This window comes from Cedecea davisae, assembly GCF_044095835.1.
Taxonomy (GTDB): Bacteria; Pseudomonadota; Gammaproteobacteria; order Enterobacterales; family Enterobacteriaceae; genus Cedecea; species Cedecea davisae.
On record NZ_CP172054.1, the window covers coordinates 4,001,904 to 4,059,574 of the forward strand.

At 54.9% G+C, this 57,671-nt stretch carries 51 protein-coding genes (2 of these 51 cut by a window edge); 16 read left to right on the forward strand and 35 right to left on the reverse strand.

All coding sequences use genetic code 11. The annotated features are described in order from the left end of the window. A protein-coding gene (locus ACG1VR_RS19130; RefSeq protein WP_167344785.1) for a glucose/quinate/shikimate family membrane-bound PQQ-dependent dehydrogenase crosses the window boundary here: on the forward strand, positions 1 to 451 show its end. It extends 1,940 nt beyond the left edge of the window; 451 of the gene's 2,391 nt are visible here — the last part of the coding sequence; its start codon lies beyond the left edge, outside the window; the stop codon is at positions 449 to 451. Between the two features lie 36 nt (positions 452 to 487). On the opposite strand, the gene cueO is transcribed toward ACG1VR_RS19130, so the two are convergent. Next, positions 488 to 2,041 (reverse strand): multicopper oxidase CueO, encoded by a 1,554-nt coding sequence (gene cueO / locus ACG1VR_RS19135; protein WP_395489566.1) that lies wholly within the window; start codon positions 2,039 to 2,041, stop codon positions 488 to 490. Between the two features lie 144 nt (positions 2,042 to 2,185). Here cueO and ACG1VR_RS19140 point away from each other — a divergent pair, with 144 nt between their 5' ends. After that, positions 2,186 to 2,533 carry a YacC family pilotin-like protein gene (locus ACG1VR_RS19140; protein ID WP_016534925.1) on the forward strand — a complete coding sequence of 116 codons (348 nt, stop codon included), beginning with the start codon at positions 2,186 to 2,188 and terminating at the stop codon, positions 2,531 to 2,533. 57 nt (positions 2,534 to 2,590) lie between these two features. Here the strand turns inward: ACG1VR_RS19140 and yacL are convergent, their stop codons facing one another. The 6 genes from yacL to pdhR form a co-directional block, all read right to left on the reverse strand. Beyond that, positions 2,591 to 2,953, reverse strand: a complete 363-nt coding sequence (gene yacL, locus ACG1VR_RS19145) for a protein YacL (RefSeq protein WP_039897918.1) — start codon at positions 2,951 to 2,953, stop codon at positions 2,591 to 2,593. Positions 2,954 to 3,166: 213 nt separating this feature from the next. Continuing rightward, complete coding sequence (acnB, locus tag ACG1VR_RS19150; protein ID WP_115586300.1) at positions 3,167 to 5,764, reverse strand: bifunctional aconitate hydratase 2/2-methylisocitrate dehydratase; 2,598 nt, start codon at positions 5,762 to 5,764, stop codon at positions 3,167 to 3,169. Between the two features lie 258 nt (positions 5,765 to 6,022). Beyond that, the gene (gene lpdA / locus ACG1VR_RS19155; RefSeq protein ID WP_039897917.1) at positions 6,023 to 7,447 is read right to left on the reverse strand and encodes a dihydrolipoyl dehydrogenase; all 1,425 of its coding nucleotides are present in this window, start codon (positions 7,445 to 7,447) and stop codon (positions 6,023 to 6,025) included. A gap of 175 nt (positions 7,448 to 7,622) precedes the next feature. Next, positions 7,623 to 9,479 (reverse strand): pyruvate dehydrogenase complex dihydrolipoyllysine-residue acetyltransferase, encoded by a 1,857-nt coding sequence (gene aceF, locus ACG1VR_RS19160; protein WP_395489567.1) that lies wholly within the window; start codon positions 9,477 to 9,479, stop codon positions 7,623 to 7,625. 14 nt (positions 9,480 to 9,493) lie between these two features. Beyond that, positions 9,494 to 12,157, reverse strand: a complete 2,664-nt coding sequence (aceE, locus tag ACG1VR_RS19165; protein ID WP_172568342.1) for a pyruvate dehydrogenase (acetyl-transferring), homodimeric type — start codon at positions 12,155 to 12,157, stop codon at positions 9,494 to 9,496. Positions 12,158 to 12,276: 119 nt separating this feature from the next. Next, positions 12,277 to 13,041, reverse strand: coding sequence for a pyruvate dehydrogenase complex transcriptional repressor PdhR (gene pdhR / locus ACG1VR_RS19170; protein WP_016534918.1), 765 nt, complete (start codon positions 13,039 to 13,041; stop codon positions 12,277 to 12,279). A gap of 538 nt (positions 13,042 to 13,579) precedes the next feature. Here pdhR and aroP point away from each other — a divergent pair. Next, complete coding sequence (gene aroP / locus ACG1VR_RS19175; protein ID WP_395489568.1) at positions 13,580 to 14,950, forward strand: aromatic amino acid transporter AroP; 1,371 nt, start codon at positions 13,580 to 13,582, stop codon at positions 14,948 to 14,950. 52 nt (positions 14,951 to 15,002) lie between these two features. Here aroP and ampE read toward each other — a convergent pair whose 3' ends face one another. Both ampE and ampD read right to left on the reverse strand, forming a co-directional pair. Further along, the gene (ampE, locus tag ACG1VR_RS19180; protein ID WP_016534915.1) at positions 15,003 to 15,857 is read right to left on the reverse strand and encodes a beta-lactamase regulator AmpE; all 855 of its coding nucleotides are present in this window, start codon (positions 15,855 to 15,857) and stop codon (positions 15,003 to 15,005) included. Then, the gene (gene ampD / locus ACG1VR_RS19185; RefSeq protein ID WP_395489569.1) at positions 15,854 to 16,417 is read right to left on the reverse strand and encodes a 1,6-anhydro-N-acetylmuramyl-L-alanine amidase AmpD; all 564 of its coding nucleotides are present in this window, start codon (positions 16,415 to 16,417) and stop codon (positions 15,854 to 15,856) included. Before ampD ends, ampE begins: the two co-directional genes overlap by 4 nt. 83 nt (positions 16,418 to 16,500) lie before the next feature. On the opposite strand from ampD, the gene nadC reads away from it, so the two are divergent. The 4 genes from nadC to hofC all read left to right on the forward strand — a co-directional run bounded on the left by nadC (position 16,501) and on the right by hofC (position 20,604). Further along, positions 16,501 to 17,391: a carboxylating nicotinate-nucleotide diphosphorylase gene (gene nadC / locus ACG1VR_RS19190; protein ID WP_016534913.1), complete on the forward strand. Its 891-nt coding sequence runs from the start codon at positions 16,501 to 16,503 to the stop codon at positions 17,389 to 17,391. Between the two features lie 183 nt (positions 17,392 to 17,574). After that, positions 17,575 to 18,030 carry a prepilin peptidase-dependent pilin gene (gene ppdD / locus ACG1VR_RS19195; protein ID WP_395489570.1) on the forward strand — a complete coding sequence of 152 codons (456 nt, stop codon included), beginning with the start codon at positions 17,575 to 17,577 and terminating at the stop codon, positions 18,028 to 18,030. Next, positions 18,027 to 19,406, forward strand: a complete 1,380-nt coding sequence (gene gspE / locus ACG1VR_RS19200) for a type II secretion system protein GspE (protein ID WP_395489571.1) — start codon at positions 18,027 to 18,029, stop codon at positions 19,404 to 19,406. The genes ppdD and gspE overlap by 4 nt, the downstream gene beginning before the upstream one ends. After that, on the forward strand, positions 19,399 to 20,604 hold the full coding sequence (hofC, locus tag ACG1VR_RS19205) for a protein transport protein HofC (protein WP_395489573.1): 1,206 nt from the start codon (positions 19,399 to 19,401) through the stop codon (positions 20,602 to 20,604). Before gspE ends, hofC begins: the two co-directional genes overlap by 8 nt. Before the next feature lie 31 nt (positions 20,605 to 20,635). Here the strand turns inward: hofC and ACG1VR_RS19210 are convergent, their stop codons facing one another. Further along, on the reverse strand, positions 20,636 to 21,679 hold the full coding sequence (locus ACG1VR_RS19210; RefSeq protein WP_039897913.1) for a GMP reductase: 1,044 nt from the start codon (positions 21,677 to 21,679) through the stop codon (positions 20,636 to 20,638). Positions 21,680 to 21,956: 277 nt separating this feature from the next. Between ACG1VR_RS19210 and coaE the strand changes: the two genes are divergently transcribed. The 3 genes from coaE to yacG are packed head-to-tail and all read left to right on the forward strand — an operon-like array spanning position 21,957 to position 23,527. After that, a complete protein-coding gene (gene coaE / locus ACG1VR_RS19215; RefSeq protein WP_172568350.1) occupies positions 21,957 to 22,577 on the forward strand; it encodes a dephospho-CoA kinase in 621 nt (206 codons plus the stop codon). Continuing rightward, positions 22,577 to 23,320, forward strand: coding sequence for a cell division protein ZapD (gene zapD, locus ACG1VR_RS19220; protein WP_016534907.1), 744 nt, complete (start codon positions 22,577 to 22,579; stop codon positions 23,318 to 23,320). The genes coaE and zapD overlap by 1 nt, the downstream gene beginning before the upstream one ends. Before the next feature lie 9 nt (positions 23,321 to 23,329). Then, a complete protein-coding gene (gene yacG / locus ACG1VR_RS19225; protein ID WP_039897912.1) occupies positions 23,330 to 23,527 on the forward strand; it encodes a DNA gyrase inhibitor YacG in 198 nt (65 codons plus the stop codon). Here the strand turns inward: yacG and mutT are convergent. The 3 genes from mutT to secM all read right to left on the reverse strand — a co-directional run bounded on the left by mutT (position 23,524) and on the right by secM (position 27,250). Next, positions 23,524 to 23,913: an 8-oxo-dGTP diphosphatase MutT gene (mutT, locus tag ACG1VR_RS19230; protein WP_395489574.1), complete on the reverse strand. Its 390-nt coding sequence runs from the start codon at positions 23,911 to 23,913 to the stop codon at positions 23,524 to 23,526. The genes yacG and mutT overlap by 4 nt on opposite strands. Positions 23,914 to 23,974: 61 nt before the next feature. Beyond that, positions 23,975 to 26,680 (reverse strand): preprotein translocase subunit SecA, encoded by a 2,706-nt coding sequence (gene secA / locus ACG1VR_RS19235; RefSeq protein WP_395489575.1) that lies wholly within the window; start codon positions 26,678 to 26,680, stop codon positions 23,975 to 23,977. Between the two features lie 63 nt (positions 26,681 to 26,743). Beyond that, positions 26,744 to 27,250, reverse strand: a complete 507-nt coding sequence (gene secM, locus ACG1VR_RS19240) for a secA translation cis-regulator SecM (RefSeq protein ID WP_071704071.1) — start codon at positions 27,248 to 27,250, stop codon at positions 26,744 to 26,746. Between the two features lie 22 nt (positions 27,251 to 27,272). Between secM and ACG1VR_RS19245 the strand changes: the two genes are divergently transcribed. After that, positions 27,273 to 27,788: a DUF721 domain-containing protein gene (locus ACG1VR_RS19245; RefSeq protein WP_016534902.1), complete on the forward strand. Its 516-nt coding sequence runs from the start codon at positions 27,273 to 27,275 to the stop codon at positions 27,786 to 27,788. An 8-nt stretch (positions 27,789 to 27,796) separates the two neighbouring features. On the opposite strand, the gene lpxC is transcribed toward ACG1VR_RS19245, so the two are convergent. From lpxC to leuO, 20 genes are all read right to left on the reverse strand, one after another. Next, positions 27,797 to 28,714: a UDP-3-O-acyl-N-acetylglucosamine deacetylase gene (gene lpxC / locus ACG1VR_RS19250; protein WP_016534901.1), complete on the reverse strand. Its 918-nt coding sequence runs from the start codon at positions 28,712 to 28,714 to the stop codon at positions 27,797 to 27,799. Positions 28,715 to 28,815: 101 nt separating this feature from the next. Beyond that, the gene (gene ftsZ / locus ACG1VR_RS19255) at positions 28,816 to 29,967 is read right to left on the reverse strand and encodes a cell division protein FtsZ (protein ID WP_016534900.1); all 1,152 of its coding nucleotides are present in this window, start codon (positions 29,965 to 29,967) and stop codon (positions 28,816 to 28,818) included. Between the two features lie 63 nt (positions 29,968 to 30,030). Further along, entirely contained in the window at positions 30,031 to 31,287 is a 1,257-nt protein-coding gene (gene ftsA, locus ACG1VR_RS19260; protein WP_016534899.1) for a cell division protein FtsA, read from the reverse strand. Continuing rightward, a complete protein-coding gene (gene ftsQ / locus ACG1VR_RS19265) occupies positions 31,284 to 32,120 on the reverse strand; it encodes a cell division protein FtsQ (protein WP_016534898.1) in 837 nt (278 codons plus the stop codon). Before ftsQ ends, ftsA begins: the two co-directional genes overlap by 4 nt. A 1-nt stretch (position 32,121) precedes the next feature. Next, positions 32,122 to 33,042: a D-alanine--D-alanine ligase gene (locus ACG1VR_RS19270; protein WP_395489576.1), complete on the reverse strand. Its 921-nt coding sequence runs from the start codon at positions 33,040 to 33,042 to the stop codon at positions 32,122 to 32,124. Next, entirely contained in the window at positions 33,035 to 34,510 is a 1,476-nt protein-coding gene (murC, locus tag ACG1VR_RS19275) for a UDP-N-acetylmuramate--L-alanine ligase (protein WP_016534896.1), read from the reverse strand. The genes ACG1VR_RS19270 and murC overlap by 8 nt, the downstream gene beginning before the upstream one ends. Positions 34,511 to 34,580: 70 nt before the next feature. Beyond that, entirely contained in the window at positions 34,581 to 35,648 is a 1,068-nt protein-coding gene (murG, locus tag ACG1VR_RS19280) for an undecaprenyldiphospho-muramoylpentapeptide beta-N-acetylglucosaminyltransferase (protein WP_016534895.1), read from the reverse strand. After that, complete coding sequence (ftsW, locus tag ACG1VR_RS19285) at positions 35,645 to 36,889, reverse strand: cell division protein FtsW (RefSeq protein ID WP_216375223.1); 1,245 nt, start codon at positions 36,887 to 36,889, stop codon at positions 35,645 to 35,647. Before ftsW ends, murG begins: the two co-directional genes overlap by 4 nt. Continuing rightward, complete coding sequence (gene murD / locus ACG1VR_RS19290; RefSeq protein ID WP_172568356.1) at positions 36,889 to 38,205, reverse strand: UDP-N-acetylmuramoyl-L-alanine--D-glutamate ligase; 1,317 nt, start codon at positions 38,203 to 38,205, stop codon at positions 36,889 to 36,891. The genes ftsW and murD overlap by 1 nt, the downstream gene beginning before the upstream one ends. Before the next feature lie 2 nt (positions 38,206 to 38,207). After that, positions 38,208 to 39,290: a phospho-N-acetylmuramoyl-pentapeptide-transferase gene (mraY, locus tag ACG1VR_RS19295; RefSeq protein WP_016534892.1), complete on the reverse strand. Its 1,083-nt coding sequence runs from the start codon at positions 39,288 to 39,290 to the stop codon at positions 38,208 to 38,210. Continuing rightward, on the reverse strand, positions 39,284 to 40,642 hold the full coding sequence (gene murF, locus ACG1VR_RS19300; protein ID WP_395489577.1) for a UDP-N-acetylmuramoyl-tripeptide--D-alanyl-D-alanine ligase: 1,359 nt from the start codon (positions 40,640 to 40,642) through the stop codon (positions 39,284 to 39,286). Before murF ends, mraY begins: the two co-directional genes overlap by 7 nt. Beyond that, complete coding sequence (gene murE / locus ACG1VR_RS19305) at positions 40,639 to 42,126, reverse strand: UDP-N-acetylmuramoyl-L-alanyl-D-glutamate--2,6-diaminopimelate ligase (protein ID WP_395489578.1); 1,488 nt, start codon at positions 42,124 to 42,126, stop codon at positions 40,639 to 40,641. The genes murF and murE overlap by 4 nt, the downstream gene beginning before the upstream one ends. Then, entirely contained in the window at positions 42,113 to 43,879 is a 1,767-nt protein-coding gene (locus ACG1VR_RS19310; protein WP_395489579.1) for a peptidoglycan glycosyltransferase FtsI, read from the reverse strand. Before ACG1VR_RS19310 ends, murE begins: the two co-directional genes overlap by 14 nt. 15 nt (positions 43,880 to 43,894) lie before the next feature. Next, a complete protein-coding gene (gene ftsL / locus ACG1VR_RS19315) occupies positions 43,895 to 44,257 on the reverse strand; it encodes a cell division protein FtsL (protein WP_016534888.1) in 363 nt (120 codons plus the stop codon). Continuing rightward, a complete protein-coding gene (gene rsmH, locus ACG1VR_RS19320) occupies positions 44,254 to 45,195 on the reverse strand; it encodes a 16S rRNA (cytosine(1402)-N(4))-methyltransferase RsmH (protein WP_216375228.1) in 942 nt (313 codons plus the stop codon). Before rsmH ends, ftsL begins: the two co-directional genes overlap by 4 nt. Positions 45,196 to 45,198: 3 nt before the next feature. Beyond that, on the reverse strand, positions 45,199 to 45,657 hold the full coding sequence (mraZ, locus tag ACG1VR_RS19325; protein ID WP_016534886.1) for a division/cell wall cluster transcriptional repressor MraZ: 459 nt from the start codon (positions 45,655 to 45,657) through the stop codon (positions 45,199 to 45,201). 563 nt (positions 45,658 to 46,220) lie between these two features. Beyond that, the gene (gene cra / locus ACG1VR_RS19330; protein WP_016534883.1) at positions 46,221 to 47,225 is read right to left on the reverse strand and encodes a catabolite repressor/activator; all 1,005 of its coding nucleotides are present in this window, start codon (positions 47,223 to 47,225) and stop codon (positions 46,221 to 46,223) included. A gap of 176 nt (positions 47,226 to 47,401) precedes the next feature. After that, positions 47,402 to 47,893 carry an acetolactate synthase small subunit gene (gene ilvN, locus ACG1VR_RS19335; protein WP_016534881.1) on the reverse strand — a complete coding sequence of 164 codons (492 nt, stop codon included), beginning with the start codon at positions 47,891 to 47,893 and terminating at the stop codon, positions 47,402 to 47,404. Between the two features lie 2 nt (positions 47,894 to 47,895). Continuing rightward, on the reverse strand, positions 47,896 to 49,620 hold the full coding sequence (gene ilvI, locus ACG1VR_RS19340; RefSeq protein WP_395489580.1) for an acetolactate synthase 3 large subunit: 1,725 nt from the start codon (positions 49,618 to 49,620) through the stop codon (positions 47,896 to 47,898). Between the two features lie 406 nt (positions 49,621 to 50,026). Next, positions 50,027 to 50,971, reverse strand: a complete 945-nt coding sequence (gene leuO, locus ACG1VR_RS19345) for a transcriptional regulator LeuO (RefSeq protein WP_395489581.1) — start codon at positions 50,969 to 50,971, stop codon at positions 50,027 to 50,029. 458 nt (positions 50,972 to 51,429) lie between these two features. Here leuO and leuL point away from each other — a divergent pair, with 458 nt between their 5' ends. From leuL to leuD, 5 genes are all read left to right on the forward strand, one after another. Further along, on the forward strand, positions 51,430 to 51,513 hold the full coding sequence (gene leuL, locus ACG1VR_RS19350; protein WP_227318491.1) for a leu operon leader peptide: 84 nt from the start codon (positions 51,430 to 51,432) through the stop codon (positions 51,511 to 51,513). Between the two features lie 91 nt (positions 51,514 to 51,604). Beyond that, positions 51,605 to 53,182 (forward strand): 2-isopropylmalate synthase, encoded by a 1,578-nt coding sequence (leuA, locus tag ACG1VR_RS19355; RefSeq protein WP_016534877.1) that lies wholly within the window; start codon positions 51,605 to 51,607, stop codon positions 53,180 to 53,182. Continuing rightward, positions 53,182 to 54,273, forward strand: coding sequence for a 3-isopropylmalate dehydrogenase (gene leuB, locus ACG1VR_RS19360; RefSeq protein WP_395489582.1), 1,092 nt, complete (start codon positions 53,182 to 53,184; stop codon positions 54,271 to 54,273). The genes leuA and leuB overlap by 1 nt, the downstream gene beginning before the upstream one ends. A 2-nt stretch (positions 54,274 to 54,275) precedes the next feature. Further along, the gene (gene leuC / locus ACG1VR_RS19365; protein WP_016534875.1) at positions 54,276 to 55,676 is read left to right on the forward strand and encodes a 3-isopropylmalate dehydratase large subunit; all 1,401 of its coding nucleotides are present in this window, start codon (positions 54,276 to 54,278) and stop codon (positions 55,674 to 55,676) included. Between the two features lie 11 nt (positions 55,677 to 55,687). Continuing rightward, complete coding sequence (gene leuD / locus ACG1VR_RS19370; protein ID WP_016534874.1) at positions 55,688 to 56,293, forward strand: 3-isopropylmalate dehydratase small subunit; 606 nt, start codon at positions 55,688 to 55,690, stop codon at positions 56,291 to 56,293. Between the two features lie 39 nt (positions 56,294 to 56,332). Here leuD and ACG1VR_RS19375 read toward each other — a convergent pair whose 3' ends face one another. After that, positions 56,333 to 57,511, reverse strand: a complete 1,179-nt coding sequence (locus tag ACG1VR_RS19375; RefSeq protein ID WP_395489583.1) for a sugar efflux transporter — start codon at positions 57,509 to 57,511, stop codon at positions 56,333 to 56,335. Positions 57,512 to 57,623: 112 nt separating this feature from the next. Further along, on the reverse strand, positions 57,624 to 57,671 hold the 3' end of the coding sequence (gene sgrT / locus ACG1VR_RS19380) for a glucose uptake inhibitor SgrT (RefSeq protein ID WP_039897904.1). It continues 132 nt past the right edge of the window; only the last 48 of its 180 coding nucleotides appear in the window; its start codon lies beyond the right edge, outside the window; its stop codon occupies positions 57,624 to 57,626.

Genomic DNA, 57,671 nt, shown 5'->3' on the forward strand with positions numbered 1-57,671 from the left:
GCCGTATGGCGTAACCCTGAACCCGTTCTTGTCTCCGCTGGGCCTGCCGTGTAAGCAACCGGCCTGGGGCTACATCTCGGGCGTTGATCTGAAAACCAACGAAATCGTGTGGAAAAAACGCATCGGCACCGTTGAGGACAGCATGCCGTTCCCGACCGGGATCCCGATGAAGTTCCGTATGGGGATGCCAATGCTGGGTGGCCCTATCTCCACCGCCGGTAACGTCATGTTTATTGGCGCAACCGCAGACAACTACCTACGTGCGTTTGATATGCGCGATGGTAAACAACTGTGGGAAGCCCGCCTGCCTGCGGGTGGCCAGGCAACGCCGATGACTTATGAAGTGAACGGTAAGCAGTATGTGGTGATTTCCGCCGGGGGCCATGGCTCCTTCGGAACAAAGATGGGTGATTACATTGTGGCGTACGCTCTGCCGGACGACGCGAAGTAATATCAATGCGGGTGGCAATAGCCACCCGCTCTTCTTTTACGCTACGGTAAAGCCGAGCATCATTCCGGTATCTTCATGCTCCAGCAGATGGCAGTGCGCCATATAGGCCGCCTCTCTGGACGCTTCGTGATCGAACTTCACCAGTACTTCGCTGCGAGCGCCTTCTACCCTCACTGTATCCTTCCAGCCCTGACGATGTGCCGCCACCGGCTTGCCGTTTTCCGACAGAATGCGGAACTGCGTACCGTGGATGTGGAACGGGTGCAGCATCATGTCGCCTTCACCTGAGATGGTCCACTTCTCGTATTTCCCCTTTTGCGCCGCAAATGCCGGGGTGTTCATATCAAAAGCCTTACCGTTAATCTTGTTGGCGTTATGGAAGTCAAAACCGTGCTTCATGTTCCCCATGTTGCCGTGGCCCATATGACCCATATTGCCATGGCCGCCCATTTCCATTCCGGCCATCGCCTGCATGCCGTATTTGTCCATTAACGCCTGCATGCCCATCATGTCCAGCATCGGGTCCATCATCAGTTGCAGCCAGCGCTCGGTGAGACCTTCCAGCGACGGCAGAGCAGGCACGCTGACTAATTTATCCGGCAGCTCGCCGGATGCTGCGATAATCAACGGCTGAATGCGCACCACCGGAACAGGTTTATCAAACGGCGCAACCGTCATGCCCATTTGCTTAACCGGCAGGGTGAGGATATCAAAAGCTTTACCGTCACTGGTATCCACCAGCACTTCAAAACGCTCGCCCATCAGCAGTTCAAGCTCGGTGACTTTTACCGGTTCGGCAAGCAGCCCGCCGTCGCTGGCGATGACATAAAGCGGGCGATTATCGCTGGCGGCAATATTCAGCGAGCGAGCGTTACAGCCGTTAAGTAAACGCAGGCGCAGCCACCCTTTCGGATTGGTGTGCTGAGGGTAAACCGCACCGTTACACAGCAGCGTATCGCCAAACCAGCCTACGGCGGCGCTCATCATGTCCAGCTGGTAGTCGATTTGCCCGTCTGCGCCAAAGCGTTTGTCCTGAATGACTAATGGCACATCGTCGATGCCCCATTGCTTAGGCAGCATTAACTGGCCGCTTTCGCTGTCTTCTATCAATACCAGCCCCGCCAGGCCCATCGCCACCTGATACCCGGTTTTGCCATGTTGATGAGGATGGAACCAGCAGGTTGCCGCGCGCTGCTGAGGAGCAAAAGTCACGCTGCGCTTCCCACCGGCGGCAATAACGCCCTGCGGGCCGCCATCAACATCACCGGCAACTTCCAGCCCGTGCCAGTGAACGGTAGTTTCTTCCGCCAGGCGATTATTAATCTCCACCGTCACCGCGTCACCCTGCTTCAGCTTTAATGCCGGGCCGAGCAGCGAGCCGTTGTAACCCCATGTGGTGGCGATTTTGCTGCCAAACGTGGTCTGCCCTGCATTTACCGTCAAGCGGATGCTATTTTTGGCATCAGGGGCGAGCAAAGGAGGGATCGGCAGTGCCGGACGATCGGCCGCAAATGCAGCCCGGCTCCACAGAGGCAGCGCGCTGAAAGCCCCCAGGGCCGCGGAATATTTGAGAAAATTACGGCGATGCATAATCAGTTCCTTGAGTGGGCATACATAGGCGCGAGCATAAACCTTTCCCCAACGGTAAGGTCAAGTTTTAAGCTCATAATAAATCTCGTCGGCGTCCATTTAACTGTGTTAACGTTTCGTATCTGAGAAAAAGTGGTAGACGTGATGAAGATGGGAGTTAGGGCGTTATTACTGGGCGTATTGCTGGCTTTTTCTACCAGCAGCCTGGCGCTAAGCGAGTCTGAAGCAGAAGATATGGCCGATCTGACTGCGGTATTTGTGTTTCTGAAAAATGATTGTGGCTACCAGAATCTCCCTAACGGCCAGATACGTCGTGCTCTGGTATTTTTTGCCCAGCAAAATCAATGGGATTTAACCAATTACGATAGCTGGAACATGAAAGCGCTCGGCGAAGATAGTTATAAAGACCTGAGCGGAATTGCCCTCCCTACAGCAACAAAATGCAAATCACTGGCGCGGGACTCTCTCAGCCTCCTCGCCTACGTGAAGTAGCCCGTACCTCGCTTTGCTGAACATTGACCGTGTCGCCACGGTCAATGCCGACTTTACTCAGCGCTGCTGCAAAAATTCCCGGTAGGCATTCGCCACCTGTAGAAAATCCTCCACGCCGCAGAAAGAGAGGCTCTCTTCGTCGTAGTAGCTCATGCCTTCTTCTATCTCATCACCGGATATTTCCAGCTGATTGGCGCGAATAATCACCTCTTCTTCGTCCAGCCACAGGGTATATTCATGCCCCGCACGCTGCCACTGGCGCTCGCTGCCCTTGACCGAAAGCAAAGCCTGTTCGACCTCATCGAGTATCGTCAGGTCGCCTTTCACTTCCTCGTTAAACCAGTGGCCGACGACTTCGTGGCCCATCGACATGCGTACCTTAACCAGCCCGGTAACATCCCGCAGAAATTCGTAATCCATGATTGTTTCCTCTACATCGCGGGGGAAATCCTCACCCACGCTTATAGGTTCAATTATCGCAGCAAAGTCGGGGGAAAACAGAGGGAAGAGTAGAAGGACGAGAAATAAAAAGGAGAGAGCGGGACCCTGCGGTCTGGTGCCCTCACCCCGTCCCTCTCCCACAGGAGAGGGTGCAAACACTAAAAACCGTCTCTTCAGAGACGGTTTTGCAGTTTATACGGCGGTCTGGAAGATAACGCCGTCGGCTTTCTCGGTGTACTGGCTGAGCTGGTCAAAGTTCAGGTAGCGATAAGTATCTACCGCGGTTTTATCAACCTGAGCCATGAAGGTCTGATACTCATCCGGCGTCGGCAGTTTGCCCAGCAGGGAAGCAACCGCCGCCAGCTCTGCAGACGCCAGGAAGACGTTCGCCCCGGTGCCCAGACGGTTCGGGAAGTTACGGGTTGAGGTAGAAACTACCGTTGCCCCATCGGCTACGCGCGCCTGGTTGCCCATACACAGGGAACACCCAGGGATTTCGATACGCGCCCCGCTCTTACCAAACACGCTGTAATAACCTTCTTCGGTCAGCTGCGCCGCATCCATACGGGTTGGCGGAGCCACCCACAGGCGGGTTGGCAGCTGGCCTTTGTGGCTATCCAGCAGCTTACCGGCAGCACGGAAGTGACCGATGTTGGTCATGCAGGAGCCGATAAACACTTCATCGATCTTCTCACCGGCAACGTCGGACAGCAGGCGGGCATCGTCCGGATCGTTTGGCGCACAAAGGATCGGCTCTTTGATGTCCTGAAGATCGATTTCGATAACCGCAGCATATTCTGCGTCAGCATCCGCTTCCATCAGTTGCGGATCGGCCAGCCATTTTTCCATGCCCTGGATACGGCGCTCCAGCGTGCGGCGGTCGCCGTAGCCTTCGGCAATCATCCACTTCAGCAGCACGATGTTGGAGTTCAGGTACTCTTCAATTGGCTCACGATCCAGCTTGATGGTGCAGCCCGCAGCGGAACGCTCTGCGGAAGCATCGGTCAACTCAAACGCCTGCTCTACTTTCAGCGTTGGCAGGCCTTCGATTTCCAGGATGCGGCCGGAGAAGATGTTTTTCTTACCTTTCTTCTCAACGGTCAGCAGACCCTGCTTAATCGCATACAGCGGGATGGCGTGAACTAAATCGCGCAGGGTAATGCCCGGCTGCATTTTGCCTTTGAAGCGAACCAGCACCGACTCAGGCATATCCAGCGGCATAACGCCGGTCGCAGCGGCAAAGGCCACCAGACCAGAACCCGCAGGGAAAGAAATGCCGATAGGGAAACGGGTATGGGAGTCGCCGCCGGTGCCAACGGTATCCGGCAGCAGCATACGGTTCAGCCAGGAGTGGATTACGCCATCGCCCGGACGCAGCGAAACGCCGCCGCGGTTCATGATGAAGTCAGGCAGCGTGTGGTGAGTGGTCACGTCAACCGGCTTCGGATAGGCCGCAGTGTGGCAGAAGGACTGCATGACCAGGTCGGCGGAGAAGCCGAGGCACGCCAGGTCTTTCAGCTCATCACGCGTCATTGGGCCGGTGGTGTCCTGGGAGCCAACCGAGGTCATCTTAGGCTCGCAGTAGGCGCCCGGACGAATACCTTCTACGCCGCAGGCGCGGCCAACCATTTTCTGCGCCAGAGAGTAGCCACGGCTGCTTTCAGCCACATCTTTCGCCTGAACAAAGACTTCGCTGTGCGGCAGATTCAGCGCTTCGCGGGCCTTGGTTGTCAGGCCACGGCCGATGATCAGCGGAATACGGCCGCCGGCGCGTACTTCATCCAGCAGCACTTCGGTTTTCAGCTCGAAGTTAGCAATAACGGCGTTAGTCTCGTGGTTGCGCACTTCGCCTTTGTACGGGTAAATGTCGATAACATCGCCCATATTCAGGTTATTTACGTCAACTTCGATTGGCAGCGCACCGGCATCTTCCATGGTGTTAAAGAAGATTGGCGCAATTTTACCGCCCAGCACCACGCCGCCGCCGCGTTTGTTCGGCACGTTCGGGATGTCGTCGCCCATGAACCACAGCACCGAGTTGGTGGCGGACTTACGGGAAGAGCCGGTGCCCACTACGTCGCCAACATAGGCCAGCGGGAACCCTTTTTTATTCAGGGCTTCAATCTGTTTGATTGGGCCAACGGCACCGGCCTGATCCGGCTCAATGCCTTCGCGGGCGTTTTTCAGCATCGCCAGGGCGTGCAGAGGGATGTCAGGGCGTGACCAGGCATCCGGCGCCGGAGACAGGTCATCGGTATTGGTTTCGCCGGTGACTTTAAATACGGTTACGGTGATTTTTTCCGCCAGCTTAGGACGTGACAGGAACCATTCGGCTTCGGCCCACGACTTGATAACCTGCTGCGCGTACTGATTACCGGCTTTTGCTTTCTCTTCCACGTCGTAGAAGTTGTCAAACATCAGCAGCGTATGGGACAGCGCTTTAGCGGCGATCGGTGCCAGCTTTTCGTTATCCAGCGCGTCAATCAGCGGGTGAATGTTGTAGCCACCCTGCATGGTGCCCAGCAGTTCAACGGCTTTTTCAGGGGAGATAAGCGGAGAGGTGGCATCGCCTTTGGCAATCGCGGCAAGGAAACCCGCTTTCACGTAGGCGGCTTCATCAACGCCCGGCGGTACGCGGTTAGTAATCAGATCTAACAGGAATTCTTCTTCACCCGCTGGTGGGGTTTTCAGCAGCTCAACCAGTGCGGCCATTTGGGTGGCATCTAAGGGTTTCGGAACAATCCCTTCTGCGGCACGTTCAGCTACGTGCTTACGGTATTCTTCTAGCACGACGGTTCTCCTCGCTCTCATTGTCATTTGGCGCTACCGGATCTCTCTCTTCACGCTCCTGTGAGACAGCAGTTTGTAGGGTAAATGCCCGGTACCGCGTCGGGCAGCATAGCAGGATTTTCAGGGGGTGTTAATCCGTTTACAAAAAAGCAACATTAAAACCTTGCTGAATCGTTAAGGGGGAATAGATTACTTTTTGATATGACGTTCAGGCAAAAAAAAACGGCCCCGGAGGGCCGCTTTATCAAACTCGGAAAGTTACTTTTTCTTCGCTTTCGGGTTTGGCAGGTCGGTGATGCTACCTTCGAACACTTCAGCAGCCAGGCCAACGGACTCGTGCAGAGTCGGGTGAGCGTGGATGGTCAGCGCGATGTCTTCTGCATCACAGCCCATTTCGATAGCCAGGCCGATTTCACCCAGCAGCTCGCCGCCGTTGGTGCCAACAATCGCACCACCGATAACGCGGTGAGTTTCTTTGTCGAAGATAAGCTTGGTCACGCCGTCCGCACAGTCGGAAGCGATAGCACGGCCAGAAGCAGCCCACGGGAAGGTGGCGGTTTCATAGCTGATGCCTTTCTCTTTCGCTTCTTTCTCGGTCAGGCCAACCCATGCAACTTCCGGCTCGGTATAAGCGATGGATGGGATAACTTTCGGGTCGAAGTAGTGCTTCATTCCGGCGATAACTTCAGCGGCAACGTGGCCTTCATGAACACCTTTGTGCGCAAGCATCGGCTGACCGACGATATCGCCGATAGCAAAGATGTGCGGCACGTTGGTGCGCAGCTGCTTGTCAACGTGGATGAAGCCACGGTCATCAACTTCCACGCCAGCTTTGCCAGCATCGAGGTTTTTACCGTTCGGCACGCGGCCGATAGCCACCAGCACGGCGTCGTAACGCTGTGGTTCAGCAGGTGCTTTTTTGCCTTCCATGGAAACGTAGATACCGTCTTCTTTTGCTTCAACGGCGGTCACTTTGGTTTCCAGCATCAGGTTGAATTTCTTGCTGATGCGTTTGGTGAAGACTTTAACGATGTCTTTGTCAGCAGCCGGGATAACCTGGTCGAACATTTCAACCACGTCAATATCTGAACCCAGCGCATGGTATACGGTGCCCATTTCCAGACCGATGATACCGCCACCCATAACCAGCAGGCGTTTCGGTACGGTTTTCAGCTCCAGCGCATCGGTGGAGTCCCACACGCGCGGGTCTTCATGAGGAATGAACGGCAGCTCGATCGGACGGGAACCCGCCGCGATGATAGCGTTGTCGAAGTTGATCACGGTTTTGCCGTTCTCGCCTTCAACTTCCAGGGTGTTAGCCCCGGTGAATTTACCCAGACCGTTTACCACTTTGACCTTACGGCCTTTTGCCATACCGGCCAGACCGCCAGTCAGCTGAGTGATAACTTTCTCTTTCCAGGTACGAATTTTGTCGATATCGGTTTTCGGTTCGCCGAAAACGATGCCGTGCTCGGCCAGTGCTTTTGCTTCTTCGATAACTTTAGCAACGTGCAGCAGCGCTTTAGAAGGGATACAGCCGACGTTCAGACAAACACCGCCGAGGGTGCTGTAACGCTCTACGATGACGGTTTCCAGACCTAAATCCGCCGCGCGGAATGCTGCGGAGTAACCTGCCGGGCCTGCCCCAAGTACTACGACCTGAGTTTTGATTTCTGTGCTCATCATGACCTCTTAATTTATACCCGTCGTCCACCGGGTCGTTCTATCCGCCCGCAGTTTACAAAATTGTTAACAATTTTGAAACAACAAACGGCTCACGAATTGTCGCTTTCGCCAATAACCTCACAAACCACATGAGATTATCAGAAAAAAGCCGGCCGATTGGCCGGCTTTTCAATTACATCACCAGGCGGCGAATATCGGACAGCATATTGTTGATGATGGTGATAAAGCGAGCACCATCAGCGCCGTCGATTACGCGGTGGTCGAAGGAAAGAGACATTGGCATCATCAGACGCGGCGTGAACTCTTTACCGTTCCAGACCGGCTCGATTGCCGACTTGGACACACCGAGGATAGCCACTTCAGGCGCGTTAACGATTGGCGCGAAGTGAGTCGTCCCGATACCGCCCAGGCTGGAGATGGTGAAGCAGCCGCCCTGCATTTCGCCAGCGGTCAGCTTGCCATCGCGAGCTTTTTTGGAGATAGCCATCAGTTCGCGGGACAGTTCGGTGATGCTCTTCTTGTTCACATCTTTGAATACCGGAACGACCAGGCCGTTCGGAGTATCAACCGCAACACCCACGTTAATGTATTTCTTCAGCGTCAGCTTCTGGCCATCTTCGGACAGGGAGCTGTTGAAGCGTGGCATCTGCTCCAGCGCGGCAGCAACGGCTTTCATGATGAACACCACAGGGGTGAACTTCACGTCCAGCTTACGCTTAGCGGCTTCGTCATTCTGCTGCTTACGGAACGCTTCCAGATCGGTGATATCGGTTTTGTCGAAGTGGGTAACATGCGGGATCATCACCCAGTTACGGCTCAGGTTAGCACCAGAGATTTTCTGGATACGGCCCATTTCCACTTCTTCGATTTCGCCGAACTTGCTGAAGTCTACTTTCGGCCATGGCAGCATGCCCGGCAGACCGCCGCCGGTAGCAGCCGGAGCCGCTTCAGCGCGCTTAACAGCGTCTTTCACGTAGGTCTGAACGTCTTCGCGCAGGATGCGACCTTTACGGCCGGTGCCTTTCACTTTCGCCAGGTTTACGCCGAACTCGCGAGCCAGACGGCGGATCAGCGGAGTAGCGTGAACGTAAGCGTCGTTTTCAGCGAATTCAGATTTGCCTTCCGCTTTAGCAGCAGGTGCAGCAGCTTTGGCAGCCGGTGCAGCAGCCGGAGCCGCGGCAGGCGCAGCGCCTTCCACTTCGAATACCATGATCAGGGAGCCGGTAGACACTTTGTCGCCGGTGCTGATTTTGATTTCTTTAACGGTACCGGCGAATGGCGCAGGGACTTCCATAGAAGCTTTGTCGCCTTCTACGGTGATCAGTGACTGTTCAGCGGCAACTTTATCGCCCACTTTCACCATCACTTCGGTGACTTCAACTTCGTCACCGCCGATGTCCGGTACGTTTACTTCTTTAGAGCCGGAAGCAGCTGGCGCGGCGGCGGCAGGAGCAGCAGCCTGTGCCGGAGCCGCAGCAGGTGCAGCACCCGCCACTTCGAACACCATGATCAGGGAGCCGGTGGACACTTTGTCGCCGGTGCTGATTTTGATCTCTTTAACCACGCCCGCGAACGGAGCAGGGACTTCCATAGAGGCTTTGTCGCCTTCTACGGTCAGCAGAGACTGCTCAGCGGCAACGGTGTCGCCAACTTTAACCATGATCTCGGTAACTTCTACTTCGTCACCGCCGATGTCCGGCACGTTAACTTCTTTTGCAGCCGCGGCAGCAGGTGCTGCAGCCGGAGCGGCTTCTTTCTTCTCTTCTGCCTTAGCAGGTGCAGCGGCTGCTGCACCTTCGGCGGAATCGAAAATCATGATCAGTTTACCGGTCTCGGTTTTGTCGCCGACGGAGACTTTAATCTCTTTTACGACGCCAGCCTGAGGAGACGGAACTTCCATAGAGGCTTTGTCGCCTTCTACGGTGATCAGCGACTGTTCAGCTTCAACTTTGTCGCCAACTTTGACCAGAATCTCGGTGATTTCTACTTCATCAGCGCCGATGTCTGGTACTTTGATTTCGATAGCCATTGTCTCTTTACCTCTTACGCCAGACGCGGGTTAACTTTATCTGCATCGATGTTGAATTTAGTGATGGCTTCCGCAACCACTTTCTTATCGATTTCGCCACGTTTAGCCAGTTCGCCCAGGGCCGCTACAACCACATAAGAAGCATCAACTTCGAAGTGGTGACGCAGATTTTCGCGGCTGTCAGAACGACCGAAGCCGTCGGTACCCAGTACGCGATAATCATCAGCTGGTACGTAAGTACGGACCTGCTCGGCGAACAGTTTCATATAGTCAGTAGAAGCTACCGCTGGAGCGTCGTTCATCACCTGAGCGATGTACGGAACGCGCGGAGTTTCCATTGGGTGCAGCATGTTCCAGCGCTCACAATCCTGGCCATCACGAGCCAGTTCAGTGAAGGAAGTTACGCTGTACACGTCAGAGCCCACGCCGTAGTCGTTAGCCAGAATCTGTGCTGCTTCACGTACGTGACGCAGGATAGAACCGGAGCCCAGCAGCTGAACTTTACCTTTGCTACCCGCAACGGTTTCGAGTTTGTAGATACCTTTACGGATACCTTCCTCGGCACCTGCTGGCATAGCCGGCATGTGGTAGTTTTCGTTCAGGGTGGTGATGTAGTAGTAAATGTTCTCTTGTGCTTCACCGTACATACGAGTCAGACCGTCGTGCATGATGACAGCCACTTCGTACGCGTAAGAAGGATCGTAAGAGATACAGTTAGGAATAGTCAGAGACTGAATGTGGCTGTGACCATCTTCGTGCTGCAGACCTTCACCGTTCAGCGTTGTACGACCGGAAGTACCACCGACCAGGAAGCCGCGAGCCTGTTGGTCGCCAGCCTGCCAGCACAGGTCACCGATACGCTGGAAACCGAACATGGAGTAGTAGATGTAGAACGGGATCATCGGCAGGTTGTTGGTGCTGTATGAAGTCGCAGCAGCCAGCCAGGACGCGCCAGCACCCAGTTCGTTGATACCTTCCTGCAGGATCTGACCTTTCTCGTCTTCTTTATAGTAAGCAACCTGCTCACGGTCCTGCGGGGTGTACTGCTGGCCGTTCGGGCTGTAAATACCGATCTGACGGAACAGACCTTCCATACCAAAGGTACGAGCTTCATCGGCGATGATTGGAACCAGACGGTCTTTGATAGACGGGTTCTTCAGCATCACGTTCAGGGCACGAACGAAAGCGATGGTGGTGGAGATTTCTTTGTTCTGCTCTTCCAGCAGCTGAGAGAAGTCTTCCAGCGCAGGCAGTGCCAGTTTCTCGGAGAAGTTTGGCTGACGAGCTGGGAGGTAGCCTTTCAGCGCCTGACGGCGTTCGTGCAGGTACTTGTGCTCTTCAGAACCTTCAGGGAAGGTGATGTAAGACAGGTTTTCTACCTGCTCATCGGTCACAGGAACGTTGAAACGGTCGCGGATATAACGCACGCCGTCCATGTTCATTTTCTTCACCTGGTGAGCGATGTTTTTACCTTCTGCGGTATCGCCCATGCCGTAACCTTTGATGGTGTGGGCCAGGATAACGGTCGCTTTACCTTTGGTGTCCTGCGCTTTTTTCAGTGCAGCGTAAACTTTCTTCGGATCGTGACCACCACGGTTCAGCGCCCAGATCTGCTCATCAGTCCAGTCTGCAACCAGTGCGGCGGTTTCAGGATATTTACCGAAGAAGTGCTCACGCACGTAGGCGCCGTCTTTGGATTTGAAGGTCTGGTAGTCGCCGTCAACGGTTTCGTTCATCAGTTGGATAAGCTTACCGCTGGTGTCTTTACGCAGCAGCTCATCCCAACGACCGCCCCACATCACTTTGATAACGTTCCAGCCAGCACCGCTGAAGATGCCTTCCAGTTCGTTGATGATCTTACCGTTACCGGTGACCGGACCATCCAGACGCTGCAGGTTACAGTTGATGATGAAGCACAGGTTGTCCAGTTTCTCACGGGTCGCGATAGTGATCGCACCTTTAGATTCTGGCTCATCCATCTCGCCGTCGCCCAGGAAGGCGTAAACGGTTTGCTCGGAGGTGTCTTTCAGGCCGCGGTGTTCCAGATATTTCAGGAATTTAGCCTGGTAGATAGCGCCGATTGGGCCCAGACCCATAGAAACGGTCGGGAACTGCCAGAATTCTGGCATCAGTTTCGGGTGCGGGTAAGAAGACAGACCTTTACCATGCACTTCCTGACGGAAGTTGTTCATCTGCTCTTCGGTCAGACGCCCTTCCAGGAATGCACGCGCATAGATGCCCGGAGAGATGTGGCCCTGGAAGTACACCAGATCGCCGCCGTCTTTCTCGTTAGCTGCACGGAAGAAGTGGTTAAAGCACACTTCATAAACAGTTGCGGAAGACTGGAAGGAAGCCATGTGGCCGCCCAGCTCCAGGTCTTTCTTGGATGCGCGCAGAACGGTCATAATGGCGTTCCAGCGGATAGCAGAACGAATGCGGCGCTCCAGGTCCAGATTGCCCGGGTATTCCGGCTCATCTTCAACGGCAATGGTGTTTACATAGTTGCGAGCACCTGCGGAAGCAGCTACTTTCACGCCGCCTTTGCCGGCTTCGGCCAGTAACTGATCAATCAGATACTGAGCGCGCTCAACACCTTCTTCACGGATAACCGATTCGATCGCCTGTAACCAGTCGCGAGTTTCAATCGGATCCACGTCATTTGGGAAACGTTCTGACATGGGGGTATTCCTTATCTGTCTAATACGTTGATTATCTGGAACCTGTCCCATTGTGCTCTTGGTAAAAAACACAATAAGACAGGTTCTGCGTTTAGTTGCCGCGCTCTAAAGTTGGGCGCTTAATCCTTACGTTGCTGAAGAAGACGGAGAGAGCGTTCGCGACGACTCTGCTCACGGCTGCGGTCCAGCAATATTTCCTCAATAAACGCCAGGTGACGATGCGACGCTTCTCGCGCCTGCTCCGGCTGGCGAGCCATAATCGCCGCAAAAATGCTGGCGCGATGGCTGCTCACTTGCGCCAACATCTCGCGGCGCGCGTAGAGCAATTCAAAATTCTGGCGAACGTTTTGTTCGAGCATCGGCTCCATGCAGCGCAGTAAATGCAGAAGCACCACATTATGGGCCGCTTCGGTTACCGCAATTTGATACTGCATGACGGCATCGGCTTCGGCGTCTAAATCGCCCGACTCCTGAGCCTGCTGAATCGCTATATGGCAGTCGCCAATGCGTTTAAGATCTTCATCTGTCCCGCGTAGCGCCGCATAGTACGCAGCAATTCCTTCAAGGGCATGACGGGTTTCGAGCAGATCAAACTGGGATTCGGGATGGTCCGAGAGAAGCTCGACCAGCGGGTCGCTCAGGCTCTGCCAGAGGCTGTTCTGGACAAAAGTGCCACCGCCCTGACGACGGAGCAGCAAACCCTTCGCTTCGAGACGCTGAATGGCCTCGCGTAGTGAAGGACGGGAAACATCAAATTGTTTCGCCAGTTCGCGTTCAGGTGGAAGTTTTTCGCCGGGGCGCAGGGTCCCCTCAAGGATGAGAAACTCCAGCTGTTGCTCAATCACATCGGATAATTTTGGTTGGCGGATTTTGTTGTAGGCCATCGTTCCCTATCCCTGCCATTAACCCGGAGTCAATTGGTAAGACCAATTTCACGTTCGTGAGGCTAAAAGTAACAAAGTATTCACCTTCTGTCCATATTGGTTTTGATTGAAATCATGAAAGCAGGCACATTTTAACAACACTAAAGGAATGGCTTTTCAAACCTGTAACCTGGCGCACAAGCTCCGTTTACTCCCTAAGTGGCAATGTTAACGTTTATGAAACGATATATTTTTCAATCGCAACCGAAAACATCGCCTAAAAAATGACATATTCATGCAGTAAAACTGCCTGGACAAAGGCTGCACAATCCCACTTTTTCCTTCCCCCTTTTTTACAAATGGTTTCTTTTTATTCAACTCGTCAGAGCAGTGGCAGAAAGCAGGTGCAAACGCGAGCGCTTACCACTATTCTTTGCGATGCGGTAGCCCTATCCGCAAATTCAATATTTAACAACCGTAAAAAAAAGACTACACCTTACGGAACAACACAATTACAAATGCGCCAGTGTAGCGCAGACATTAACCACAATGAGGTTACATGATGGAAGGTCAACAGCAAGGCGACACGCTGAAACGCGGCCTTAAAAACCGCCATATTCAGCTGATTGCGCTGGGTGGAGCTATCGGGACGGGCCTGTTTCTGGGCAGCGCATCCGTCATCCAGTCCGCGGGTCCGGCAATTATTCTCGGCTACGCCATCGCCGGGTTTATCGCTTTTTTAATTATGCGCCAGCTGGGAGAAATGGTCGTTGAGGAGCCGGTTGCCGGGTCATTCAGCCATTTTGCCTATAAATACTGGGGCGGCTTCGCGGGCTTTGCTTCGGGCTGGAACTACTGGGTGCTGTACGTCCTGGTTGCCATGGCAGAGCTTACGGCGGTCGGGAAGTATATTCAGTTCTGGTGGCCGGAGATCCCAACCTGGGCAACGGCGGCGGCCTTCTTCGTGATTATCAACGCCATCAACCTGACCAACGTGAAAGTGTTCGGCGAGATGGAGTTCTGGTTTGCCATTATTAAAGTCGTGGCCGTTATCGCCATGATTATATTCGGCGGCTGGCTGCTGTTCAGCGGCAACGGCGGCCCGCAGGCTTCAGTCAGCAACCTCTGGGATCAGGGTGGCTTTATGCCGCACGGCATCACGGGGCTGGTGATGATGATGGCGATTATCATGTTCTCCTTCGGCGGGCTTGAGCTGGTCGGCATTACCGCCGCCGAAGCCGACAACCCGGAAGTGAGCATTCCAAAAGCCACTAACCAGGTTATCTACCGCATCCTTATCTTCTACGTGGGCTCGCTCGCGATCCTGCTCTCCCTGCTGCCGTGGACGCGCGTCACCGCCGACACCAGCCCGTTTGTGCTGATCTTCCACGAGCTGGGTGATACCTTCGTGGCCAACGCGCTTAACGTGGTGGTGCTGACAGCAGCGCTGTCGGTTTACAACAGCTGCGTATACTGCAACAGCCGTATGCTGTTCGGCCTGGCACAGCAGGGCAACGCCCCGAAGATGCTGAAAAATGTCGATAAGCGCGGCGTGCCGGTAAACACCATTCTGGTCTCTGCGGGCTTTACCGCTCTCTGCGTGCTGATTAACTATCTGGCACCGGAATCGGCCTTTGGCCTGCTGATGGCGCTGGTAGTGTCCGCCCTGGTGATCAACTGGGCGATGATCAGCCTGGCGCACATCAAGTTCCGCCGCGCGAAGCAATTGCAGGGCGTGAAAACCCGCTTCCCGGCGCTGTTCTACCCGCTGGGTAACTGGGTCTGCCTGCTGTTTATGGTCGCGGTGCTGGTCATCATGCTGATGACGCCGGGCATGGCCATTTCGGTTTATCTGATCCCGGTATGGATTGTGATTCTGGGCGTGGGCTACTTCCTTAAGCAGAAGAACCTGAAAACCGTTAAAGCCTGATAACTAAAACGCCCCGTATATTGCGGGGCGTTTTGCTTTAAATCGATTGAGACTAAACCAGCGTGCCGTAAATAGTCAGCAAAGCCACCACAGCAACAATCACCAGAGAAACCTTCTTCGCCATTGAAACCGCAGCCTTCGGCGTTTTCATCTTGTCCTGATGCGGTTCCCGCGCCAGAGAATACTGCGCCAGCTGCGTCAACACCTGATACTGGGACGTATGCCTGTCGGCAAGCGAGGCAAACCAGGCCGGAAGCGCTTTTTCTCCATGTCCCAGCAACGCATAGGCCACGCCGACCAGGCGAACCGGGATCCAGTCAAGAACGTGCAGAACGGCATCAATACCCGACAGCAAACGCTCGTGCGGCGTATGGTGGCGAGCAAGCCAGGTCTGCCAGGCGCGCAGGAATGCATAACCCGCCAGCGTAACCGGCCCCCACACTCCTCCAACCACAAACCAGAACAAGGGCGCTAAATAGAAGCGGAAGTTAATCCACAGCAGCGCATTTTGCAGCTCGCGCAGATACTCTCTCTCGCTGCATTCAGGCGGCACACCATGGATCAGCGTTAACTCGCTTGCCATCTCATCGCGGGCGTGTTCGTCGTCCCGGCTGGCGGCTTTGAGGTAAGCATGGTAATGCAGCCGCACCTGCCCTGCGCCGATGCAGAGCACGCCCAACGCAATCCAGAAGACCAGAAGGGGAAGATTAAACAGCAGCCCGTGTAGCGCACGCTCTATCAGGAAGACCAGCCCCATAAACAGCGCTGTCATCAGCAGCGTTCGCAGCAGGGAGAAATGCTTAACCCGGCCAAACAAGACTTCGAGACGATGGTCCAACTGCCAGTGCTCGCCTATCTTGAACAGCCGCTCGCTCATCAGCACCAGCAACAGGGTAAACAGAGTCATGCGCTCTCCTTGTCCGTAGTCTCTTTAATCGCCCCTAAAAAACGCGGCCACTCAAACGCCGGGCCGGGATCGGTCTTACGCCCCGGGGCAATATCGCTGTGGCCCGTCATATGTTTCTCTATATCAGGATAGCGCTGAATCAGTAACTTAGCTAAAGCCGTTAGTTGCTGATACTGCGCATCGGTATAGGGCAGCGTATCGGTGCCTTCCAGCTCAATACCAATGGAGAAGTCGTTGCACTTTTCACGCCCCTGATAGCTGGAAACACCCGCATGCCAGGCTCGCTTATCAAAAGGGACGTATTGAACAATTTCACCATCACGGAGAATAAGACAGTGCGCGGACACGCGCAGATGGGAGATGCCGGCAAAATAAGGGTGCGCCTGCGGGTCAAGCGTGCCGGCGAACAGGGCATCAATCCAGGGGCCACCAAATTCACCCGGCGGCAAACTGATATTGTGCACCACCAGCAACGAGGGGTTTTCCTCCTCCGGTCGGCCGTCAAAATGCGGGGATGGCAGATGTTTTACCCCCACCAGCCAGCCGTCTTTAAGCTGCATTCGAGCTTCTCCTTAGAGTGGTACTTGAAGTCGCTTCAGAGTAGCATGAATCCATATTAACTTATTCATTCCGGAGTTTTATCATGCCGCCCCGCCGTTATAACCCAGACCGCCGACGTGACGAGCTACTCGAACGAATTACCCTTGATATCCCCCTCGCCGTTTCTCAGGCGCTGCGTGAGGATCTTGGCGGCGAAGTTGATCCTGACAACGATATTACCGCTCAGCTGCTGCCGCCGGAAAACATGGCTCACGCGGTAGTCATTACCCGTGAGAACGGCGTTTTTTGCGGTAAGCGCTGGGTCGAGGAAGTCTTTATTCAACTGGGCGGCGACGTCAACGTCACGTGGCATGTTGAAGACGGCACCGAAGTCACCGTCAACCAGCCGCTGTTTGAGCTTAACGGTCCCGCACGCGTACTGCTGACCGGGGAGAGAACGGCGCTTAATTTTGTGCAGACGCTGTCCGGTGTTGCCAGCGAAGTTCGCAGCTATGTTGATCTTCTCGCAGGCACCAAAACCCAGCTTCTGGATACCCGCAAGACGCTGCCGGGCCTGCGCACCGCTCTGAAATACGCCGTACTTTGCGGCGGCGGCGGTAATCATCGTCTCGGCCTTTCTGACGCTTTTCTGATTAAAGAGAACCACATTATTGCTTCCGGCTCCGTACGCCAGGCGGTAGAGAAAGCGTTCTGGCTGCATCCGGACGTGCCGGTTGAAGTAGAAGTTGAATCGCTGGATGAGCTGGAGCAGGCGCTGAAAGCAGGAGCCGACATCATCATGCTCGACAACTTCACCGTCGAGCAAATGCGCCAGGCCGTGGCGTTGACCCGGGGCAAAGCCCGCCTTGAGGTTTCAGGCAATGTGACCAAAGAAACGTTGCGCACCTTTGCCGAAACCGGCGTGGATTACATCTCCGTAGGTGCTCTGACCAAACACGTTCGCGCCCTCGACCTTTCGATGCGCTTCCGCTAATCACAAAACGCGGAGGGAATTTGCTCCGTCCGCGTTTTTTTGCGTGCCAGGTTCCATTCAATTTGTCGATGCGCGCAACGCCTTTAATTAGCGCTGAAACCACCTCCCGAAACCGAATGTCCTTCCTCGTAATAACCTTGCTCTCCCCGCACAGTGCCGCTTTCTGACAAACAGGAGCGACAGATGAAAAGACAACAAGGATTCACCTTAATCGAACTGATGGTGGTAATCGGCATCATCGCAATTCTTAGCGCCATCGGCATTCCCGCCTACCAAAACTATCTCCGCAAAGCGGCGCTAACCGACATGCTGCAAACCTTCGTGCCTTACCGCACAGCCATAGAGCTATGCGCCATCGAGCAAGGCGGCATCACCGGCTGTAATGCCAACAGCAGCGGAATTCCTGAGGTCAAAACGACCCGCTACGTCAGCACAATGAGCATAATCAGCGGCATTGTGACCTTAACGGGTAAGGAATCACTTAGCGGGCTGACGGCAACCTTTACGCCGCAGTGGCTTGACGATAGCGGGGTAACAGGCTGGACGCGAAGCTGCAATACGGCAAATAACACCGCCCTGAAACAGGCCTGTGAAGAGATATTCCGTTTTCCCGACGGCAAAGCAGGAGCTAAAGCATGAAAACCCAACAACAGCTCCTATCGCTCTGTCAGCATTACAACCTTATCCTGATAGAGGAAACGGAAGACACGCTGCGCATTGCGGCCCGGGATAAACCGGATGAGCAAATGTACCAGGCGCTGCGCTTTCTCTGTAACAAGCATATCGATGTCGAGCTCTGGCCCGTGGAGCGCCTTGAGAAATGGCAAACTGGCCAGACTCTCCGGCAGCCAGAGCAAGAGGGGGATGGCTCCATCGTTGCGCTGCTGGACAGTACGCTGGCGGCGGCCGTTCAACAGCGAGCTTCCGATATCCATTTTGAGCCGTGCGAAGAAGTCTATCGGATTCGGCTGCGCATAGACGGCGTGCTGCAATGCCAGCCGCTGCTTCCTCCTTCGGTTGCCGCCCCGATGACCGCGAGGTTGAAAGTTCTGGCTAACCTGGATATTGCGGAGAGGCGCTTACCGCAGGACGGGCAGATGGACTATCACGTCGGGGAAGTGAAGGCCTCATTTCGGGTCTCCACTCTTCCATGCCGCTACGGCGAAAAAGTGGTGTTAAGGCTGCTTCAGCAGGGCAGGAATAACCTGGATATGAGCCTGCTGGGCATGCCGCCGGCAGAAACCGAACAGTTTCGCCAATCGCTTTCTGTACCTCAGGGCATGATTCTGGTTACCGGCCCCACGGGCAGTGGAAAAACAATCACTCTTTATAGCGCTCTGGATGTGCTCAACCAGCCGGGGATTAACGTGTGCAGCGTCGAAGATCCCGTAGAAATCCCTCAGGACGGCCTGAATCAAACTCAGGTAAACCCCAAAGCAGGGATCACCTTCCAGAATATCCTGCGTGCCCTGCTACGCCAGGATCCCGACGTGATTATGGTCGGTGAAATCAGGGACAGCGAAACGGCAGAGATAGCGATAAAAGCGGCCCAAACCGGGCACCTGGTACTCTCCACGCTTCATACCAATTCGACGGTGGAAACGCTGACCCGCCTTGAGCAAATGTCTATTCCGCGCTGGATGCTTGCCTCAGCGGTAAATCTCATCGTCGCACAGCGGCTGGTCAGGAAGCTCTGCCCGCACTGTAAAACCCTGGATGATACCCCGCTCGAACTCCCGGTCCATATCTGGCCCACTGCCCTGCCTCACTGGCGCGCTACTGGCTGCGAGCGGTGCTACAGAGGCTATTATGGGCGAACGGCGCTGTTTGAAATGCTGCCGCTCTCTCCCGCCCTGCGCTCGGCTATAACCGGCGGGGAACCGGCGGAAAATATTGAATCCCTGGCACGCAGGCAGGGAATGGCAACCCTGTTTGAAAGCGGCTGCCGCGCCGTAGAGCGGGGGCACACTACCCTGGAAGAGCTGTATCGGGTATTAGGCATGCCGCATGACTAAAATGCGGATCTGGCGCTGGAAGGCAATAGATAACCAGGGGCAATTGAAAACAGGTTCGACTCTGGCAGCAGAGAGGCTGGTGCTCGAGGAAGAGCTAGGTAAGCAGCAGCTACAGTTACTCTCGGCCAGAAGTTCGTCGATAAACGGCGGCTCTTGCTGGCATATCCAGCAAAAGATTGACGTGATCCGCCAGCTTGTTGCCCTGCTCCATGCAGGCATCGCTCTGACGGATGCCCTATTGTTAATCGCCCGCCAGCACCCGAAACCGCCCTGGTCAGCTTTGCTACAGCATATTGAGGGGCAAGTGTCTCAGGGGGTGCCTCTTTCCGGGGCACTTCAGCAATGGCCGCGCATTTTCCCTCCGCTGTTTATTGCACTGCTGCATACGGGAGAGCTAACCGGCAAGCTTGCAGAGTGCTGCCAGCAGCTGGCCGAGCAGCAGGAACAGCAATATCAACTGACCCGGAAAGTGGTTAAAGCCCTGCGCTATCCGCTTTTTATTCTGCTGGTCGCGCTATTCGTCACGGCCGGGATGATGGGCTTTGTTCTCCCCGAATTTGCCAATATCTATCGCTCATTCAATGCGCCACTGCCTGCCGTTACCCAGGCCGTTATGGGCATATCTGCATGGGTAACAGAGCAAGGGGGATGGTGGGCGCTGGCGGTGATTATTTTGTGTATTGGCTGGATGATGCTGCGCCGCACTCAACCCGCTTTACGGGAAAAAGAGCAACAACTCTTACTAAAAATACCGCTCATTGCCCCGCTGCGGCGGGGTCAGTTACTTAGCCAGATATTTACCGTATTAACTCTCTCCCAACACGCAGGCATCCCTCTATTACAGGGGCTTGAGGCGGTGGAAAAAACGCTGACTCAGCGACTATGGCAGCGGCAGATTTCCGGGGTGAGCAAAAAAATTGCTGAAGGCCAGCCGCTTTGGCAAGCGCTCGCTGGTTCCGGCTACTTTACGCCACTCTGCCAGCAGCTGGTTCGCATAGGGGAGGAGTCCGGTTCACTGGATCTGATGCTTGGGCGGTTAGCCCGCTGGCATTATGACAAAACCTACGAGCTGGCCGACGGTCTTGCAGCCATGCTTGAACCGCTAATGATGATTGTGATTGGGCTAATTATTGGCACGCTGGTGGTAGCGATGTATCTGCCTATATTTCAGCTGGGGGACGCAATGAGCGGGGGGTAATGGCGCAGCAGACGCTACGCCATTAACAACTTTAGAGGCTGTTGAAAACGCGGTTTTCCTGCTCCGCCACGCGGATAAAGGTGGTGCGTTTGGTCAGCTCTTTAAGGCGTGACGCGCCAACATAAGTACATGCGGAGCGCAGGCCGCCAAGGATATCACGAGCGGTATTTTCAACCGGGCCACGCAGCGGCAGCTTAACGGTTTTGCCTTCCGCGGCGCGGTATTGTGCTACGCCGCCAACGTGGCGAGTCATCGCGGACTCAGAGCTCATGCCGTAGAACAGCATAAACTTCTCGCCGTCTTCCTCAACGACGGTGCCGCCGCTCTCTTCGTGACCGGCCAGCATACCGCCGAGCATCACAAAGTCTGCCCCGCCGCCGAAGGCTTTTGCCACATCACCCGGAACGGTACAGCCGCCGTCGCTGACAATCTGGCCGCCAAGGCCGTGAGCCGCATCGGCGCACTCGATAACCGCTGAAAGCTGAGGATAACCCACGCCAGTTTTCACGCGAGTAGTACACACGGAGCCAGGGCCGATACCGACTTTGACGATATCGGCGCCGGAGAGGATCAGCTCTTCGCACATTTCACCGGTCACCACGTTGCCCGCACAAATCACTTTATCCGGCCAGGCTTCGCGCGCTTTGCTTACGAACTGGGTGAAGTGCTCAGAGTAGCCGTTGGCGACATCGATGCAGATAAATTTCAGCGCCGGATTCAGGGCCAGAATTTGCTTGGTTTTAGCGAAATCGGCATCCGAAGTGCCGGTAGAAACCATCACAAAGCGCAGCAGGTTTTCCGGCGCGGACTTGACGAAGTTGCTCCATTCTTCAACGGAGTAATGCTTATGAACGGCGGTGAGAATATCGAACGAGGCCAGCGCCTGCGCCATGGCGAAAGTACCTACTGTATCCATGTTTGCCGCAATGATCGGCACACCAGACCACGCAATACCGGAATGTTTGAATGTGAATTGACGCTCAAGCTCAACGTCAGAACGGCTCTTGAGGGTGGAGCGTTTCGGGCGGATTAAAACGTCTTTAAAACCTAACTTCAAATCTTCTTCAATACGCATGTTGCGGATCCCTGGGTCGAATGGCGGTGAACACATAAATACGATCGGCGAAACAACGGCCAACCCCAGTGACGCTATCATACGCAGTAATAATGGCTCCGCAAGACTGCGAAAACCGACTTTTTTACGCTACAATCGTTCAAATTTACCTTATAAAGGGCAGCGCTGGCCGATAAGGGTAATTTTCGCTTGTTACATAAGCAAAAATCACCTGAAAAACCTTACCCAGAGCCCCTCTTATCTCATTGATAAATAATAGCATCAGGATCGGTTTTCTATGGTTTACACGGTAGCACTTACGGGCGGTATTGGCAGTGGTAAAAGTACCATCGCCGAAGCATTTTCCCGCTCAGGAGTCACCGTAGTGGATGCTGATATCATTGCCCGTCAGGTTGTTGAGCCTGGTCAACGTGCGCTGGCTCTCATTTCGCAACATTTTGGTTCAAAGATCCTTCTGGAAGATGGATCTTTAAATCGTCGTGCCCTGCGCGAAGAGATCTTTAGTTCACCTCAGCAAAAGCAATGGGTAAACAACCTGCTTCATCCTTTAATCCAGCAGCGAACTCGCGATGAAATTGCGCGTGCCGCCTCGCCGTATGTGTTGTGGGTTGTCCCGCTGCTGGTGGAAAATAACCTGCAAAATAAAGCGAACCGGGTTCTGGTGGTCGACGTTTCCCCCGAAACTCAGATTGCGCGTACCATGAAGCGGGATAATGTCTCTCGTGAACATGCGCAGCAGATCCTGGCCGCCCAGGCAACGCGGGAAGCCCGCCTCGCCGTTGCAGATGACATAATTAATAATGACGGCAGCCCGCAAGACGCTGCCGTGCATGTTGATCGCCTGCATCGCCAGTATCTAAAACTGGCTTCCCAGGCCGCACAACAGGAAACAGAATAATGAGCACTCAGGTTCTTTTTGAGCACCCGCTGAATGAAAAGATGCGTACCTGGCTACGCATTGAGTTTTTGATCCAGCAGCTACAGGCTGCCTTACCCATTGATGAAAGCGCTAAAGCGCTGCATTTTTTTCGTAACATCGGTGACCTGCTGGATGTGTTTGAAAGGGGCGAAGTCCGCACCGAGATCCTGAAAGAATTGGGCAGACAGCAGCGCAAGCTATTGAGCTGGTCAGAAGTGCCGGGCGTAGATATGCAACGCATCGACTCGCTGCGTGCCCAGTTGGAAACCTGCGGTAGCGTTCTGATGGCTGCCCCGCGCCTCGGCCAGCTTTTGAGAGAAGACAGGCTGATAGCGCTGGTACGCCAGCGTTTGAGCATCCCCGGCGGCTGCTGTAGTTTTGATTTACCGACGCTGCATATCTGGCTTTACCTGCCGCAGGAGCAGCGTGATGCTCAGGTTAGCCTCTGGCTCAACAGCCTTGAGCCGGTGAAGCAATCACTCGACCTGCTGCTGGATATCATCCGCAATTCAGCGCCGTTCAGGAAGCAAACCAGCCTCAACGGTTTCTACCAGGATAACGGTGATGACGCCGATTTACTGCGCCTTCATCTCGCCCTGAACGACCAGCTTTACCCTCAGGTTTCCGGCCATAAAAGTCGCTTTGCGATTCGTTTTCTGCCGCTGGACTCAGAACATGGCCTGGTGCCAGAGCGCCTCGATTTTGAACTGGCCTGCTGCTAAGGAATGAAAATGAGTGAAGAAACTATTGTGAACTGCCCGGGCTGCGGCAAGGCCGTTATCTGGAGCGAGGCCAGCCCTTACCGTCCTTTCTGCAGCAAGCGCTGCCAGCTTATTGATTTAGGCGAATGGGCCGCTGAAGAGAAACGTATTCCCAGCAGCGGCGACCTTTCCGAAAGCGATGACTGGAGTGAGGAGCTTGAACGTTAGGCGTTCAGCAGCTTCTGAATAACAGGCTCATTAGCCGGCGGGAATTCGTCGGCTATAAGCTGATGCTGAGCGACCCAGCGCCCCGGCTGTCCTTCCTTTCCCCACGGCTCGCCTTCCCACTGTTCAACCAGGTAAAACCATAACGAGATATGGCGATCGGGAAACTGATACTCCAGGGTTTCAAAAAGCTCGGCTTTCTGGGCCGCAATCCCCGTCTCTTCCTGTAGTTCACGAATCAGAGCCTGTTCCGGTGATTCACCGGCCTCAATTTTTCCGCCCGGGAACTCCCATTTATTGGCCATATGCGCGTCGGCCGCGCGCTGGGTGATAAAGATTTCTCCCTGCGCGTTGCGGATGATGCCGACGGCGATTTGCAGCTGCTTCATATTCTCAAACTCCGAATAGAAAAAAGGCGCAGCAAGCTGCGCCTTTTGGTTTTTCCAGACCTTAGCTCAGACGGCCATGGCACTGTTTGTATTTTTTACCGGAACCGCAAGGGCAAGGATCGTTGCGCCCGACTTTACGGTCGCCGGTCTCAGCCGCCAGCGCTTGAGCGGCCTGAGTCTCATCATCTACGTGGCTCAGCTGTTGCATACTAGCCAGACGCTCGGCTTCTTCGCGGCGCTGCTGCTCCATCGCTTCAACTTCTTCCGGCATACGAACCTGAACCTTGCTCAACGTGCTAATCACTTCATACTTCAGTGACTCAAGCATAGCGGCAAACATAGAGAAGGATTCACGTTTGTACTCCTGCTTAGGATCTTTCTGCGCATAACCACGCAGGTGGATACCCTGACGCAGATAATCCATCGCAGCAAGGTGCTCTTTCCACAGAGAGTCCAGCGTTTGCAGCATCACGCCTTTTTCGAAGTGGCGCATCATCTCGGCGCCGACCACTTCCTCTTTACGCTGATAAACTTCAATCGCGTTAGCCAGGATGCGCTCGCGCAGGGTCTCTTCGTGCAGCTCAGGTTCTTTATCCAGCCACTCTTTGATTGGCATTTCGAGGTCGAAGTCGTTTTTCAGGCGCTCTTCCAGACCTTCAACATCCCACATCTCTTCCAGAGACTGCGGCGGGATGTGCGCATCAATAGTCACTTTAAATACGTCTTCACGGATGCTGGCGATGGTTTCGCTAACATCACTCACGTCCAGCAGCTCGTTACGCTGGGTATAGATAGCGCGACGCTGGTCGTTCGCTACGTCATCGTATTCCAGCAGCTGTTTACGAATATCAAAGTTACGGCTTTCGACTTTACGCTGCGCGTTGGCAATAGCCTTGGTCACCCACGGGTGCTCAATAGCTTCGCCCGGCTTCATGCCCAGTTTACGCATCATATTGGAGACGCGATCGGAGGCGAAAATACGCATCAGCGCATCTTCCATCGAGAGATAGAAGCGGGAAGAACCAGCATCGCCCTGACGACCGGAACGGCCACGCAGCTGGTTATCGATACGGCGTGATTCATGGCGCTCGGTACCGATGATGTGCAGGCCACCAGATGCCAGCACCGCGTCATGACGAACCTTCCAGTCCGCTTTAATTTGGGCAATTTGCTCCGGCGTTGGGTCTTCCAGCGCGGCAATTTCTTCCTGCCAGCTGCCGCCCAGCACGATGTCGGTACCACGACCGGCCATGTTGGTAGCAATGGTCACAGCAGCCGGGTAACCCGCCTGAGCAACAATTCCTGCTTCGTTCGCGTGGAATTTGGCGTTCAGAACATTATGTTTGATGCCCGCTTTGGTCAGCTCCTGAGAAACCACTTCGGATTTCTCGATGGAGATGGTCCCCACCAGCACAGGCTGGCCGTTGGCGGTGCGCTCTTTAATGTCTTCGATGATGGCGCCAATTTTGTCTAACTCGGTCATATAGACCAGATCCGGCATATCCTTACGGATCATCGGACGGTTGGTTGGCACCACAATGGTGTCGAGCTTATAAATGGAGCTGAACTCAAACGCTTCAGTGTCCGCGGTACCGGTCATCCCGGCCAGCTTTTCATACAGGCGGAAGTAGTTCTGGAAGGTGATGGAAGCCAGAGTCTGGTTCTCGTTCTGGATATCAACGCCTTCTTTTGCTTCCACTGCCTGATGCAGGCCGTCTGACCAGCGGCGGCCCTGCATGGTACGGCCGGTATGTTCGTCAACGATGATAACTTCACCGTCTTTAACAATGTAGTCAACGTCGCGGGTGAACAGCGCGTGAGCACGCAGCGCGGCGGTAACGTGGTGCATCAGCATAATGTTGGCCGGGGAGTACAGAGACTCGCCTTCGTCCATCATGCCTTCTTCCACCAGCAGCTCTTCAATCAGCACCAGACCGCGTTCGGTCAGGTTAACCTGGCGAGATTTCTCATCCACGGAGAAGTGGCCTTCACCCTGGAAGGTGTCGGAGTCTTCTTTTTCCTGACGCAGCAGGCGAGGAATGATTTTGTTCACGCGCTTGTACAGCTCAGAACTGTCTTCGGCAGGGCCTGAGATTATCAGCGGAGTACGGGCTTCATCGATAAGGATTGAGTCAACCTCATCCACCAGCGCGTAATGAAGTTTACGCTGCACGCGTTCTTCCGGGCTGAAAGCCATGTTGTCACGCAGGTAGTCAAAGCCGTATTCGTTGTTGGTGCCGTAGGTAATATCCGCGGCATAAGCTTCACGCTTAGCAGGAGCCGGCATGCCCGGCAGGTTGATACCCACGCTCAGGCCAAGGTATTCAAACAGCGGACGGTTGTTTTCGGCGTCACGCTGGGCCAGGTAGTCGTTCACGGTTACAACGTGAACGCCTTTGCCGCTCAGCGCATTCAGGTACGCTGGCAGGGTCGCAGTCAGGGTTTTACCTTCACCGGTACGCATTTCTGCTATACAGCGGTCGTTCAACACCATACCGCCCAACAGCTGCACGTCGAAGTGACGCATGCCGAATACGCGCTTGCTCGCCTCGCGAACCACGGCAAAGGCTTCAGGGATCAGGTTTTCAAGCACTTCGCCTTTTTTCAGACGTGCGCGGAACTCGTCGGTTTTAGCCTTCAGCTCATCATCCGTGAGCTTCTCCATCTGCGGTTCCATGGCGTTAATCATGGTCACCACTTTGCGCATACGGCGCAGGGTACGATCGTTACGACTACCGAAAACTTTGGTTAATAATTTGATTAGCATAATAAATTCTCAAACGCCTGCCGTCAGTGCGGTCAATAAATTGTTGTTAGTCAGGAAGATTAATTAGCTGAGGCGAAGCGGACCGGCGCGGATGCCCTGTGCCTGACGGATCCACGCAACGGCATTAAAAACTTCAGCCGGGGGAGACGCCTGGAAGGCACTGCCGCGTACAATAACGGGAGGTTTACTTTCCTGAGTCAGCAGAGCGCTGAGCGTATCCAGTAAAGCAAGGTGCTGTGCCTGAAGCGGCACGCTTTCCTGGGCCACCGGCAAAGCCTGAGGCGCCATGGCAAAGGAAAGATGACGAATAACGGTGCGGATTGCATGCTGGTGCCAATAGTCCACACTAAAAGAGGGACGGCGCGTGCTTTCCTGGAGCTGAACGAGGCTATCAAACCGTAGCTGACGAGCCGGGTCATGGCGGCTGGCCGAGGCTTCTGCGGGAATGCCGGTTTCTGTGTTACCGTTGAGCGCGGGCATGCCAAAACTCGCCGCGACCATCCCCAACAGGAGATGCGGCCAGAAATAACGTCTGCCAAATTGTCGCCAACGATTTAGAATACCAATCACTTTTTCCGCCGGAGCTTAATCTATGCGCGACAGTCGCCCGCAATCTTTAGAGAATCTGTTTGACGATGCCGGTCAGGAAAGCATGCTGCAAAACGTTCAACAACGTGCTGTTGCTCTGCTGCGACTGAACCGGGCAGTGAAAGGCATTTTGCCTGCGCCACTGCATCCCTGGTGTCGGGTTGCCAACTTTCGTCAGGGTATCCTCGTACTTGAAACCGCAAATGCCAGCTGGCTGATGCGCTTACGCTATGAACAAGCCACGCTGCTGAGTGCATTACGCGCCCAAATCTTACCATCATTGACATCAATCGACATCAGGATTAATCCATTGCTGGCGGTAAAAGGGCAGGAAATCGTACAACAAAACACCACTCAGACGGGTGCGGAGAAATACGAAGTTAATCGTCAGCTCAGCGAGCAGAGTGCGGAAGCGTTAAGGGAGGTGGCTAAACGTAGCCCGGAGAAATTGAGAGCAACAATAGAACGACTGGCTTCACTGGCCGGAGAGGTTACCAGCAAAACCAGTCGTAATAGATAGCTTAAGCGTTACGCCAGCACCAGGTTAGGTGCTTTGAAGGCCAGTGGAAGTTCGGCTTCGTCTTCGAAGGTCGCCCATTCCCAGGCTTCTTGCTTAGCCAACACGGCCTGCAGCAGCTTGTTGTTCAGCGCATGGCCAGATTTAAAGGCGGTAAACGCGCCGATAACATTGTGGCCGCACATGAACAGGTCGCCAATGGCATCCAGCATTTTGTGACGAACGAATTCATCTTCAAAACGCAGGCCGTCTTCGTTTAATACGCGATAATCGTCAACAACGATGGCACAATCGAAGCTGCCGCCCAGGCACAAACCGCGGGACTGCAGATATTCGATATCACGCATAAAGCCGAAGGTACGGGCGCGACTGATCTGGCGCATAAAGGCTTCAGCAGAGAAGTTCATGGTGTAGCGCTGGGTGCTTGCGTCAATCGCCGGATGATTAAAGTCGATGGTGAAATCCAACGAGAAACCATTGAACGGTGAGAGTTCAGCCCATTTATCGCCGTCTTCTACACGAACCGTCTCTTTCAGACGTACAAATTTCTTGGCCGAGTTCAGCTCGTCGATACCTGCATCAAGCAGCAGGTAAACGAACGGCGCCGCACTGCCGTCCATGATAGGGATTTCTGGCGCATCGACTTCAATAACGATGTTGTCGATTCCCAGCCCTGCCAGGGCAGCGTTGAGGTGCTCTACGGTAGAAATCCGCACATCATGCTCGTTCACCAGACAAGTACAGAGCATGGTATCACGCACGGATTTGGCATCTGCCGGGAAATCTACCGGAGGATTCAAGTCGGTGCGACGATAGATGACCCCGGTATTGGCCGGCGCAGGGCGCAGCGTCAGTGTGACCTTTTTGCCGGTATGTAAACCGACGCCAGTCGCCTGAACGATACGTTTAAGTGTCCTTTGTTTGATCATCGTATAATCTCGCCAAATTGCTGATCCAGCCGAAAGTGTATATCACGTTCGGCAGGCCAGTTTAGCACAAAGAGCGGATATTCCCAACTTCCGGTTTATTCTTAATCAGCTTGCTTACGCAGGAACGCTGGAATATCCAGATAGTCAGGCTCTTTCGCCGTCTGTGGAGTATTGTCGTTAGCCACTTTAGCCGCAGGCTTCTGCTCTTGAGTCAGCGGAGCCATACCGTGCTGCTGGTAGCGATCCATAACCGGCTGCTGTTGCTGTTTGTTGGTCACCAGCGTAATTTCCGGACGTTTGTCCATGCCGATACCGGTAGCAACCACGGTTACACGCAGTTCGTCGTTCATCTCTGGATCCAGAGAAGTACCGATAACCACGGTAGCGTTGTCGGAGGCGAAGGCGCGGATGGTGTTACCCACGGTTTCGAACTCGTCCAGACGCAGGTCGAAGCCGGCGGTGATGTTAACCAGCACGCCGCGAGCGCCTGACAGGTCGATATCTTCCAGCAGCGGGCTGGAGATAGCCATTTCTGCGGCTTCTTCTGCACGGTCTTCACCGCTGGCAACGCCAGAGCCCATCATCGCGTAGCCCATTTCGGACATCACGGTGCGAACGTCTGCAAAGTCAACGTTCATCAGGCCAGGGCGAGTGATAAGCTCTGCGATACCCTGTACCGCGCCCTTCAGCACGTCGTTTGCCGCGCCGAAAGCGTCCAGCAGAGAGATACCGCGACCCAGCACTTTCAGCAGCTTGTCGTTCGGAATAGTAATCAGAGAGTCAACGTGTTTGGACAGCTCGGCGATACCCTGCTCGGCAAATGCCATACGCTTCTTGCCTTCAAAGTTGAAAGGCTTGGTCACGACGGCAACCGTCAGAATACCCAAATCTTTGGCAACTTCAGCCACGACCGGAGCCGCACCGGTACCGGTGCCGCCGCCCATGCCTGCTGCGATAAACACCATGTCTGCGCCATCCAGCGCTGCGCGTAAAGCTTCGCGGTCTTCTTCCGCGGCGTTACGGCCCACTTCAGGATTTGCTCCAGCGCCCAGACCTTTGGTAATACCGTTACCAATCTGAATCGTCTGGCCTACCGCAGTTTTACGCAACGCCTGAGCGTCGGTGTTCACCGCGAAGAATTCAACGCCTTCGATGCGCTCGCGCACCATGTGTTCAACGGCATTACCGCCGCCGCCACCGACGCCGATGACTTTAATCACCGCGTCGTTGGTCAGTTCCATAGGTTCAAACATAGTTTCTCTCCGTTTTGTGCCTGTCGCCTGAGACCGCTAATTGTCTCCGGTCTCTTATAAAATTTAAAATTCTTTTCTCAGCCAGCCGTTGAGTCGCTTAAACCACGAGCCGACCGAGGTCCTTTTTTCCACTTCCGCTTCACCACTGAGATGCGATTCCTTCCCATAGTGCAGCAACCCTACTGCGGTGGAGTAATAAGACTCCTGGGCATAGTCAGTAAGGCCAGTAATATTCAACGGCTGACCGATACGCACCTGCGTATGGAACACGCGCTGAGCACAGGCTGCCAGGCCTTCAATTTGTGCTGCGCCGCCGGTTAACACAATCCCCGCCGCGAGGTGATGTTTCACGCCCTGCTGACGAAGCTGTTCCTGTAACTGCAGAATCTCTTCGTTTACCAGGTTAAGCAACTCGGTATAACGAGGTTCAATCACTTCCGCCAGCGTCTGGCGCTGCAGGCTGCGCGGTGGACGCCCGCCTACGCTCGGGACTTCAACGTTTTCGTCTTTCCCGACGATGGAGCCAAGCGCGCAGCCATGACGCACTTTAATCGCTTCGGCGTCGCTCGGCGGCGTACCGAACGCGTAGGCGATATCGCTGGTCACCACGTTTCCAGCATAAGGGATAACTTTGGTATGGCGCAGCGCACCGCCGGTATAAACCGCCATATCCATAGTACCACCGCCGATATCCACGACACAGACGCCAAGTTCACGTTCGTCTTCGGTCAATACCGCATAGCTTGCGGCCAGACCGGCAAAAATTAATTGGTCAACTTTCAGGCCACAACGTTCAACGGCTTTAACAATGTTTTTCGCCATGTCGTTGTGACAGGTGATCAAGTGCACCTTGGCCTGCATACGGACGCCGGACAGGCCAACCGGATTTTTGATCCCTTCCTGGTAATCAATAGCGTATTCCTGTGGAATCACATGCAGAACCCGGTGTTCATCACGAACGCGCACAGATTTTGCCGTATGCACCACATTTTCCACATCTTCCTGAGTCACTTCCTCTTCCGAAATAGGCACCATGCCAATTTCGTTCTGGCAGCTAATGTGCTTCCCGGACAGCGCCAGGTAGACGGAAGAAATCTGGCAATCTGCCATCAGTTCAGCCTGGTCAATCGCCCGCTGAACGCACTTAACTACTGACTCGAGGTCGTTTACCCCACCTTTGTCCATACCACGCGAAGGGCAGCTGCCCACGCCAATAATATTGACCATACCGTCGGGCAGAACTTCCCCTACTAAAGCGGCGACCTTAGCGGTGCCAATCTCCAGTCCAACTACCAGTTTTCTGTCCGTCGCCTTGATCATTGTTGTTCTGCCTGTGCCTGATTCTGTTGCTGATTCGGATTAGGTGCAGGAGGAGGAAGTGCCTCCCAGCCTACCGCGGCGCCTGAGTCGTATCGCAGGTCGACATAACCGATCCGTTTGTTATCGGCCTGCGCCTGCTGTTGCAGAACCGGATACAGTTCTACAAAACGATCCAGACGTTTCATCGTATCGCCCCGGCCAAGGTTGAGCTTAATGCCGTTATTCAGCGTCAACTGCCAGGAGCGGCGGGCGGTCATCGCCGCCTCTTTCAAGGTAAACTTATCCTTTGCCAGCACCACACCCATGTCACGGTAACCTTGCAGCACTTCGTTTTCGCTGCCTTCCGGGCCGGAGAGCATCGGTAACGTCTGCTTGCTGGTGCGCTCTGCCGGTACGCTGAAGGAGTTCCCCTCCGCGTCAACCATATGCTGGTCATTCCAGCGTGCTATCGGCACATATTCAACCAGATGAATCTTCAATTCGTCCGGCCACTGCTTTCTAACGCTTGCTTGCTTGATCCACGGCAAACGCTCTATCTGTTGTTGGATGATATTCACATCCTGAGTCATAAAGGTTCCGGGCGCGCCCAGAGCCAAAATAGACTGACGAATATCATCATTGCGCGTGTAGTGCCGCTCGCCGGTAACCACCAGCTTCGAAAGCGGCAGGCGCTGGGCATCTTCCATCCAGCCAACGACTATCCAGCCGCCGATAAACACGCTAAACAAGACCACGCACAGGAAGATAACTCCTGCCAGACGGGACCCGTTACTGCGTCGCGAGCTGGTATTTTCCTCTGCCCGGTTACGCGCATTCAGTGCAGCCTGCGACATATCAGTCCGCCAGTTCCAGAATTCGCACTACCAGCTGCGAGAAGCTCATCCCCGCCTGGCGAGCCGCCATCGGCACCAGGCTATGGCTTGTCATGCCCGGCGACGTGTTCACTTCCAGCAGATAAAACTGCCCGTCGTTATCCTGCATAACATCCACTCGTCCCCAGCCGCTACAGCCCAGAGCCTGCCACGCCTGTAGAACTAATGCCTGCAATTCCTGCTCTCTTTGCTCAATTAATCCAGCCGGGCAGAAATATTGAGTTTCATCAGAGAGATACTTCGCCTCATAATCATAGAAGGTTCCGGCGGGTTGGATGCGGATAGACGGTAAAATTTCGTCGCCTAAAATCGCCACCGTGTACTCCGGGCCGCTTAACCATTTCTCAATCAGCACATCTTCATCATGTTCGAACGCCAGCGCCAGAGCAGCAGGCAGCGCATCCACGCTATCAACCTTTGACATACCAACGCTTGAGCCTTCACGGCTCGGCTTAACGATAACCGGCATTCCCAGCGCGGAAATGCGCTCTTCCAGCGCTCCCGTTATACCTGCTTCTACGTCGCGACGGTTGAGGTATACCCAAGGGGCGACCGGTAAACCCGCGCCCTGCCACAGCAATTTGCTGCGCAGCTTATCCATGGTTATTGCCGATGCCATTACGCCGCTGCCGGTATACGGCAGTTCAAGGAACTCCAGCAAACCTTGCAGAGTGCCGTCTTCGCCGCCGCGGCCGTGCAGCGCGATAAAGACTTTATCGAACCCCTGCGACTTCAGCTCCAGCACCGACTGGCTTTGTGGATCGAAAGGATGGGCATCAACGCCACCCTCTATTAATCCCGCCAGAACCGCACTACCGGATTGCAGCGAAACCTCACGTTCAGCGGAAGTGCCCCCCAGCAGGACGGCTACTTTATCAGCCATGGTGCCCTTCCTCTTTAGTTTGAGGCTGTAACTTGATTTCAGCCAGGTTTCTCGCAATTTTGCCGATGTTCCCGGCACCCTGGACGAGGATCAGATCATTTCCCGTCAGAACAGGGGCCAGGATGTCCGCCACTTCACCGTGATCGGAAACCAGGATCGGGTCAACCTTACCGCGACCTCGAATGGTACGGCACAGAGAACGGCTGTCGGCCCCCGGGATCGGGGCTTCACCGGCAGGGTAAACCTCCAGCATCACCAGAGAGTCCACCTGCGACAGCACGCCTGCGAAATCGTCGTACAGGTCACGGGTGCGGGTGTAGCGGTGCGGCTGGAAAATCATCACCAGATTTTTATCCGGCCAGCCCGCACGAGCCGCCTTAATCGTGGCATCCACTTCCGTTGGGTGGTGACCATAATCGTCTACCAGCATCGCCGTTCCCGTCTTGCCGTTAACCGGTGCCAGGGGATACTCGCCCAGGAAATCGAAGCGACGCCCGGTTCCCTGGAAGCTTTCCAGCGCGCGTAAAATCGCCTCGTCCTCGATGCCTTCCTCCGTCGCAACGGCAACAGCCGCCGCGGCGTTCAGCGCGTTATGACGGCCCGGCGCATTCAGCACTACGTGAAGCTCAGGCTTGTCCTGACGCACAATAGTGAAAAACCCCTGAGCGCCTTTCTGCTGATAGTTTTCAACGCGAACATCCGCGTCTTCACTGAAACCATAGGTGGTGGTTTGGCGGCCCACTCGCGGCAGCAGCTCACGAATCACCGGATCGTCCACGCACATCACTGCACGACCATAAAACGGCAAATTGTGCAGGAAATTAATAAATGTCTGTTTTAAATTTTCGAAGTCGCCCTGGTAGGTATCCATGTGGTCGGCTTCAATATTGGTGACAATCGACACCATTGGCTGCAAATGCAGGAACGATGCGTCACTTTCATCGGCTTCTGCAATCAGGTAGCGGCTGTGCCCCAAACGAGCATGAACGCCCGCGGCCTTCACCAAACCGCCGTTAACGAAAGTCGGGTCCAGCCCCGCTTCTGCGTAAATGCTGGAGACCATCGCCGTGGTGGTTGTTTTACCGTGCGTCCCGGCAACGGCAATACCGTGGCGGAAGCGCATCAGTTCGGCCAGCATCTCCGCGCGGCGGATAACCGGGATACGCGCTTCGTGGGCGGCAACAATTTCCGGGTTATCCGCAGAAATAGCCGTGGACACAACTACAACGCTGGCATCACGCACGTTCTCCGGGCGATGGTTGAAATAAATGGTGGCGCCCAGGGCCGACAACTGCTGCGTGACCGGGTTCGGAGCCAGATCGGAACCGCTGATCTGGTAGCCTTCGTTAGCCAAAACTTCGGCAATACCGCCCATACCGGCGCCGCCGATGCCAACAAAGTGAATGTGCCGGACGCGACGCATCTCGGGCACGATTGAACGCAGTTTCGCCAGTTGTTGTGTATTCATTCTCTAAACCTGCAGGCGGCATGCCGCCATTACATCAAATTTACGGGCGGCAACTCGCCACCCACAAGAGTTACGCACGCGCTGCGGCGCTGACTTCATTTGCTACCCGCTCTGTCGCATCAGGAATGGAGGCAGCTCGCGCACGCTCGGCCATTGCCAGCAGCGTTGCTCTGTCCCATCCGGCCAGGGTGCGGGTAACGGCATCCACGGTAAACTGCGGCTGCTCCAGTATTGTTGCGGCTCCTGCCTTTTCCAGCGGCAGCGCATTCCAGTATTGCTGCCGGTCTTTATGCTGGAACGGAACAAACAGCGCGGGCAAACCCGCCGCTGCGATTTCGCTCACGGTTAATGCACCTGAGCGGCAAACCACTACGTCAGCCCATTCATAGGCGGCTGCCATATCGTCAATAAATTCGGTCACTTTATGCTGCGGCTGCCCGGCTTCGGCATATGCCTGCTGCACCACGGCCTGGCCACCTTTGCCGGTTTGGTGCCAGATGGTCACCGCATCGGCCAGACGAGCAGCCACCTGCGGCAGGGTTTGGTTCAGAACGCGAGCGCCCTGTGACCCCCCAACGACCAGCACACGAATCGGCCCTTCACGTCCGGCAAAGCGAACCTGCGGCAGCGGGAGCGCCAGCACGTCGGTACGCACCGGGTTGCCGACCACGTCAGCTTTGGGGAAAGCACCCGGGAAAGCCTGCATCACTTTGGTGGCAATCTTTGCCAGCCACTTATTCGTCAGCCCGGCGATGCCGTTCTGCTCGTGCAGTACCACGGGAATACCGAGCGACCAGGCCGCCAGGCCACCCGGGCCGGAAACATAGCCGCCCATCCCCAGAACCACGTCCGGCTGCCAGGCTTTCATAATCGCCCGCGCCTGACGCCAGGCGTTAAAGATACGCAGCGGAGCCAGCGCCAGGGCTTTTAACCCTTTTCCGCGCAGGCCGGAGATACGAATGAAGTCGATGCCAATACCGTGTTTTGGCACTAAGTCGGCTTCCATACGGTCCGCGGTGCCGAGCCAGCGAATTTCCCATCCTTCGGCCTGAAGATGATGAGCAACCGCCAGCCCCGGGAACACATGTCCGCCGGTCCCGCCCGCCATCACCATCAACCGCTTCGCTTTGCCTGTCATTTGGCACTCCGTGTAAACGCCTGAGCCTTGGCCAGGCGAGTTTCATAATCTATTCGCAGCAACAACATGATTGCCGTAGACATAATTATCAGGCTGGAACCACCGTAACTGATAAGCGGCAGCGTCAGACCTTTGGTCGGCAGCATACCCGCAGCCGCACCAACGTTAACCAGCGCCTGGAAGCTAAACCAAATACCGATGGAGCAGGCCAGAAAACCGGAAAAACGCTGATCTAATTCCAGCGCGCGTTTGCCGATGGACATCGCGCGAAAAGCGACGAAGAATACCATCAAAAGAGCCAGTACCACACCGATATATCCCAGCTCCTCGCCGATAATCGAGAAGATAAAGTCGGTATGTGCTTCAGGCAAATATTCCAGTTTTTGAACCGAATTCCCCAGCCCCTGCCCCCACAATTCTCCGCGTCCAAAAGCCATCAGAGATTGGGTCAGCTGGTAGCCGCTGCCGAACGGATCTTCCCACGGGTTCCAGAAAGAGGTTACGCGGCGAATACGGTAAGGCTCGGCAAGGATAAGCAGGATAACCGCCGAGATCCCCATGCCGATAATGGCGATGAACTGCCACAGTTTTGCACCGGCCAGGAACAACATTGCCAGGGTTGTCACAAACAGCACAACCACCGTCCCCAGGTCCGGCTGCGCCAGCAGCAGAACCGCCATCACCAGGATAACGCCCATTGGTTTAAGGAAGCCGCGCAGGTTATTACGCACCTCGTCAACTTTGCGCACCAGGTAGTTTGCCAGGTAGCAGAACAGCGACAGCTTTGAAAACTCGGCGGGCTGAATACGCAGCGGGCCGAAGGCAATCCAGCGTGATGCACCGTTAACGGAACTCCCCACCACCAGCACAATCAGCAGCATGACAATCGAAGCCAGCAGCATCGCGGTACTGTGGCGCTGCCAGAAGTCCATCGGCAGGCGCAGGGTGACCATCGCCATGGCAAACGCCACGAGGATGTAAAGACCGTCACGTTTGGCAAACAGGAACGGATCGTCCGCCAGGCGCTGCCCTACCGGCATTGAGGCCGAAGTCACCATAATAAAACCGATAGCGGCCAGGCCGAACGTCAGCCACAGCAGCGTGCGGTCGTACAGCACCATGCTGTTGGCGTCGGCTTCGCGGGAGCCCATTACCCACCCTTTTACGGCCGAAGCGAGCCACGCCAGGATACCGAATCCCGGAACACGAGGCACGCGCAGGCGAGGGAGAGATAAACGCATCAGCCCAGCTCCTTCGCAAGTTGAGTAAACACGTCGCCGCGCTGTTCAAAGTTTTTAAACTGGTCCAAGCTGGCGCAGGCCGGCGAAAGCAGTACCATATCGCCCGGCTGAACGCGTGCGGCGGCCAGTTTCATCGCCTGCTCCATCGTTTCGGTTTGCTCGGCGACTTCCGGACGCAGTCCGGCGAGTTCAGCGCCATCGCGGCCAAAGCAATAGAGGCGAACGCGGTCGCCCTGCAGGTAACGAGTCAGGGACGAGAAATCCGCAGATTTACCGTCGCCACCCAGCAGCAGATGCAAAGTCCCTTCAAGATGCAGCCCGTTCAGCGCCGCTTCAGTGCTGCCGACGTTGGTCGCTTTGGAATCATTGATCCAGCGAACGCCGTTACGCTCCCACGCCATCTGGAAACGGTGCGCCAGGCCGGTAAAGGTGGTCAGCGCTTTCAGGCTGGTTGCCCGGGGCAATTTCACCGCATCGGCCAGCGCCAGCGCCGCCAGGGCGTTGGTATAGTTATGCTGCCCAACCAGGCTCATCTCTTTGGTATTGAGGATCTTCTCACCTTTCACCCGCAGCCAGGTATCGCCCTGCTGGCGGTTAAGATGATAATCACCCACATCAACGCCAAAGCTGACACAGCGTTCATCCGCGCCGCGCACCGGCATGGTCAGCGCGTCGTCGGCGTTCACCACGCAGACTTTTGCGTTTTCGTAGACGCGCAGCTTGGCCGCACGGTACTGCTGCATGCCAAACGGATAGCGATCCATATGATCTTCAGTCACGTTCAGCACGGTAGCCGCGGCGGCTTTCAGGCTGTACGTCGTTTCCAGCTGGAAGCTGGAAAGCTCAAGCACATACAGCTCGCAATCTTTGCCCAGCAGCATCAAAGCAGGCAGGCCGATATTGCCGCCTACGCCGACGTTAACGCCCGCCGCCTTCGCCATCTCGCCCACCAGGGTGGTGACGGTGCTTTTCCCGTTAGAACCGGTGATAGCGATTATCGGCGCCTGAGCTTCACGGCAAAAGAGTTCGATATCGCCAACAATTTCAACACCAGCATCCGCTGCGGCGCTAAGCGCGGGTGTTGCCAGCGCGATGCCAGGGCTCGCGACAATCAGATCCGCCGCCAGCAGCCAGTCTTCGTTCATCGATCCGGTATGGCGCTCGACGGTTTCAGGCAGCTTATCAAGACCAGGAGGGGAAATGCGGGTGTCGATTACGCGCGGCGTAACGCCGCGTGCCAGGAAGAAATCCACGCATGACAGGCCGGTAAGGCCCAACCCGATGATAACGACTTTTTTACCCTGGTAATCTGCCATGTTTAGCGAACCTTCAGCGTTGCCAGGCCAATCAGCACCAGCATCAGCGAGATAATCCAGAAACGCACAATAACACGCGGCTCCGGCCAGCCTTTTAATTCATAGTGGTGGTGAATCGGCGCCATACGGAAGATGCGCTGTCCGCGCAGCTTGAACGAGCCGACCTGCAAGATAACCGACAGGGTTTCAACCACAAACACGCCGCCCATAATCACCAGCAGGAACTCCTGGCGCAGCAGCACGGCAATCGTCCCGAGCGCGCCGCCCAGAGCCAGAGAGCCTACATCGCCCATAAAGACCTGGGCCGGATAAGTGTTGAACCACAGGAAACCCAGCCCCGCCCCAACGATGGCGGTACAAACGATAACCAGCTCGCCCGCGTGACGCAGGTAAGGGATATGCAGATAACCAGCGAAGTTCATGTTGCCCGTTGCCCATGCCACAAGCGCAAAGCCCGCGGCGACAAACACGGTTGGCATAATCGCCAGGCCGTCCAGGCCGTCCGTCAGGTTTACCGCATTGCCGGTGCCAACGATAACGAAGTACGCCAGCAGGACATAGAACAGGCCCAGCTGCGGCATCACGTCTTTAAAGAACGGCACCACCAGTTCGGTGGCCGGAGTCCCTTTGCCCACGGCATACATGGTGAAGGCAACCACCAGAGCAATGGCCGACATCCAGAAGTATTTCCAGCGAGCAATCAGCCCCCTGGTATCTTTGCGAACCACTTTGCGGTAGTCATCAACAAAGCCGACAATACCGAAGCCGACCAGCACGAACAGCACGCACCAGACGTAAGGATTAGACGGGTAAGCCCACATCAGAACCGAGACCACAATAGCGGTCAGGATCATCAGGCCGCCCATCGTCGGCGTACCACGTTTGCTGAAATGCGACTCAGGGCCGTCGTTGCGCACAACCTGCCCGAAGGAGAGTTGTTGTAAACGCGCGATCATCCGCGGCCCCATCCACAGGGAGATAAACAGAGCGGTCAGCAGGCTGACAATGGCGCGAAACGTCAGGTAGGAAAAGACGTTAAAGCCGGAATAATATTTGACCAAATGTTCGGCCAGCCAAACTAGCATGCTTGTTTCTCCTGTAATGCGCGAACCACCTCTTCCATGGCCGCACTACGTGAACCTTTCACCAAAATGGTTAAAATTGAATGTTCCGCAATTAGCGCTTTTAAACGCTCAATCACGGTCTGCTTATCGGTAAAATGCTCACCAACTTCTGATGCAGCGCTCAGCGTTTTACTTAACACGCCCACGCTTAATACCCGGTCGATGCCTGCGGATTTTGCCGCCTCGCCTACCTGACGATGGCAGGCTTCAGCTTCATCACCCAGTTCGGCCATATCGCCCACAACCATCACGCGGTAGCCGGGCATTTCCGAAAGCACCTGCGCTGCGGCGGTCATAGAACCCACGTTGGCGTTGTAGCTGTCGTCCAGCAGCAGCTGATTTTCAGCAAGATGAATGGGGAACAGGCGGCCCGGAACGGCTTTCAGCCCGGCCAGGCCAGCTTTTACCGCTTCCAGAGGAGCGCCAACGGCCATCGCCAGCGCCGTAGCGGCCAGCGAGTTAGCAATATTGTGGCGGCCAGGCAGCGGCAGCACGACATCAGTATCACCCTGCGGGGTGCGCAGAGTGAACTCGGTGCCGTGCGAAGTGATATGGATATTGGTCGCGGTAAAATCGCTCCCTTCCGCGTTAGGGGAAAAACGCCAGGTTTTGCGATCGCCGATGATCGTCTGCCAGTTCAGCCAGTCATTATTATCGGCGTTCAGGATTGCGGTGCCGTTGGCCGGCAGGCCGGTAAAGATCTCACCCTTCGCTTTTGCAACGCCTGCCAGAGAGCCAAAGCCCTCAAGGTGCGCGGCGGCCAGGTTATTAACCAGCGCGGCTTCCGGGCGGGTCAGCCCCACGGTCCAGGCAATTTCGCCCTGATGATTAGCGCCCAGTTCGATAACGGCAAAGTCATATTCCGGGGTCAGGCGCAGCAGCGTCATCGGTACGCCGATGTCGTTATTCAGGTTGCCTGCGGTGTAAAGCGTATTGCCACACTGGCGCAGGATTGAAGCCGCCATCTCTTTTACCGAGGTTTTGCCGGAGGAGCCGGTGAGCGCCACAATGCGCGTCGGAACCTGCTGGCGAACCCACGCGCCCAGCTCGCCAAAAGCGAGGCGAGTATCCGCGACAACCAGCTGCGGAACGTCTATATCCAGCTTGCGGCTTACCAGCAGCGATCCTGCTCCACCTTTCACCGCATCTGCGGCAAAGTCGTGAGCATCAAAACGTTCGCCTTTTAGCGCCACAAACAGGCAGCCAGCGGTGAGCTTACGGGTATCGGTAGTGACATCGATAATGTCCGCGTCAGCGCCAAACAGCTCACCCTTCAGGATGGTTTCAAGTTGCTTCAGGGAGACGCGAATCATGCCACAACTCCCAGCAGACGAGCGGCAGTTACGCGGTCGGAGTAATCCAGACGGCGGTTGCCAACAATTTGATAATCTTCGTGGCCTTTACCGGCCAGCAGCACGACGTCGTTTTCTTTAGCCTGCATAATGGCATTGGTCACCGCTTCCGCACGCCCTAATACGACGTGAGCGCGGCCCGCATCAAGCATGCCGGTCAGGATATCGTCGACGATAGCCTTTGGCTCCTCGGTACGCGGGTTGTCGTCGGTCACCACAACCACATCGGCGTATTGCTCGGCGATACCGCCCATAAGAGGGCGTTTGCCCTTGTCACGATCGCCACCGCAGCCAAACACGCACCACAGTTTGCCGGCGCAGTGCAGGCGAGCCGCCTGTAATGCTTTTTCCAGCGCGTCCGGGGTGTGAGCGTAATCAACGACTACGGTAGGTTTACCCGCCGCGCTGAAGACTTCCATGCGCCCGCAAACCGGCTGCAGGCGAGCCCCGGAATCAACCAATTCGTTTAGCGGATAGCCCAGCGCCAGCAGCGTTGCCAGGGCCAGCAGTAGGTTGCTAACGTTAAACGCCCCCATCAGGCGGCTTTCAATTTCACCGTCGCCCCAGGAGGAGCTAAAGCGAATCGTTGCCCCGCTGTCGTGATAAACCACTTCATCGGTTTTCAGCCAGCGACCGTGGCCGCCCGGCTGTAAATTGTTCTCCATGCTGACCGCAACGGCATCCGGCAGGCGAGCCAGCCAGCGGCGGCCGACTTCATCGTCGGCATTGATGATCGCCTGACCGCAGTCATGTTCGGAGAACAGCAGCCATTTTGCGGCTTCGTAATTTGCCATATCACCATGATAATCAAGATGATCGCGGCTTAAATTGGTAAAGACAGAGGCGGCAAATTTCAATGCCGCTACGCGGTGCTGAACCAGGCCATGGGAAGAGACTTCCATCGCGCCAAAGGTTGCGCCCTGCGCGCTCAGGCTCGCTAATACATGCTGAACATCAACCGCAGAACCCGTGGTGTTCTCGGTCGGAACCACCTGCCCGAGCAGCCCATTGCCTACGGTGCCCATCACGGCGCTGGTTTCGCCCAGTAGCTGGGCCCATTGCGCAAGCAACTGGGTCGTTGTGGTCTTACCGTTGGTACCGGTCACGCCGACCAGGCGTAACGCCCCGGAAGGCTGATGATAGAAGCGCCCGGCCAGCGCAGAGAGGCGCTGATGCAGCTGGCTAAGGTAGATGACAGGCACGCCGTGCATTTCACGCACTTCGCCATCCGCAGCTTCGCCGTCCGCCTCTGCGATCACGGCAGCTACACCCTGTGCTATCGCCTGCGGGATATAACGACGCCCGTCCGCCTGATGACCGACCACGGCCACAAAAAGATCGCCCGCAGCCGCCACGCGACTATCGAGTGTCATCTCTCGCAGCGCTCTCGCAGGCAGTCCGGCTACCCACGGAGCAAGAAGGTCACTCAAATTACGATCTGCCACCTGATGCCTCTTTCTGATTAATTACAAATTCGCTTTTCTCACCGACTGCCAGGGCATCCGGTTCAATGTTCATGGTGCGCAGCACGCCACCCATAATTGCACCGAACACGGGTGCAGAGATGGCACCGCCGTAATATTTACCGGCCTGCGGATCGTTAATCACTACCACCAGCGCGAAGCGCGGATTGCTGGCTGGCGCTACACCTGCGGTATAGGCAATGTATTTATTGATATATTTTCCGTCCGGCCCAACTTTCTTCGCGGTACCGGTTTTAATGGCAATACGATAACCTTTAATCGCTGCCTTAACCCCGCCGCCGCCGGGCAGTGCCACGCTTTCCATCATGTGCAGCACTGTGCGAACTGTGGATTCTGGAAAGACACGTTCGCCGGGAACCGGCGGGTCAACTTTGGTGATAGACAGCGGACGGTAAATTCCGTAGCTGCCGATTGTTGCGTAGACTCGCGCTAACTGTAACGGCGTTACCATTAGCCCATAGCCGAAAGAGAAGGTGGCCCTCTCTATGTCAGACCACCGTTGTTTTTGAGGATATAAGCCACTGCGTTCCCCGACCAACCCCAAATTGGTCGCTTTTCCCAGTCCAAAACGAGAGTAAGTATCTACTAACGCTGAGGAGGGCATCGCTAACGCCAGTTTTGAAACCCCGACGTTACTCGACTTCTGTAGGACTCCGGTAAGAGTCAATTCGTTGTAGCGCCCAACATCTTTGATCTCATGACCATTGATGCGGAACGGCACCGTGTTCAGCACGGTATTTTCCTGTACCACGCCACGCTGCAGAGCGGTCATCACCACCATTGGCTTAACGGTGGAACCCGGTTCAAAGATGTCGGTAATAGAGCGGTTACGCATCACATCTTTTGCAGTGCCGGTCAGGTTATTCGGGTTGTAGGACGGGCTATTGGCCATCGCCAGCACTTCGCCGGTATTCACATCCACCAGTACGGCGGTGCCGGACTCGGCCTTGTTAAAGGCGACGGCGTTATTCAGCTCGCGGTAGACCAGGGCCTGCAGGCGTTCATCAATGCTCAAAGCCAGGTTATGGGCGGCCTGGCTGTCGGTTGAGGAAATGTCTTCGATAACGCGCCCGTAGCGGTCTTTACGCACAACGCGCTCGCCGGGCTGACCGGTGAGCCATTTATCAAAGCTTTTTTCCACCCCCTCGATCCCTTCGCTATCGACGTTGGTAAAGCCGATGAGGTGAGCAGTCACTTCGCCTGAAGGATAGTAGCGGCGAGATTCCTGCCGCAGATGAATACCGGGGAGCTTAAGCTTCTTGATGTAGTCGCCGATGTCCGGGTTGACCTGACGGGCAAGATAGATAAAGCGGCCACCTGGATTGCTGTTAACCCGGGTAGCCAGCTGGTCGAGCGGGATTTTTAGCGCATCGGCCAGCGCTTTCCAGCGGTTATCCAGCGTTACGCCGCCCGCCTCGTGCAGCTCTTTAGGGTCGGCCCAAATCGCATTAACCGGCACGCTCACCGCCAGCGGACGCCCCGCGCGGTCGCTAATCATGCCGCGTGAAGTTGAAACTTCCTGCACGCGAAGAGAGCGCATATCACCCTGGCGCACCAGCATATCCGGACTGATGATTTGCAGCCACGCCACGCGACCGAGCAGGAAAGTCAGTGCGAGCAGAATGCAACCGCAAAGCAACGCAAAACGCCAACCGATAAAGTTGGCCTGTTCTTCCTGGCGTTTTGGTTTAAGCGTTTTTGCCGCTGATCTCATCTGTCGCGCTATTCCTTATTGCTGAACTACGATGTTTTCCTGCGAAGGATCGACATGCTGCAATTGCAGCTTTTCCGTCGCGATCCGCTCCACCCGGCTATGATCGCCGAGCGCATTTTCTTCAAGAATCAGGTTGCGCCACTCAATATCCAGCGCGTCGCGCTCCAGAACCATCTGCTCACGCTGTGCTGTCAGCAGGCGAGTATGGTGCGCCGTGGTCACCACTGAAACGGCGGTGATAATGCTGGCGATGAACAAACAGAGTGGCAGTTTCCCGTGTCGCAGCAGATCGCCGCCGATCACCGTCGGCAAGGCGTGGCGCTCATTGCTGCCGAGCTGCGTGACCTTGCTGAGGGTTTCTGTCACTCGGTTGATCATGCGTTAGTCCTCTCGGCGATACGCAAAACGGAACTGCGCGCGCGCGGATTCTCCGCAACTTCTTCCTCGCCCGGCATCATTTTGCCGAGCGCCTTCAGGTAGCGGCCGCCCAGTTTATTCAGCTGAGCCTCCGTCATCGGCAGACCGGCCGGAACCTGTGGACCACGGCTGTTTTCACGCATAAAGCGTTTGACGATACGGTCTTCCAGAGAGTGGAAACTGATAATCGACAGACGCCCTCCGGTTGCCAGCGCGGCCAGCGATCCGTTTAGCGCCTTTTCAATTTCGTCCAGCTCGCTGTTGATCCAGATACGAATAGCCTGGAAAGTGCGGGTAGCCGGATGTTTGAACTTGTCTTTTACCGGCATCGCGGCGGCTACAACGGCCGCCAGCTCTTTGGTACGCGTCATCGGCTCTTCACGATTGCGCTCCACAATGGCGCGCGCGATACGCTTACCAAAGCGTTCTTCACCGAAAGTTTTGATAACCCAGGCAATATCAGCTTCTTCTGCTGTCATCAGCCACTGGGCGGCAGACTGGCCGCGGGTTGGATCCATACGCATATCCAGCGGGCCATCTCGCATAAAGGAGAAACCACGTTCAGCGTCATCCAGTTGAGGGGACGAAACGCCAAGATCCAGCAAAATGCCGTCGATCTTGCCTTCCAGTTCGCGCTCGCGGGCGTAATCTGCCAGCGCAGAGAATGGGCCATGAATGATGGAGAAGCGTGGGTCATCAATAGCGGCTGCCGCGGCGATCGCCTGCGGATCGCGGTCAATCGCCAGCAGACGACCTTGTTCACCAAGCTGGGACAGGATCAGGCGTGAGTGGCCACCGCGACCAAAAGTGCCATCAATGTAGATGCCGTCAGGACGAATATTAAGGCCGTTCACGGCCTCGTCCAGCAGCACCGTAGTATGTTTAAAATTTTCCATCATTTCTTAAAGTGACAAGTCCTGCAGACGTTCCGACAAGGTATTGGTCGAAGCCTGCTCAGCGTCGATATCTTCCCTGACCTGTTGATGCCAGGTCGTTTCATCCCACAGCTCAAACTTATTGAACTGCCCGACCAGCATTACTTCTTTGGTAAGCCCGGCGTGCTGGCGTAAAACTGGCGCCAGCAGCAATCGCCCGGCGCTATCCATCTGACATTCACTGGCATGACCCAGTAACAACCGCTGTACGCGGCGTTCTGCGGGGTTCATGCTCGACAGACGGGCAAGCTTTTGTTCAATAATTTCCCATTCAGGAACGGTATAAAGCAGCAGGCAGGGGTGATGGATGTCGATGGTGCAAACCATCTGACCTTCAGAGATTTCGACTAGCTTTTCCCGATAACGGGTAGGTACGGCAAGCCGCCCCTTGCTGTCGAGATTGACTAACGTTGCTCCACGGAACATGCCAGCCTCACCCTATAATGACCCATTCCACCACTTTACCCCACAAATTCCCACATAAAGGAGTTTACGGAGCGGAGGAAAACCTTGTCAAGCCAGCCAGGCCGCTTACGGGAATAAATTCCCGCGCCTAAGCGATTGATAAATGGCTGGCGTGAAAAGGGCCGCATTAGCGAGGCAAAATTAACGTCATGAATATTTGAAAGAAAAAGACCAATAAACATCAACAGCGTTAAAACGACTAAATACTTGTTTTGGGAAATATTAAGTGCGCAGTTTGCGACGCGGTCGGCATTTTAAGGTATTTCGGGGCTGGATAACAGCGCCAGATGCCCGCCCGGCGCAGGCTGAGCGTAAAGAGTAAAGAAAGCGAGGCGGCTAATGATTAATAATCCAACATTTCTTATCTGTGGGTGTGTAACAAAATAATACAAAGAAGAGATTTATTTAGCCGATGGGGATTTTTTATCACATTTTTCCCGGCTAATTAATTGCCTTAAAAAATAAGGGTAAATATACCGGAAAGTTCTTAATTAACTTTAGGGCAGCCGAAACTGCCCTCAAGATTAGTAGCGACTCAGGCTACCGCGACGATAAAGATTTCTGCGAATTCGGGTTAAACCCGGCTTCGGTTTACGCGGTTCGTCGAGGCTTGCCAGCACCAATTCAAGCACCCTTTCGGCAACATCGCGATGGCGTTGAGCAACCGCAAGCACCGGGCATTGCAGGAAGTCCAGCAGCTCGTTGTCGCCAAAGGTAGCGATCGCCAGCTCAGAAGGAAGGCGGCCCTGGCGGCGCAGCGTGACGTCCATTACGCCCTGCAGCAGCGCAAACGAGGTGGTATAAAGCGCGTCCGGCATTTCGTGGGTTTCCAGCCATTTTTCAAAAAGCTGGGCCGCTGCCTCGCGCTCATAGCTGTTGGCATAGAGGTAGTTGACGGTACGCGGGTCGTCTTTCCAGGCAGTACGGAAACCCTGTTCACGCAGGAAACTGACCGAAAGCTCGGGCAGCGCACCGAGGTAAAGAATATTATCGCCGGGGAATTTGCGCAGCTCTTCGGCCAGCATTTCCGCATCGTCCTGATCGGCACCGACGACGCTGGTGAAATGCTCGCGATCTAACGCCCTGTCAAGCGCGATAATAGGAAACGAATCGTTCGCCCAGCGCTGATAGAAAGGGTGCTCCGGAGGCAGCGATGTCGAAACAATGATCGCATCAACCTGGCGCTGTAAAAGATGCTCGATGCAGCGCATTTCGTTGTCCGGCTGATCTTCCGAACAGGCGATCAGCAGCTGATAGCCGCGCTGGCGAGCCTGGCGCTCAAGATAGTTAGCAATACGGGTGTAGCTGGTGTTCTCCAGGTCAGGGATAACCAAACCGATAGAACGCGTGCGCCCGGCGCGCAAACCTGCGGCCACCGCATTCGGGTGGTAGTTATGCTCCCGTACCACCGCCATAACTTTCTCAACGGTTTTATCGCTGACGCGATACTGCTTCGCCTTCCCGTTGATGACGTAGCTCGCCGTAGTGCGTGACACTCCTGCCAGGCGCGCGATTTCATCCAATTTCACTGTAGCCCCTTACTCTCCAGGTGACCCATAACCATACCCTGGCTATGGTTAACAACATTTACATCTAAGCGCAGAATAATAACTCCGGCAACCGCTTTTGCAGGGTGTTGTTTTCTGGTTTGCAAAAAAAAGCCCGGCAGTGATTACCGGGCCTGTGAGTTAGATCACATTAGTGACTAGCGCATAATCTTATCGCCGCGCGAAACGCCGACGACGCCCGAGCGGGCAATCTCAACGATTTTCGCCACATCGCGAATCGCATCGAGAAAAGCATTCAGCTTATCGCTGGTGCCGGCAAGCTGTACCGTGTAGAGCGTCGGCGTCACGTCGATGATTTGCCCGCGGAAAATCTCCGCGCTGCGTTTCACCTCTTCGCGCCCGTACCCGCTGGCCTGAACTTTAACCAGCATGATTTCGCGCTCAACATACGCGCCCTGCCCCAGTTCGCTTACCCGCAGCACATCCACCAGCTTGTGCAGCTGCTTTTCGATCTGCTCCAGCACTTTTTCATCGCCCACCGTCTGAATAGTCATCCGGGAGAGCGTAGGATCGTCGGTGGGTGCCACGGTCAGGCTTTCAATGTTGTAGCCACGCTGGGAGAACAGGCCAATAACGCGAGATAACGCTCCTGATTCATTCTCCAGTAATACAGATAATATCCGGCGCATAATCAGGTTCTCTCCGTTTTGCTTAACCACATTTCATCCATTCCGCCGCCGCGGATCTGCATCGGATAAACGTGTTCTGTTCCATCGACCATGACATCCACAAATACCAGGCGGCCGCCGCGTACGGTTTCCAGGGCGTGTGCCAGCTGGCTTTCAAGCTCTTCGGGCTTAGTAATGGTGATGCCAACGTGGCCGTAAGCCTCCGCCAGCTTCGCAAAGTCAGGCAGCGACTCCATATAAGACTGAGAATGGCGGCCCGAATAGATCATGTCCTGCCACTGTTTTACCATCCCGAGATAGCGGTTGTTCAGGTTCAGTACCAGCACCGACAGGCCATACTGCAGGGCAGTAGAAAGCTCCTGAATATTCATCTGGATACTGCCATCACCGGTCACACAGATGACGGTTTCATCCGGCAATGCCATTTTCACGCCAAGCGCGGCAGGCAGGCCAAAGCCCATAGTGCCAAGCCCGCCCGAGTTAATCCAACGGCGAGGCTTATCGAACGGATAATAAAGCGCGGCAAACATCTGATGCTGGCCCACGTCGGAAGTGACATATGCCTCTCCTTTCGTCAGACGGTATGCCGTCTCTATCACCGCCTGTGGCTTAATCGCTGCGCTGCTACGGTCGAATTCGAGGCAGTGTCGAGCGCGCCATTGTTCAATGTGCTGCCACCAGTCACGAATCTCATCGCCGGACTGCTGCGTCTCTTCATGAGCCAACAGGTCCAGCATCTGGGTCAGAACCTGATGAGCGTCGCCCACGATTGGCACATCCGCAGCCACGGTTTTGGAAATAGAAGTCGGATCGATGTCGATATGCAGTACGGTGGCATTCGGGCAATATTTTGCGAGATTATTGGTGGTGCGATCGTCAAAGCGCACGCCAACCGCAAAAATAACATCGGAATGGTGCATCGTCATGTTGGCTTCATAAGTGCCGTGCATACCGAGCATGCCCAGCGCCTGACGGTGCGTTGCCGGGAAGGCTCCCAGCCCCATCAAAGAAGAAACCACCGGAATATTTAGCTTTTCAGCGAGCGTCAGCAGTTGTTCATGACATGCCGAATTAATAGCGCCCCCGCCGACGTACATAACCGGCTTTTTAGCCGCAATCAGGGTTTGCAGAGCACGTTTAATCTGCCCTTTATGTCCCTGCGTCGTCGGGTTATAGGAGCGCATACTGACGGATTCGGGCCAGGCGTACGGCAGCTTATTCGCCGGACTCATAATATCTTTTGGCAGGTCGACTACAACCGGGCCAGGCCGGCCGCTCGAAGCCAGCCAGAATGCTTTTTTGATGGTGGCGGGAATGTCTTCGACCTGTTTTACCAGGAAGCTGTGCTTTACCACCGGCCGGGAAATGCCGACCATATCGCACTCCTGAAAAGCGTCATAACCAATCAGAGAAGTTGCAACCTGCCCTGACAGCACCACCATTGGAATAGAATCCATATAGGCGGTTGCGATACCGGTGATGGCATTGGTTGCACCGGGACCAGAAGTCACCAGCACCACGCCCGTTTCGCCGGTCGCACGCGCCAGGCCGTCGGCCATATGCACCGCCGCCTGTTCATGGCGCACCAGCACATGATCGATTCCGCCCATAGTATGAAGCGCGTCGTAAATATCGAGGACCGCGCCTCCCGGGTAGCCGAATACCTGCTTAACGCCCTGATCGATTAACGACCGGACGACCATCTCGGCTCCTGACAACATCTCCATGGTTTTGCCTCCAGGCTCACGTTTTTGACCGCACGCAGAACTCATTTCCGCGCCGTCGTTGCGACAGGTTGTGTCTCTGCCTGTTTTGTTTTTATAGGTTTAGCTTATTAACATAACCGCTCAAAATCGCTCAGGCAATTATCCACCTACGCAATCCGGGGCAGCGAATTTGGCCTCATCGCTACAAAACCTGAACATAGCGGAGCTATCAACTGAACAGCGGGGAGGCTTGTTAACGAATATGTCAGAGATGGAGGTAAATGCAGTGCGTTATACATTAATTTAGAGATTAAAAACCGCCGCAGAGCGGCAGTCAGAAAGTGCTAAAGTATAAAATGCTGCATTTTAAACAAAAGGGAGAAAAAAGAACGGTGACCTTCCGCGATTGCTGGCCAATTTGCCTTTTTCACTGACAGCAAATTGTCTTTATTAGAGTCTGCATCCACAAATGCCCTCTGTCCTGCCCGGCTGATTCATGCCACGACAGATAACAGGTTCGAGTTTTTTGCGCAAAAGGAAGCGGAAAAATATTTATTTTCAGTTCATTAGCGAACTTCTCAGCCAGCCAACGCGGCGCCACGCCGACCAGTTTCGTCTGCGAAACCACATTCAAAACGCTGGTAATCGCTACGCCCTGCCAGGCAATAGAATTTTGTTTTTCAGCCGTATCATACCAAAGAAAACTGAATGAGCCGTAGTTATCCAGAGAAGCGGTAGCATGGCGCTCATTATAAAAATCGGTGATGCTGAACGAGTCACAAAAGCCTGGATGTTGCGGCCCGGTAACTAATACCATTTCGTCCTTAAACAGCGCCATGCGCTTAAATTCGGGCCGAACAAATTCTTCGTAACTAATCACAAAGTCGACTTTCTGATGCCGCATCTGATGCTCAATATCAGGGCCAAAACATGATTTAAAACTCAACTTAATATAGGGTGCGGAATATTTAACCGCATCATAAAAAATCGGTATTATTCGGTTATCCAGCGGGCTGGAAATGCAAATATTAAAAACTCGCTCACTTCCAAGAGGATCAAACCCGGCACCCGGTAGCTCATTCTGAACCAGTTGCAGGACGTGGCGCACAATACTGAACAGCTGAAACGCCCTTCCGGTTGGCTGTATGCCTCGCCCATAGCGGACGAAAAGCTCATCGTTAAACATTATCTTCAGCCGGGAAACCGCATTGCTGACCGCTGGCTGAGACATCCCCAGCAGTCTGGCGGCCCCGGTAATACTTTCAGCCTGCATCACGGCGTCAAAAACCGTGAGCAAATTCAGGTCAACTTCTCGCAATTGTGATTTTATTATTTCCTGAACATTCGGACATTCAATGAGTTCATCAGTCATTTTATTACTCCAGCAGCAAATTGGGTTCCCTTCCACGGTTCAAGAACCTGAAAACTCCGTCATCAATATTTACTCGACTGGCAAACTGGGCTGATGGTACTTTCCAAAGCATGCACCTTTAAATATTAAGCTCACCCCATTTATAAGCAACCATTAACAATTAACAAGAAGCATTAAAACTTACCCGTATTTAATATCGTTTTTGCCAGCGGGAAAACAATACATGATTTTTATAATATTCATACAAGGTACTATCAAAAAACGACCATAATCGAAAATTGATTAATTTAACTGTGATGCTTTCATATATATTCGTAAAAAATTCTTTAGTGGTGTTTTCCTCTGAATGAGAAACCGTGAAAAGCGACATACCCGCTGCGCCTGTCTGGATAAGTGTTGACAGCCGCCAGCAGATCAAGTACCAATTAATACATCACGAAATTACTCAGGGCTTGAACATGAATCACAGCATCCGCCTACTTGGTCTACTACTAAACGCATCTTATTTGCGCGGTAGACTGGTGGGCGACAATCAGCGTTGATTCAAGCCTTCAGACAAATAAAACCCGCGCCAATGCGCGGGTTTTTTTATGCTCGTAGCGAAGGCGCCCAGGACAGATAAAGGACCTAACCATGAGCCAGCAAGTTATTATTTTTGATACTACATTGCGTGACGGTGAGCAGGCATTACAGGCCAGCCTGAGCGTGAAAGAGAAACTGCAGATAGCCATGGCGCTGGAACGTATGGGCGTAGATGTAATGGAAGTCGGCTTCCCGGTCTCCTCTCCGGGTGATTTCGAGTCCGTTCAGACCATCGCCCGTAATATCAAAAACAGCCGTGTTTGTGCTTTGGCCCGCTGCGTAGAGAAAGATATTGATGTCGCCGCCGAGTCGCTGAAAGTTGCCGAAGCTTTCCGAATTCATACCTTTATCGCCACTTCGCCGATGCATATTGCCACCAAGCTGCGCAGTACGCTGGACGAAGTTATCGAGCGTGCCGTTTACATGGTAAAACGCGCCCGCAACTACACCGATGATGTTGAGTTTTCCTGTGAAGATGCTGGCCGTACGCCAATCGCCGATCTGGCTCGCGTAGTAGAAGCCGCGATTAACGCTGGCGCTACTACCATCAACATCCCGGACACCGTCGGCTATACCATGCCGTTTGAGTTCTCCAACATCATCACCGGCCTGTATGAGCGTGTGCCAAATATCGACAAAGCGATTATCTCCGTTCACACCCATGACGACCTGGGCCTGGCCGTCGGCAACGCCATCGCTGCGGTGCACGCGGGTGCTCGCCAGGTTGAAGGCGCGATGAACGGCATCGGCGAGCGCGCGGGTAACTGCTCGCTGGAAGAAGTCATCATGGCTATCAAGGTGCGCAAGGACATCATGAACCTGCACACCCGCATCAATCATCAGGAAATCTGGCGCACCAGCCAGATGGTCAGCCAAATCTGCAATATGCCGGTCCCGGCTAACAAAGCCATCGTCGGCACCGGCGCTTTTGCCCACTCCTCCGGCATTCACCAGGACGGCGTGCTGAAGAACCGCGAAAACTACGAAATCATGACCCCGGAATCCATTGGCCTGAACCAGGTGCAGTTAAACCTGACCTCCCGCTCCGGTCGTGCGGCCGTGAAGCACCGCATGGATGAAATGGGTTACAAAGAAAACGACTACAGCCTGGATAATCTGTACGACGCCTTCCTGAAACTGGCAGATAAAAAAGGCCAGGTCTTTGACTACGATCTGGAAGCATTGGCCTTCATCAACAAACAGCAGGAAGAGCCCGAACACTTCCGCCTGGACTACTTCAGCGTGCAGTCAGGCTCCAACGGTATCGCCACCGCCTCCGTGAAGCTGGCCTGTGGGGAAGAAATTAAGGCCGAAGCGGCAAACGGCAACGGCCCTGTAGATGCCGTGTACCAGGCTATTAACCGCATCACCGAATACGATATTGAGCTGGTGAAATACAGCTTGAGCGCCAAAGGCCAGGGTAAAGACGCGCTGGGCCAGGTTGATATCGTCGCCAACTACAACGGTCGCCGCTTCCACGGCGTCGGCCTGACTACCGACATCGTCGAGTCATCCGCCAAAGCGATGGTGCATGTGCTGAACAACATCTGGCGCGCCGGTGAAGTCGAAAAAGAATTGCAACGCAAAGCTCAACATCAGAATAAAGAACAAAATCAGGAAACCGTGTAATGTCGAAAAATTATCATATTGCAGTTTTGCCGGGCGACGGTATTGGCCCGGAAGTGATGGCTCAGGCCCTGAAAGTACTGGATGCAGTTCGTAACCGCTTTGATATCCGCATCACCACCAGCACGCATGACGTAGGCGGTGCGGCTATCGATCGTCACGGCAGCCCGCTGCCGCAGGCAACGGTTGAAGGCTGCGAGCAGGCCGATGCGATTTTATTCGGCTCCGTGGGCGGCCCTAAATGGGAACATTTACCGCCGGCAGAGCAGCCCGAGCGCGGTGCCCTGCTGCCGCTGCGCAAACATTTCAAACTGTTCAGCAACCTGCGTCCGGCGCGTCTGTATCAGGGGCTGGAAGAGTTTTGCCCGCTGCGCGCCGATATCGCGGCAAACGGCTTCGACATTCTGTGCGTTCGCGAACTGACCGGCGGGATTTACTTCGGCCAGCCTAAGGGCCGCGAAGGCAGCGGCATGCACGAAAAAGCGTACGATACTGAGGTTTACCACCGCTTTGAGATCGAGCGAATCGCCCGTATCGCTTTTGAATCCGCGCGTAAACGCCGCGGTAAAGTGACCTCTATCGACAAAGCGAACGTGCTGCAAACTTCGCTGTTGTGGCGGGAAATCGTCAACGAAATCGGCAAAGAATACCCTGACGTGTCGCTGTCCCATATGTATATCGACAACGCCACCATGCAGTTAATTAAAGATCCTTCGCAGTTCGACGTACTGCTGTGCTCCAACCTGTTTGGCGATATTTTGTCCGACGAGTGCGCGATGATAACCGGTTCCATGGGGATGCTGCCGTCCGCCAGCCTGAACGAGCAAGGCTTTGGCCTGTACGAACCTGCGGGCGGTTCCGCGCCGGACATCGCAGGCAAGAACATCGCCAACCCTATCGCGCAAATCCTGTCTCTGGCGCTGCTGCTGCGCTACAGCCTGGATGCGGAACAGGCCGCTCAGGCTATCGAAGGCGCAATTAACCGCGCGTTAGAAGAAGGCCACCGCACCGGCGACTTAGCCCGTGATGGTAAAGCAATCAGCACCGACGAAATGGGCGATATCATTGCCCGCTACGTGGCTCAGGGGAAGTAATCATGGCTAAGACCTTATATCAGAAATTGTACGACGCCCATGTGGTCTTTGAAGCCCCGGAAGAGACGCCGCTGCTGTACATTGACCGCCATCTGGTGCATGAAGTGACCTCTCCACAGGCATTCGACGGCCTGCGCGCCCACGGCCGCCCTGTTCGCCAGCCGGGGAAGACTTTCGCCACCATGGATCACAACGTTTCAACCCAGACCAAAGACATCAACGCTTCCGGCGAGATGGCCCGCATTCAGATGCAGGAGTTGATGAAGAACTGCAAAGAGTTTGGCGTTGAGCTCTACGATTTGAACCACCCATACCAGGGCATCGTCCACGTGATGGGGCCGGAACAGGGCATTACTCTGCCTGGCATGACCATCGTGTGCGGCGACTCCCACACCGCCACCCACGGCGCGTTTGGCGCACTGGCATTCGGTATCGGTACTTCCGAAGTTGAACACGTACTGGCAACCCAGACCCTGAAACAGGGCCGCGCTAAGACCATGAAGATCGAGGTCAAAGGCACCGCAGCACCGGGTATCACGGCCAAAGATATCGTGCTGGCGATCATCGGTAAAACCGGCAGCGCGGGCGGTACCGGCCACGTCGTTGAGTTCTGCGGGGAAGCTATCCGTGCCCTGAGCATGGAAGGCCGCATGACGCTGTGTAACATGGCTATTGAAATGGGTGCTAAGGCGGGTCTGGTCGCGCCGGACGAAACCACCTTCAACTATGTTAATGGCCGCCTGCACGCACCAAAAGGCGCTGACTGGGACGATGCGGTTGCTTACTGGAAAACATTCAGCACCGATGAAGGCGCTAACTTCGACACCACCGTAACGTTAGATGCCGCTGAAATCGCACCGCAGGTAACCTGGGGAACCAACCCAGGCCAGGTCATCTCGGTGACCGACAATATCCCTAACCCTGACTCGTTCAGCGATCCGGTTGAGCGCGCCTCTGCCGAGAAAGCGTTGGCCTATATGGGCCTGAAGCCGGGTATCCCGCTGACCGAAGTGGCTATTGATAAAGTGTTTATCGGCTCCTGTACCAACTCGCGTATCGAAGACCTGCGTGCGGCGGCCGAAATCGCAAAAGGGCGCAAAGTTGCTCCCGGCGTACTGGCGATGGTGGTTCCAGGCTCCGGCCCGGTTAAAGCTCAGGCCGAAGCCGAAGGGCTGGACAAAATTTTCATTGAAGCCGGTTTTGAATGGCGCCTGCCGGGCTGCTCCATGTGCCTGGCTATGAACAACGACCGCCTGAACCCGGGCGAGCGCTGCGCCTCCACCAGCAACCGTAACTTTGAAGGTCGCCAGGGCCGCGGTGGGCGTACTCATCTGGTCAGCCCTGCAATGGCCGCCGCCGCCGCGGTTGCCGGTCATTTTGCTGATATTCGTACATTGAAATAAGAGGAACTACCATGGCAGAGAAATTTATCCAACATACCGGCCTGGTCGTTCCGCTGGACGCGGCGAACGTCGATACCGATGCCATTATACCGAAGCAGTTTTTGCAGAAGGTTACCCGCACCGGTTTTGGCGCTCACCTGTTTAACGACTGGCGTTTTCTGGATGATGCGGGCCAGCAGCCGAACCCAGAGTTCGTGCTGAACTACCCTGAGTTTAAAGGCGCTTCTATTCTTCTGGCGCGTGAAAACTTTGGCTGCGGCTCTTCCCGCGAGCATGCGCCCTGGGCGTTGACCGACTACGGTTTTAAAGTGGTTATCGCCCCGAGCTTCGCCGACATCTTCTACGGCAACTCGTTTAACAACCAGCTGCTGCCGGTAACGTTAAGCGACGAGCAGGTGGACGAGCTGTTTAAGCTTGTCGCCGCCCAGCCGGGGATTAAGTTTGTGGTAGATCTGGAGGCGAAAACCGTTCAGGCAGGCGAGAAAAGCTACTCGTTCGAGCTCGACAGCTTCCGCCGTCACTGCATGTTAAACGGTCTGGACAGCATCGGCCTGACATTGCAGCACGAAGCCGCGATTTCCGGCTACGAGCAAAAATTACCGGCCTTTATGCAGTAACGCTTAGCCCTCTCCTTTTCCGGGAGAGGGCTAAAATTATCAAACATTCTTAACCCGGCTGGTGAGGTAAAGCGCAACAGCAGCCAGCCCCGCCATCAGCCAGTAAACCGAATAGTGACCAAAACTCTCCGCCAGCGCGCCCTGTAAAATCCCCGCCAGAATAACGCCCGTTGAAATACTGTTGGTAAATAACGTAGTGGCAGACCCCGGCCTGCCGGGCATTAAGTCCTGGAACCACAACATACCGATCCCGGCAATAATGCCGATAAACACCGCGTTAAACAGCTGCAAGGCCAGCAGCGCCGTCTTACCGTGAAAGAAAATCAGCCCGAGGTAAAACAGCACGCCAGCCGCCACCGCGACCACCATCATGTTTCGCTTACCGAAGCGCTTCACATAGTAGCCCGCCAGAATCATCGCAGGGATTTCCAGCCCGGCGGCGGTGCCCATTAATAAGCCCGCCAGCTCGTCCGGCAGGCCGAGATCCTGGCTTATCCACAGCGGCATATCGATGATGTACATGGTGTTGCAGGTCCACATCAGCATTGAGGCAATAAACAGCATTCGGACGTTACTGTCCTTCCAGCCGCTGACCTGGGTTATAGCAACTTCGGCGGGTTGCTCAACCCTGGCAACCGAAGGCAAAGCAAAAACGATCAGCGCCAGCGAGATAACAAAAATCCCGGCGGCAATAAGAAACATGGTGGTAAAACCGTATTTCAGCGCCAGCATAAAAGAGAGCGGCGGGCCAATCACCCAGGCAAGCGAGAGCTGGGCGCGCATCACCGAGCTGAACATCACCACTTCCCGCGCGGAGCGGTCAGCATATTCGCGCGCCAGGGCAAAAATTTGCGGCATAGCGGTGTTAGCAATGGAGGCGAACATCACACCAACGGTAATCAACGTCAGATAGTGGCGGTTAAAAGCAAACAAAATGCAGTTCGCAACCGCCATCATACAGCACACCATAATCAGCTTGCGCCTGTCGCCCTGGCTGTCCGATCTCTTTGCCAGCAGCAGGCTGACGGCTATCCCGGCGATGGCGTTAACGGTGTAGAACAGCCCGACCCAGAACGGGCGCACCTCAACTTCTCGTGTTAAAAAGAGGCTAAGCGTTGGGGCCTGTAGCGCACCCGCTATCCCCATCATAAAAGCGACAGCCATAAAAGCGGCATATACCGGGTTAAAACGACGTGCGCGGGTCAAAAACCAGAGCATGGAATGTCCTTAAAAGGCCAGGGAGTCGAAGGCAGAGGCTAAGCGCGTAAATTTTAAACGAAAAAAGCCAGCAGTAAACAGCTGCTGGCCGGTGAAAAGCACCAATACTCAGTCACACATGAGTCGGCGCGGGGGTATTTTCGGGCATCGGGGTTGTAAC

Excerpts from the sequence above, each read along its gene's own strand:
- leuC (WP_016534875.1), top strand. The coding sequence starts at position 54,276 with ATGGCTAAGACCTTATATCAGAAATTGTACGACGCCCATGTGGTCTTT.
- gspE (WP_395489571.1), top strand. The coding sequence starts at position 18,027 with ATGAAAACCCAACAACAGCTCCTATCGCTCTGTCAGCATTACAACCTT.
- zapD (WP_016534907.1), top strand. The coding sequence starts at position 22,577 with ATGAGCACTCAGGTTCTTTTTGAGCACCCGCTGAATGAAAAGATGCGT.
- aceE (WP_172568342.1), bottom strand. The coding sequence starts at position 12,157 with ATGTCAGAACGTTTCCCAAATGACGTGGATCCGATTGAAACTCGCGAC.
- leuO (WP_395489581.1), bottom strand. The coding sequence starts at position 50,971 with ATGACTGATGAACTCATTGAATGTCCGAATGTTCAGGAAATAATAAAA.
- ACG1VR_RS19210 (WP_039897913.1), bottom strand. The coding sequence starts at position 21,679 with ATGCGTATTGAAGAAGATTTGAAGTTAGGTTTTAAAGACGTTTTAATC.
- ftsW (WP_216375223.1), bottom strand. The coding sequence starts at position 36,889 with ATGCGTTTATCTCTCCCTCGCCTGCGCGTGCCTCGTGTTCCGGGATTC.
- pdhR (WP_016534918.1), bottom strand. The coding sequence starts at position 13,041 with ATGGCCTACAACAAAATCCGCCAACCAAAATTATCCGATGTGATTGAG.
- hofC (WP_395489573.1), top strand. The coding sequence starts at position 19,399 with ATGACTAAAATGCGGATCTGGCGCTGGAAGGCAATAGATAACCAGGGG.
- ftsQ (WP_016534898.1), bottom strand. The coding sequence starts at position 32,120 with ATGTCGCAGGCTGCACTGAATGCGCGTAACCGGGCAGAGGAAAATACC.
- murG (WP_016534895.1), bottom strand. The coding sequence starts at position 35,648 with ATGACAGGCAAAGCGAAGCGGTTGATGGTGATGGCGGGCGGGACCGGC.
- coaE (WP_172568350.1), top strand. The coding sequence starts at position 21,957 with ATGGTTTACACGGTAGCACTTACGGGCGGTATTGGCAGTGGTAAAAGT.
- leuA (WP_016534877.1), top strand. The coding sequence starts at position 51,605 with ATGAGCCAGCAAGTTATTATTTTTGATACTACATTGCGTGACGGTGAG.
- ilvI (WP_395489580.1), bottom strand. The coding sequence starts at position 49,620 with ATGGAGATGTTGTCAGGAGCCGAGATGGTCGTCCGGTCGTTAATCGAT.
- rsmH (WP_216375228.1), bottom strand. The coding sequence starts at position 45,195 with ATGATGGAAAATTTTAAACATACTACGGTGCTGCTGGACGAGGCCGTG.
- murF (WP_395489577.1), bottom strand. The coding sequence starts at position 40,642 with ATGATTCGCGTCTCCCTGAAGCAACTTGAAACCATCCTGAAGGGTGAG.
- aceF (WP_395489567.1), bottom strand. The coding sequence starts at position 9,479 with ATGGCTATCGAAATCAAAGTACCAGACATCGGCGCTGATGAAGTAGAA.
- yacG (WP_039897912.1), top strand. The coding sequence starts at position 23,330 with ATGAGTGAAGAAACTATTGTGAACTGCCCGGGCTGCGGCAAGGCCGTT.
- yacL (WP_039897918.1), bottom strand. The coding sequence starts at position 2,953 with ATGGATTACGAATTTCTGCGGGATGTTACCGGGCTGGTTAAGGTACGC.
- cueO (WP_395489566.1), bottom strand. The coding sequence starts at position 2,041 with ATGCATCGCCGTAATTTTCTCAAATATTCCGCGGCCCTGGGGGCTTTC.
- ACG1VR_RS19375 (WP_395489583.1), bottom strand. The coding sequence starts at position 57,511 with ATGCTCTGGTTTTTGACCCGCGCACGTCGTTTTAACCCGGTATATGCC.
- ftsA (WP_016534899.1), bottom strand. The coding sequence starts at position 31,287 with ATGATCAAGGCGACGGACAGAAAACTGGTAGTTGGACTGGAGATTGGC.
- murC (WP_016534896.1), bottom strand. The coding sequence starts at position 34,510 with ATGAATACACAACAACTGGCGAAACTGCGTTCAATCGTGCCCGAGATG.
- mutT (WP_395489574.1), bottom strand. The coding sequence starts at position 23,913 with ATGAAGCAGCTGCAAATCGCCGTCGGCATCATCCGCAACGCGCAGGGA.
- mraZ (WP_016534886.1), bottom strand. The coding sequence starts at position 45,657 with ATGTTCCGTGGAGCAACGTTAGTCAATCTCGACAGCAAGGGGCGGCTT.
- ftsZ (WP_016534900.1), bottom strand. The coding sequence starts at position 29,967 with ATGTTTGAACCTATGGAACTGACCAACGACGCGGTGATTAAAGTCATC.
- mraY (WP_016534892.1), bottom strand. The coding sequence starts at position 39,290 with ATGCTAGTTTGGCTGGCCGAACATTTGGTCAAATATTATTCCGGCTTT.
- lpxC (WP_016534901.1), bottom strand. The coding sequence starts at position 28,714 with ATGATCAAACAAAGGACACTTAAACGTATCGTTCAGGCGACTGGCGTC.
- ACG1VR_RS19140 (WP_016534925.1), top strand. The coding sequence starts at position 2,186 with ATGAAGATGGGAGTTAGGGCGTTATTACTGGGCGTATTGCTGGCTTTT.
- leuL (WP_227318491.1), top strand. The coding sequence starts at position 51,430 with ATGAATCACAGCATCCGCCTACTTGGTCTACTACTAAACGCATCTTAT.
- ilvN (WP_016534881.1), bottom strand. The coding sequence starts at position 47,893 with ATGCGCCGGATATTATCTGTATTACTGGAGAATGAATCAGGAGCGTTA.
- secA (WP_395489575.1), bottom strand. The coding sequence starts at position 26,680 with ATGCTAATCAAATTATTAACCAAAGTTTTCGGTAGTCGTAACGATCGT.
- leuD (WP_016534874.1), top strand. The coding sequence starts at position 55,688 with ATGGCAGAGAAATTTATCCAACATACCGGCCTGGTCGTTCCGCTGGAC.
- ampE (WP_016534915.1), bottom strand. The coding sequence starts at position 15,857 with ATGACTCTGTTTACCCTGTTGCTGGTGCTGATGAGCGAGCGGCTGTTC.
- leuB (WP_395489582.1), top strand. The coding sequence starts at position 53,182 with ATGTCGAAAAATTATCATATTGCAGTTTTGCCGGGCGACGGTATTGGC.
- ACG1VR_RS19245 (WP_016534902.1), top strand. The coding sequence starts at position 27,273 with ATGCGCGACAGTCGCCCGCAATCTTTAGAGAATCTGTTTGACGATGCC.
- murD (WP_172568356.1), bottom strand. The coding sequence starts at position 38,205 with ATGGCAGATTACCAGGGTAAAAAAGTCGTTATCATCGGGTTGGGCCTT.
- aroP (WP_395489568.1), top strand. The coding sequence starts at position 13,580 with ATGATGGAAGGTCAACAGCAAGGCGACACGCTGAAACGCGGCCTTAAA.
- lpdA (WP_039897917.1), bottom strand. The coding sequence starts at position 7,447 with ATGAGCACAGAAATCAAAACTCAGGTCGTAGTACTTGGGGCAGGCCCG.
- ACG1VR_RS19270 (WP_395489576.1), bottom strand. The coding sequence starts at position 33,042 with ATGGCTGATAAAGTAGCCGTCCTGCTGGGGGGCACTTCCGCTGAACGT.
- ftsL (WP_016534888.1), bottom strand. The coding sequence starts at position 44,257 with ATGATCAACCGAGTGACAGAAACCCTCAGCAAGGTCACGCAGCTCGGC.
- nadC (WP_016534913.1), top strand. The coding sequence starts at position 16,501 with ATGCCGCCCCGCCGTTATAACCCAGACCGCCGACGTGACGAGCTACTC.
- ampD (WP_395489569.1), bottom strand. The coding sequence starts at position 16,417 with ATGCAGCTTAAAGACGGCTGGCTGGTGGGGGTAAAACATCTGCCATCC.
- ppdD (WP_395489570.1), top strand. The coding sequence starts at position 17,575 with ATGAAAAGACAACAAGGATTCACCTTAATCGAACTGATGGTGGTAATC.
- ACG1VR_RS19310 (WP_395489579.1), bottom strand. The coding sequence starts at position 43,879 with ATGAGATCAGCGGCAAAAACGCTTAAACCAAAACGCCAGGAAGAACAG.